The sequence below is a fragment of the Clostridium sediminicola genome (assembly GCF_050402865.1).
Lineage (GTDB): Bacteria > Bacillota > Clostridia > Clostridiales > Clostridiaceae > Clostridium_AF > Clostridium_AF sediminicola.
On sequence record NZ_BAABMF010000001.1, the window covers coordinates 57,672 to 115,342 of the forward strand.

52 protein-coding genes (1 of these 52 only partly in view) are annotated in these 57,671 nt (G+C 29.5%); 38 read left to right on the forward strand and 14 right to left on the reverse strand.

Going from position 1 to position 57,671, the window contains the following annotated elements; all coding sequences use genetic code 11:
• Window positions 1-340: 340 nt before the first annotated feature.
• The 7 genes from ACQ3F0_RS00275 to ACQ3F0_RS00305 all read left to right on the forward strand — a co-directional run bounded on the left by ACQ3F0_RS00275 (window position 341) and on the right by ACQ3F0_RS00305 (window position 10,298).
• Complete coding sequence (locus ACQ3F0_RS00275; RefSeq protein ID WP_428862981.1) at window positions 341-1,174, forward strand: MerR family transcriptional regulator; 834 nt, start codon at window positions 341-343, stop codon at window positions 1,172-1,174.
• A gap of 111 nt (window positions 1,175-1,285) precedes the next feature.
• Complete coding sequence (locus ACQ3F0_RS00280) at window positions 1,286-2,320, forward strand: NAD(P)H-dependent amine dehydrogenase family protein (protein ID WP_428862982.1); 1,035 nt, start codon at window positions 1,286-1,288, stop codon at window positions 2,318-2,320.
• A gap of 263 nt (window positions 2,321-2,583) precedes the next feature.
• Complete coding sequence (locus tag ACQ3F0_RS00285) at window positions 2,584-4,599, forward strand: MASE3 domain-containing sensor histidine kinase (RefSeq protein ID WP_428862983.1); 2,016 nt, start codon at window positions 2,584-2,586, stop codon at window positions 4,597-4,599.
• 136 nt (window positions 4,600-4,735) lie between these two features.
• Window positions 4,736-6,004 carry a hypothetical protein gene (locus tag ACQ3F0_RS00290; protein WP_428862984.1) on the forward strand — a complete coding sequence of 423 codons (1,269 nt, stop codon included), beginning with the start codon at window positions 4,736-4,738 and terminating at the stop codon, window positions 6,002-6,004.
• Between the two features lie 243 nt (window positions 6,005-6,247).
• Window positions 6,248-7,483, forward strand: a complete 1,236-nt coding sequence (locus ACQ3F0_RS00295; protein ID WP_428862985.1) for a M20 family metallo-hydrolase — start codon at window positions 6,248-6,250, stop codon at window positions 7,481-7,483.
• Between the two features lie 17 nt (window positions 7,484-7,500).
• Window positions 7,501-8,913 carry a YfcC family protein gene (locus ACQ3F0_RS00300; RefSeq protein WP_428862986.1) on the forward strand — a complete coding sequence of 471 codons (1,413 nt, stop codon included), beginning with the start codon at window positions 7,501-7,503 and terminating at the stop codon, window positions 8,911-8,913.
• A gap of 188 nt (window positions 8,914-9,101) precedes the next feature.
• On the forward strand, window positions 9,102-10,298 hold the full coding sequence (locus tag ACQ3F0_RS00305) for a M20 metallopeptidase family protein (protein ID WP_428862987.1): 1,197 nt from the start codon (window positions 9,102-9,104) through the stop codon (window positions 10,296-10,298).
• Window positions 10,299-10,511: 213 nt separating this feature from the next.
• Here the strand turns inward: ACQ3F0_RS00305 and ACQ3F0_RS00310 are convergent, their stop codons facing one another.
• Complete coding sequence (locus tag ACQ3F0_RS00310) at window positions 10,512-10,775, reverse strand: hypothetical protein (protein WP_428862988.1); 264 nt, start codon at window positions 10,773-10,775, stop codon at window positions 10,512-10,514.
• A 27-nt stretch (window positions 10,776-10,802) separates the two neighbouring features.
• On the reverse strand, window positions 10,803-11,822 hold the full coding sequence (locus ACQ3F0_RS00315) for a threonine aldolase family protein (RefSeq protein ID WP_428862989.1): 1,020 nt from the start codon (window positions 11,820-11,822) through the stop codon (window positions 10,803-10,805).
• Window positions 11,823-12,083: 261 nt separating this feature from the next.
• On the opposite strand from ACQ3F0_RS00315, the gene ACQ3F0_RS00320 reads away from it, so the two are divergent.
• The 17 genes from ACQ3F0_RS00320 to ACQ3F0_RS00400 all read left to right on the forward strand — a co-directional run bounded on the left by ACQ3F0_RS00320 (window position 12,084) and on the right by ACQ3F0_RS00400 (window position 31,971).
• Window positions 12,084-12,767: an ABC transporter ATP-binding protein gene (locus ACQ3F0_RS00320; RefSeq protein ID WP_428862990.1), complete on the forward strand. Its 684-nt coding sequence runs from the start codon at window positions 12,084-12,086 to the stop codon at window positions 12,765-12,767.
• On the forward strand, window positions 12,757-15,282 hold the full coding sequence (locus tag ACQ3F0_RS00325) for an ABC transporter permease (protein WP_428862991.1): 2,526 nt from the start codon (window positions 12,757-12,759) through the stop codon (window positions 15,280-15,282). The genes ACQ3F0_RS00320 and ACQ3F0_RS00325 overlap by 11 nt, the downstream gene beginning before the upstream one ends.
• Window positions 15,283-15,351: 69 nt before the next feature.
• Window positions 15,352-16,044 (forward strand): response regulator transcription factor, encoded by a 693-nt coding sequence (locus ACQ3F0_RS00330; protein WP_428862992.1) that lies wholly within the window; start codon window positions 15,352-15,354, stop codon window positions 16,042-16,044.
• 82 nt (window positions 16,045-16,126) lie between these two features.
• Complete coding sequence (locus ACQ3F0_RS00335; RefSeq protein ID WP_428862993.1) at window positions 16,127-16,975, forward strand: sensor histidine kinase; 849 nt, start codon at window positions 16,127-16,129, stop codon at window positions 16,973-16,975.
• 325 nt (window positions 16,976-17,300) lie between these two features.
• A complete protein-coding gene (locus ACQ3F0_RS00340) occupies window positions 17,301-19,349 on the forward strand; it encodes a BglG family transcription antiterminator (RefSeq protein ID WP_428862994.1) in 2,049 nt (682 codons plus the stop codon).
• 66 nt (window positions 19,350-19,415) lie between these two features.
• Window positions 19,416-20,717: a PTS ascorbate transporter subunit IIC gene (locus tag ACQ3F0_RS00345; protein WP_428862995.1), complete on the forward strand. Its 1,302-nt coding sequence runs from the start codon at window positions 19,416-19,418 to the stop codon at window positions 20,715-20,717.
• Window positions 20,718-20,814: 97 nt separating this feature from the next.
• Window positions 20,815-21,120, forward strand: coding sequence for a PTS sugar transporter subunit IIB (locus tag ACQ3F0_RS00350; protein ID WP_428862996.1), 306 nt, complete (start codon window positions 20,815-20,817; stop codon window positions 21,118-21,120).
• A 27-nt stretch (window positions 21,121-21,147) separates the two neighbouring features.
• The gene (locus tag ACQ3F0_RS00355) at window positions 21,148-21,612 is read left to right on the forward strand and encodes a PTS sugar transporter subunit IIA (RefSeq protein WP_428862997.1); all 465 of its coding nucleotides are present in this window, start codon (window positions 21,148-21,150) and stop codon (window positions 21,610-21,612) included.
• 56 nt (window positions 21,613-21,668) lie between these two features.
• Window positions 21,669-22,697, forward strand: coding sequence for a uroporphyrinogen decarboxylase family protein (locus tag ACQ3F0_RS00360; RefSeq protein WP_428862998.1), 1,029 nt, complete (start codon window positions 21,669-21,671; stop codon window positions 22,695-22,697).
• Between the two features lie 176 nt (window positions 22,698-22,873).
• A complete protein-coding gene (locus tag ACQ3F0_RS00365) occupies window positions 22,874-23,581 on the forward strand; it encodes a FadR/GntR family transcriptional regulator (RefSeq protein ID WP_428862999.1) in 708 nt (235 codons plus the stop codon).
• A gap of 22 nt (window positions 23,582-23,603) precedes the next feature.
• Window positions 23,604-24,965, forward strand: coding sequence for an acyclic terpene utilization AtuA family protein (locus ACQ3F0_RS00370; RefSeq protein WP_428863000.1), 1,362 nt, complete (start codon window positions 23,604-23,606; stop codon window positions 24,963-24,965).
• Window positions 24,966-24,967: 2 nt separating this feature from the next.
• Window positions 24,968-25,276 (forward strand): DUF4387 domain-containing protein, encoded by a 309-nt coding sequence (locus tag ACQ3F0_RS00375; protein ID WP_428863001.1) that lies wholly within the window; start codon window positions 24,968-24,970, stop codon window positions 25,274-25,276.
• Between the two features lie 17 nt (window positions 25,277-25,293).
• Complete coding sequence (locus ACQ3F0_RS00380; RefSeq protein ID WP_428863002.1) at window positions 25,294-26,196, forward strand: ABC transporter permease; 903 nt, start codon at window positions 25,294-25,296, stop codon at window positions 26,194-26,196.
• Between the two features lie 23 nt (window positions 26,197-26,219).
• Window positions 26,220-27,098 (forward strand): carbohydrate ABC transporter permease, encoded by an 879-nt coding sequence (locus ACQ3F0_RS00385; protein WP_428863003.1) that lies wholly within the window; start codon window positions 26,220-26,222, stop codon window positions 27,096-27,098.
• Between the two features lie 93 nt (window positions 27,099-27,191).
• Window positions 27,192-28,679 carry an extracellular solute-binding protein gene (locus tag ACQ3F0_RS00390; protein WP_428863004.1) on the forward strand — a complete coding sequence of 496 codons (1,488 nt, stop codon included), beginning with the start codon at window positions 27,192-27,194 and terminating at the stop codon, window positions 28,677-28,679.
• A 16-nt stretch (window positions 28,680-28,695) separates the two neighbouring features.
• Entirely contained in the window at window positions 28,696-29,856 is a 1,161-nt protein-coding gene (locus ACQ3F0_RS00395; protein WP_428863005.1) for an ADP-ribosylglycohydrolase family protein, read from the forward strand.
• A gap of 12 nt (window positions 29,857-29,868) precedes the next feature.
• Window positions 29,869-31,971 (forward strand): ADP-ribosylglycohydrolase family protein, encoded by a 2,103-nt coding sequence (locus ACQ3F0_RS00400; protein ID WP_428863006.1) that lies wholly within the window; start codon window positions 29,869-29,871, stop codon window positions 31,969-31,971.
• Window positions 31,972-32,035: 64 nt separating this feature from the next.
• Here ACQ3F0_RS00400 and melA read toward each other — a convergent pair whose 3' ends face one another.
• A complete protein-coding gene (gene melA, locus ACQ3F0_RS00405; RefSeq protein ID WP_428863007.1) occupies window positions 32,036-33,334 on the reverse strand; it encodes an alpha-glucosidase/alpha-galactosidase in 1,299 nt (432 codons plus the stop codon).
• A 138-nt stretch (window positions 33,335-33,472) separates the two neighbouring features.
• On the opposite strand from melA, the gene ACQ3F0_RS00410 reads away from it, so the two are divergent.
• Window positions 33,473-34,282: an AraC family transcriptional regulator gene (locus ACQ3F0_RS00410; protein ID WP_428863008.1), complete on the forward strand. Its 810-nt coding sequence runs from the start codon at window positions 33,473-33,475 to the stop codon at window positions 34,280-34,282.
• 158 nt (window positions 34,283-34,440) lie between these two features.
• Window positions 34,441-35,211: a formate/nitrite transporter family protein gene (locus ACQ3F0_RS00415; protein ID WP_428863009.1), complete on the forward strand. Its 771-nt coding sequence runs from the start codon at window positions 34,441-34,443 to the stop codon at window positions 35,209-35,211.
• Between the two features lie 120 nt (window positions 35,212-35,331).
• On the opposite strand, the gene ACQ3F0_RS00420 is transcribed toward ACQ3F0_RS00415, so the two are convergent.
• Window positions 35,332-36,285, reverse strand: coding sequence for an AEC family transporter (locus ACQ3F0_RS00420; RefSeq protein WP_428863010.1), 954 nt, complete (start codon window positions 36,283-36,285; stop codon window positions 35,332-35,334).
• Between the two features lie 41 nt (window positions 36,286-36,326).
• A complete protein-coding gene (locus tag ACQ3F0_RS00425) occupies window positions 36,327-36,641 on the reverse strand; it encodes a DUF6951 family protein (RefSeq protein ID WP_428863011.1) in 315 nt (104 codons plus the stop codon).
• Window positions 36,642-37,111: 470 nt separating this feature from the next.
• Here ACQ3F0_RS00425 and putP point away from each other — a divergent pair, with 470 nt between their 5' ends.
• Window positions 37,112-38,593, forward strand: a complete 1,482-nt coding sequence (gene putP / locus ACQ3F0_RS00430) for a sodium/proline symporter PutP (RefSeq protein ID WP_428863012.1) — start codon at window positions 37,112-37,114, stop codon at window positions 38,591-38,593.
• A gap of 119 nt (window positions 38,594-38,712) precedes the next feature.
• Here putP and ACQ3F0_RS00435 read toward each other — a convergent pair whose 3' ends face one another.
• Window positions 38,713-39,444 (reverse strand): lysophospholipid acyltransferase family protein, encoded by a 732-nt coding sequence (locus ACQ3F0_RS00435; RefSeq protein WP_428863013.1) that lies wholly within the window; start codon window positions 39,442-39,444, stop codon window positions 38,713-38,715.
• A 174-nt stretch (window positions 39,445-39,618) separates the two neighbouring features.
• On the opposite strand from ACQ3F0_RS00435, the gene ACQ3F0_RS00440 reads away from it, so the two are divergent.
• The 5 genes from ACQ3F0_RS00440 to ACQ3F0_RS00460 all read left to right on the forward strand — a co-directional run bounded on the left by ACQ3F0_RS00440 (window position 39,619) and on the right by ACQ3F0_RS00460 (window position 44,308).
• On the forward strand, window positions 39,619-40,545 hold the full coding sequence (locus ACQ3F0_RS00440) for an alpha/beta fold hydrolase (protein ID WP_428863014.1): 927 nt from the start codon (window positions 39,619-39,621) through the stop codon (window positions 40,543-40,545).
• Window positions 40,546-40,698: 153 nt separating this feature from the next.
• Window positions 40,699-42,084: a peptidoglycan DD-metalloendopeptidase family protein gene (locus ACQ3F0_RS00445; RefSeq protein ID WP_428863015.1), complete on the forward strand. Its 1,386-nt coding sequence runs from the start codon at window positions 40,699-40,701 to the stop codon at window positions 42,082-42,084.
• Window positions 42,085-42,190: 106 nt separating this feature from the next.
• Window positions 42,191-42,907 (forward strand): DUF2161 family putative PD-(D/E)XK-type phosphodiesterase, encoded by a 717-nt coding sequence (locus tag ACQ3F0_RS00450; protein WP_428863016.1) that lies wholly within the window; start codon window positions 42,191-42,193, stop codon window positions 42,905-42,907.
• Window positions 42,908-43,023: 116 nt separating this feature from the next.
• Complete coding sequence (locus ACQ3F0_RS00455) at window positions 43,024-43,902, forward strand: DegV family protein (protein WP_428863017.1); 879 nt, start codon at window positions 43,024-43,026, stop codon at window positions 43,900-43,902.
• Window positions 43,903-44,056: 154 nt separating this feature from the next.
• A complete protein-coding gene (locus tag ACQ3F0_RS00460; RefSeq protein ID WP_428863018.1) occupies window positions 44,057-44,308 on the forward strand; it encodes a hypothetical protein in 252 nt (83 codons plus the stop codon).
• A 21-nt stretch (window positions 44,309-44,329) separates the two neighbouring features.
• Here the strand turns inward: ACQ3F0_RS00460 and ACQ3F0_RS00465 are convergent, their stop codons facing one another.
• Window positions 44,330-45,892 (reverse strand): FAD-dependent oxidoreductase, encoded by a 1,563-nt coding sequence (locus tag ACQ3F0_RS00465; RefSeq protein ID WP_428863019.1) that lies wholly within the window; start codon window positions 45,890-45,892, stop codon window positions 44,330-44,332.
• A 145-nt stretch (window positions 45,893-46,037) separates the two neighbouring features.
• Here ACQ3F0_RS00465 and ACQ3F0_RS00470 point away from each other — a divergent pair, with 145 nt between their 5' ends.
• Complete coding sequence (locus ACQ3F0_RS00470; protein ID WP_428863020.1) at window positions 46,038-47,006, forward strand: tocopherol cyclase family protein; 969 nt, start codon at window positions 46,038-46,040, stop codon at window positions 47,004-47,006.
• A gap of 52 nt (window positions 47,007-47,058) precedes the next feature.
• Here ACQ3F0_RS00470 and ACQ3F0_RS00475 read toward each other — a convergent pair whose 3' ends face one another.
• The 4 genes from ACQ3F0_RS00475 to ACQ3F0_RS00490 all read right to left on the reverse strand — a co-directional run bounded on the left by ACQ3F0_RS00475 (window position 47,059) and on the right by ACQ3F0_RS00490 (window position 52,893).
• Window positions 47,059-47,757, reverse strand: coding sequence for a Crp/Fnr family transcriptional regulator (locus ACQ3F0_RS00475; RefSeq protein ID WP_428863021.1), 699 nt, complete (start codon window positions 47,755-47,757; stop codon window positions 47,059-47,061).
• A 180-nt stretch (window positions 47,758-47,937) separates the two neighbouring features.
• Window positions 47,938-48,684 (reverse strand): pyruvate formate-lyase-activating protein, encoded by a 747-nt coding sequence (gene pflA, locus ACQ3F0_RS00480; RefSeq protein WP_428863022.1) that lies wholly within the window; start codon window positions 48,682-48,684, stop codon window positions 47,938-47,940.
• A 146-nt stretch (window positions 48,685-48,830) separates the two neighbouring features.
• On the reverse strand, window positions 48,831-51,080 hold the full coding sequence (pflB, locus tag ACQ3F0_RS00485; protein WP_428863023.1) for a formate C-acetyltransferase: 2,250 nt from the start codon (window positions 51,078-51,080) through the stop codon (window positions 48,831-48,833).
• A gap of 172 nt (window positions 51,081-51,252) precedes the next feature.
• Entirely contained in the window at window positions 51,253-52,893 is a 1,641-nt protein-coding gene (locus tag ACQ3F0_RS00490; RefSeq protein WP_428863024.1) for a DEAD/DEAH box helicase, read from the reverse strand.
• 215 nt (window positions 52,894-53,108) lie between these two features.
• Between ACQ3F0_RS00490 and ACQ3F0_RS00495 the strand changes: the two genes are divergently transcribed.
• The 3 genes from ACQ3F0_RS00495 (at window position 53,109) to ACQ3F0_RS00505 (ending at window position 55,150) form a co-directional block, all read left to right on the forward strand.
• Window positions 53,109-53,645, forward strand: a complete 537-nt coding sequence (locus tag ACQ3F0_RS00495) for a chromate transporter (RefSeq protein WP_428863025.1) — start codon at window positions 53,109-53,111, stop codon at window positions 53,643-53,645.
• A gap of 1 nt (window position 53,646) precedes the next feature.
• Window positions 53,647-54,210, forward strand: coding sequence for a chromate transporter (locus tag ACQ3F0_RS00500; RefSeq protein WP_428863026.1), 564 nt, complete (start codon window positions 53,647-53,649; stop codon window positions 54,208-54,210).
• A gap of 214 nt (window positions 54,211-54,424) precedes the next feature.
• A complete protein-coding gene (locus ACQ3F0_RS00505; RefSeq protein ID WP_428863027.1) occupies window positions 54,425-55,150 on the forward strand; it encodes a class I SAM-dependent methyltransferase in 726 nt (241 codons plus the stop codon).
• Between the two features lie 38 nt (window positions 55,151-55,188).
• On the opposite strand, the gene ACQ3F0_RS00510 is transcribed toward ACQ3F0_RS00505, so the two are convergent.
• Together ACQ3F0_RS00510 and ACQ3F0_RS00515 are read right to left on the reverse strand one after the other, a co-directional pair.
• On the reverse strand, window positions 55,189-55,740 hold the full coding sequence (locus ACQ3F0_RS00510; protein WP_428863028.1) for a restriction endonuclease: 552 nt from the start codon (window positions 55,738-55,740) through the stop codon (window positions 55,189-55,191).
• Between the two features lie 2 nt (window positions 55,741-55,742).
• Window positions 55,743-56,285, reverse strand: a complete 543-nt coding sequence (locus ACQ3F0_RS00515) for a restriction endonuclease (protein ID WP_428863030.1) — start codon at window positions 56,283-56,285, stop codon at window positions 55,743-55,745.
• 171 nt (window positions 56,286-56,456) lie between these two features.
• On the opposite strand from ACQ3F0_RS00515, the gene ACQ3F0_RS00520 reads away from it, so the two are divergent.
• Both ACQ3F0_RS00520 and ACQ3F0_RS00525 read left to right on the forward strand, forming a co-directional pair.
• On the forward strand, window positions 56,457-56,672 hold the full coding sequence (locus ACQ3F0_RS00520; RefSeq protein ID WP_428863031.1) for a (2Fe-2S)-binding protein: 216 nt from the start codon (window positions 56,457-56,459) through the stop codon (window positions 56,670-56,672).
• A gap of 457 nt (window positions 56,673-57,129) precedes the next feature.
• Window positions 57,130-57,264 (forward strand): hypothetical protein, encoded by a 135-nt coding sequence (locus tag ACQ3F0_RS00525; protein WP_428863033.1) that lies wholly within the window; start codon window positions 57,130-57,132, stop codon window positions 57,262-57,264.
• A gap of 155 nt (window positions 57,265-57,419) precedes the next feature.
• Here the strand turns inward: ACQ3F0_RS00525 and ACQ3F0_RS00530 are convergent, their stop codons facing one another.
• Window positions 57,420-57,671: the end of an endospore germination permease gene (locus ACQ3F0_RS00530; RefSeq protein WP_428863035.1), read on the reverse strand. 828 nt of this gene lie beyond the right edge of the window; the window shows 252 of its 1,080 coding nt (coding positions 829-1,080); its start codon lies off the right edge, out of view; the stop codon is at window positions 57,420-57,422.

Consider the following 57,671-nt stretch of genomic DNA (forward strand, 5'->3'; position numbering starts at 1 on the left):
AATGGTTATTACACAAAAAGTAATTTAGTTGAACTTCGACCATAATATATAGCGTCAGAACGCATCAATCTGCGGTAGGAATTGCAGAAATCTCCAATCTGCAATACATATTGTAGTCGACTTTAGTTCAACTTACTTTTTGTGGTTTAACAATATAATACAATAATATTAATGACTAGGAATTGTTGTTACAAACATATAAATATTGACAAACTATGTTCCAACTATTGAGGAACAAAAAGTAGGTAGAGATTTTGAGAGAGATAGCATGGAAATATATGTTATAATAACATTATTATTAGTATAAGGTTTAGTATGAGTGAAAATAAGGAGTGGTTGTATGGAAAGGTTGACAATTGGCCAAATGTCCAAGTTAAATAATATTTCGAAACAAGCACTGAGATTATATGACAAAATAGGGCTACTAAAGCCTTATATCATTAATGAAGAAACTGGTTATAGATACTATAGCATAAAACAAAGTGCTCAATTAGATATGATTCAATATATGAAATCTTTAGGAATGACATTAAGTGATATAAAAAATATATTTGATAAAAATGATCTATTTGTAATGAAAAGTATTTTACAACAGAAAAGTGAAGAGATAAACAAACAAATAAAAAAGTTAAAATATCAAAAAAGGGCAATTGAGCGTTCTATAGGAAGCTATGAAAGATATGAAAATTCTCCTTCGGACGGTACTATATTAGTTGAATATATTGAAAAACGACGTATGTACTGCGTTGATGAAGGATTGAATTTTTATGATTATGATATTGATGTATACGAAGGAATGTTGAGGGAACTAAAAAACAAACTTATATCAGATGGTGTACCTGAAATATATTTTTGTAATGCAGGAACTATTTTGCGTAAAGAAAACTTAGAAAAACAAAAGTTTGTTTCCAGTGAAGTTTTCGTTTTTGTAGATAAGGAACATGTAGATGAAAAACTCATAGTTCAAATTCCATCAAATACATATTTATGTATATATTGTAGTAGTTTTGATAAAGAAAAAGAATATATACTTAAGCTTTTGAATGAGGTTGAGAAGAAAAGATATGAGATTGTAGGAGACTATATTTGCGAGGTTTTAGCTGAATTACCTGTATTTCATAATGAAGAGAGAAGTATGTTTTCTAGATTACAAATACCTATAAAAATTCGTTAAGTTTTTATCAAATTTTAGTTGACTTTATAGTTACTATAACTTTTATAATAAAATTAATAAATGGTAAAAAATGAAAATGTTACTTAAAAAATTATGAAAAGAGGTATGGGTATGTTTAATGAAAAAGTTAGAGTAATTCAGTATGGTTGTGGTAAGATGTCTAAGTATATACTTCGTTATTTATACGAAAAAGGGGCAGAAATTGTTGGTGCAATTGATGTAAATCCAGACATAATTGGCATGGATGTTGGAGATTGGGCAGAACTTGGAGTTAAACTTGGAGTTACTATTAGAAGTGATGCAGATGCAGTTCTTGATGAATGTGATGCAGATATTGCTGTTGTTACTTTATTTAGCTTTATGGATGATGTATATCCATACTTCGAAAAAGCCATAAAGAGAGGCATTAACGTAGTAACAACATGTGAAGAGGCTATTTATCCTTGGACAACTGCGCCTGCAATTACTAATAAATTAGATGCCCTTGCAAAAGAAAACGGTTGCACAATAGCTGGTTCTGGTATGCAAGATATATATTGGATAAATATGATTGATTGTGTTGCTGGTGGAGTTCATACAATTGAAAAAATAGAGGGTGCTACCAGTTATAATGTTGATGAGTATGGTCTTGCCCTTGCAAAGGCACATGGTGTAGGATTAACAGCAGAAGAGTTCGAAGAACAAATTGCTCATCCGGAAACTTTAGAGCCTGCATATGTATGGAATTCCAATGAAGCAATTTGTTCAAAAATGGGATGGACTATTAAATCTCAAACTCAAAAGTGTGTTCCATATTTTTATGATTCAGACTTATATTCATCAACACTTGAATCAACTATACCAAAAGGTCGTTGTATAGGAATGAGTGCAGTTGTTACTACAGAAACATTCCAAGGACCAATAATTGAGACTCAGTGCATTGGTAAAGTTTATGGCCCAGAGGATGGCGATCTTTGTGATTGGAAAATTACAGGAGAACCAAATACGGAGTTTTATGTAAAAAAACCAGCAACAGTTGAACATACATGTGCAACAATAGTGAATCGTATTCCTAAAGTTATTAATGCTCCAGCAGGATATTATACTATAGAGAAAATGGAAAATGTAGAGTACATGTCTTACCCTATGCAGCTATATGTAAAATAGGAGGTTGTTTAAAGCTATTTGAAGCAATGATTTTGAATTTACACTGAAATATATATTTAATATAAACGTGAGTAAAACCATAACTTTAATAAAAAATAGTCCATAAATGGGCTATTTTTTTGATTAATTTTTGCTTTTTATATTATATTAATTTTCAAATAGATATCTTATTGAAATATTTGTTATCATATAACATTAAATGACAAAATATTCAAGCATGACATGTTAATATAAAGATATACTATAATATGTTGGAGGTAAATATGGAGAAAATTGATTGTAGAACTCAAAGAGCAAGAACGCTTACTAGCAAAGATTATATTTTCATCATATCTGGAATTGTTATTTTATGGTATGTAAATCAATATAACCATTTAATGTTTCATACAACAATTGAATTATTAACAATAGCAGTGGGTTTTAGTTTAATGTTTATCTCTATTGGGACAAGCAAGGTTTGTGATAACAGCATGTTAACATATGTAGGTATCATTTATGGATTTGTTGGTTTTATAGATTTCTTTCATGCATTATCTTATGAGGGAATGGTTATATATCGTGATAGTTTAAATGTTTCAGTACAATTATGGATAATTGCTAGGTACTTTGAAAGTATAGCATTAGTTGTTTCGATATATTATACAAAAAGAAAAATAAATATAAATAGAATAATTTTAATTAATTTTATTGCAACAATGGTGTTGATATCTTTAGTATTTTTATTTAAAGTATTCCCAAGATGTTATATAGAAGGGGTAGGGTTAACAAAGGTAAAGGTTGTTAGTGAATTAATAATAATAGGGATGTATATATTGTTTATTTATCTTTTTAGAAAGAATAATAATAAAATTTCAGTAAAAGCAACAAATTTACTAACTTATTCTTTGATTTTTAAAATAATTGCAGAGTTAAATTTATGTTTTGCTAAAGATGTGCATGACTTAACTAATTTTTCAGGGCATATTAACAAAGGCATTTCATTTTATTTCATGTATAAAGTATTATTTCTAGCAATAATAGTAGATCCGTATAATACTATATTTAATAAGTTAAACAAAAAAGCAGATGATTTGAAAAAAGCAAATGTTGTTATAGCAAATAAATCTATTATGTATGGAAAAATTTTAGACTTTTTACCTAGTGGAATAGTAAAAAAAGAAAATAATAAAGTAGTATATGTGAATAGAACTTTTAAAGAGATGTTTAATATTGATTTTAAAAATAAGATATCAGAGGAGGATCCAAATTTTAATGATTGCAAGGAAATTAATAAAATTTGTGCATTAAATAGTCTTGAAGAAGATAATCCTTCATTTCGTTCAAAGGAATATGAGTTTTTAACAAATGATAAAAAACTAATAACTGAAATTTCGTCGTTAACAATAAATGATGATGGCACGGAGTCTTCTATATTCGTAATTAAAGATATCGGGGATAAGAAAAAAGCAGAAAAGGTTATGGAAAAATTAAAAGAGAAAGAAAAAGAAGAAAATTTAAAAAGTGAATTTTTTGCTAATATATCTCATGAACTTAGAACTCCTATTAATGTTATTTACTCTGCACTACAAATGGAAAAGATTTTCTTAAAAAGTGATGATATAGAAAGAATAAAAAAATATAATTTGATTATTAATCAAAATTGCTTGAGACTAATAAGAATAATAAATAATATTATTGATTCTACAAAAATTGAAGCAGGCTTTATGAAACCAAAGTTCAGTATTAATAATATAGTTCGACTTGTTGAGAATATAACTCAATCTGTTATCAGTTATGCAGATCATAAAAATATAAATGTGGTGTTTGACACTAATGAAGAAGAAATTTATGTTTTATGTGATTCAGATTACATTGAAAGAATTTTGCTTAACCTTTTAGCTAATGCTATTAAATACGGCAAAAAGGGTGGAAACATAGAAGTTTCTTTAAGCACTGAAGAAAGTGGAAAAGTTATGATAACAGTTGAGGATGATGGAATTGGTATACCAGACGGTAAAAAAGGAAAAGTATTTAATAGATTTGAGAAGGTAGATAAAAGTATAAATAGAGCTAACGAGGGCAGTGGAATAGGATTATCTATTGTTAAAGCATTAGTTGAGATTCAAAGAGGTGCTATTTGGGTGGAAAGTAAACTAGGGGAAGGAAGTAAATTTTACATAAAGTTCCCAATTGTAGAAGGATTAGATGAAGTATGTGCAACCAAAGAGGACTCTATTAATAGTCAAAAAAATAATATTATTGAGAAAATAAATATTGAATTTTCGGATATATATTTTTAAATTATTAAGCAAGTTTTTTAATTATTGATTAATTGTTGTTTTATTTCTTTTAAACTAAAAAATATGATTTGCGTATAGGGGAGAGTTTATATATAATAATTTTGATAGCTAAAAGTTAGAGAACAGGAGAAATGAAATGAGAATCGGAGTAATGGGACCTAAGGACTCAATAGATAAAGTATTAGAAATAAAAGATGAGTATGATAGTGATATCGAGTTGATACCATATGAAGCTCATACGCTAACAGATAGTGCTAGGTTAGCTGAAAAATGTCAAAGAGAAGTTCATGGGATTTTATTTACAGGATGTTCAGTTTATGATTCGGTTTATCAATCAGTTAAAATAACTAAACCCAATAAATTTGTACCGCATAACGAAACTAGTTTATTTAACTTAATTCTAAAAGATTTGGATAGCACAATATATAATGTCAGTGTAGATATAATTGAAGAAAAAATACTTAGTGAAATTATATCTGACACTAACATTAAAAGTTACAAAGTTTTATCTCGCACTCCTGAATATACAGAAAAGGACTATATTAATTTTCATGAAGAAAACCTAAAAAATGGTAGTATAGATGCGATTTTTACTACTTTCAGTCCAATATATGATTACTTTAAGAAAAAAAATATACCAGTATATAGACTTTATACTACTAAGTTTTCAATAAGGAATACTATAAGCCATTTAATAAGCGAGATAAAGAATAATGAAATAGATGATGCTAAAATTTCTATCCAGATTATAAAAATTGATATTGATGCAAATCATCATAAAACAAAATTTGAATATTTAGATAAAGTATTGGACTTTGAAAAAGAGTTAATTGGATATTTAAGGACTATTAATGGAGCTATATTTAATTCTAGTTGGAGTGAGTATATTATTTTTACAACGAAGGGATATATAAAGTCAGAAGAAGCCAGAAGTCAATTTTATAAAATTTTAACTAAGAGTAAATTCAGAGTATATTCTGGTGTAGGAGTTGGAAATAATGCAGCAGAAGCAGAATACAATGCTTCATTAGCTTTAGACTATTCTGAAGATAGTCTGGAAAACTGTTATTTCTTTATTTATGAAGATAAAATGGTAGAAGGTCCTATTTTACAATCAAATAACTTGTTATATAGAAACAATACAATAAACACTTCTTTAAAAAAAGTCTCTGAAAATACTGGATTGAGTATTAACTATCTTCAAAAGCTTCAGAGTATTATTAAATTATACAAGAAAGATAGTTTCTCCTCTTCTGAGTTAGCTTATTATTTAGGGATAAGTGAGAGAAGCTCTAGAAGAATATTAAAAATGCTTGTAGATGGAGGTCATGGAAGTAAAGTTGCTTACGAAAGTAAATCAGGAGCGGGAAGACCACAAAATATAATTAAGATTAGTGGAATATAGAATTTAAGTCGGATAAAGTATATTTATTCGACTTTTTTAGTGCTCAAAAAAAGGTTTTATAGGACTTTCTTGACATAAGAAAAAAAGAAAGGTATTATTTAATTATGAACAAATTAAGAACAATGACCTTAACAAATATTAACATAAAATTAAAACATATTGGAAAATGGATAATTTGTTGCTAAATTATCAAAAAAACAACGAAAATTAGAAGAAAGTATAAACATGAAAGTAGGTTTATTTATGTTAGGTAAAAGATGTATGGAATATTTAAAGGAACTGTCTCAATTTAATGAAGGTTCAAATGGATTAACTAGATTATTTTTAACTAAAGAGCATGCAAGTGCTATAGCTCTTATTACAAAGTGGATGGAAAATGCAAATATGAGTGTTACTTTAGATGAGATAGGAAATTTGATAGGAACGTATCATTCAGAGCTTACAAATGCTCCTACTCTGATGATTGGCTCACATCAAGACAGTGTTATTAATGGAGGTATATTCGATGGTATGTTAGGATTCATTGTACCAATTGTCTGCGTAGAAGAGTTATCTAAAGAGAAAAAGAAATTACCATTTAATATTAAGGTTGTGGTATTTGGAAGCGAAGAAGGAACTAGATTTAAAAAAGCATATTTAAGTAGCATAGCATTGAGAGGGAACCTTGAAGATAGTCTTCTTTTTGAACTAAAAGATAATGATGGAATCACTCTAAATGATGCTTTAGAAGAGTTTGGACTAGAACCTAAGAATATAAAAAAATTAAAAATCGATGAATCTGTATCAGATTATCTTGAAATGCATATTGAGCAAGGTCCTGTTTTACAACACTTAAATAGTCCTGTTGGCGTTGTTAAAGCTATCAATGGATTTAGAAGATACAGTGTTGAAATAAATGGATTTGCAGGGCATGCAGGAACTCTTCCTATGGACATGCGAAGAGATTCTCTTGTAGGCGCCAGTGAAATAATAACCTATATTGAAAAAAAAGCTTTAGAAAATTCTGATCTAGTGGCTACTGTAGGAAAAATAGAAGTTAGTCCTGGAGCTATTAATGTTGTTCCAGCAAAAACTACTTTTACTATAGATATTAGGTCCGGTGTTGAAAATAACATTGTCCAAGCCGTGGAAGAAATATCTACATATATAAAAAGTATCTGTGAAAAAAGGAATTTACAGCATTCGATTGAATATATCACAGGGGATGCTCCCTGTGAATGCAATAAAAAAATGATTGATCTCATTGGTAAGAGCATAGAACAACTAGGATTAGACGTTTATCATCTTAATAGCGGAGCAGGTCATGATGCTCAAGAATTGAGTAAATCTATAAATATAGGTATGATTTTTGTTAGATGTCTTAATGGAATTAGCCATAATCCTGATGAGAGTGTTTCTATTGAAGATCTAAACGTTTCAGCTAAAGTGTTATTAAGAGTATTAAATAATTATAATAAAGTTTTATGCAAAAACATTTAAAAAGAGGAGGAGTATTAATGAAAGAAACAAAGAAGTGGTACCAGAAGGTGCCAAATGCATTCGTTATTTTGTTTATTATATTAATAATAATGAGTGTATTAACTTACATTGTCCCGTCGGGAGAATTTCAAACAAAAATGATGGATAATGGAAGAATGGGAGTTATCCCTGGAAGTTTTAGCTATATTGAAAAAACTCCGGAAATGACAGTATCATTATGGGATATCTTTAGAGCTATACCTGTTGGTATGGTTCAAGCAGGTAGTGTAATGATGATAGTATTTTTAGCTGGTGGTATGTTCAAAATTCTTGAAGAAACTAGAGTAATTGAAAGTAGTATTGGAATAACAATTAAAACAATTGAGGAAAAAAATATTTCAAAACGCATGACTTTAGTTATTTTAACTTTAATTTTTGGATTTTTTGGTGCTGCAGTAGGGTATGAAAATCTAATACCTTTTGTGCCTCTTGGAATTATGGTTGCACTTGGTTTAGGATATGACCTAATGGTCGGTGCAGCAGTGGTTATTGGTGGGCTTTCTGTTGGATTTGCCACTTCACCTATAAACCCATATAGCGTAGGAGTAGCACAAGCAATAGCAGATCTTCCTACTTTTTCTGGTATGGGACTTAGAACTACATATTGTTCAATAGCTTTGATAGTTCTAATACATCATACCATCAAGTACGCAAAGAAAATTGAGAAAGATCCATCAAAAAGTATGGTTAGGGGAATTTCTACTGATGGACTTCAAATTAATAAAGAGAAAATTAATTCATATAGTTTGGATGGTAGAGGAAAGTTAATATTAGCAATATTTTTATCTTTTATAGTAGTGGTAGTTGGTGGCGTTATTAAATACAAATGGTATCTTACTGAAATTTCTGCACTTTTCTTATTATATGGTATATTAATTGGTATTGTTGCTAAATTTGATTCTGATAAAATTGTAAATACATTTATTAAAGGAGCTTCACAAATTGTTGGAGGGGCATTAATTATTGGTTTTGCAAGGGCAATAAAGGTTATTCTAGATCAAGGAAAAATAGGAGATACTATTATTAACAGTCTTGCAGCTCCACTAGGGAACTTTACTCCTACAATATCTGCAATTTTAATGACATTAGTACAAGGAGTAATTAACTTCTTTATTCCATCAGGAAGTGGGCAAGCTATGGCTACTATGCCTATTATTGTTCCATTAAGTGATATTATAGGGGTAAATAGACAAGTTGCAGTACTAGCATTCCAAATTGGAGATGGTCTTATCAATATGGTAGTTCCTACTCTAGGTGGACTTCTTGCAATGCTAGCTCTTGCAAGAATACCTTTTGATAAATGGTTCAGATTCATTATTCCATTGGTTATAAAACTCTTTGTTATAGGTTGGATTTTCATTGGAATAGCAACAGCTATTAACTGGCAATAATAGACTAGGTATGCTTTAATAGTTAATAAAAAGAGGGGAACTGTTTTCCCTCTTTTTAATTAGGCTCTGATTTAAATGGTTGTAAGTTTTAAGGTGTGAGTTTTGGATTGAAAAAGTACTTTAACTTACCACTTGCAACTTACAACTATTTAAGACGCAGCACTAAATATAGAGACAAGAGGTGCAAAATGATAGATAAAAAGTTAGCAAAAAAAATTGATGATTATGCAAAGAAGATTAAAGATGAAGCTATTTCTATTAGGAGAGAGCTGCACCAAATACCTGAAATAGGTGAGGATTTACCTAAGACTCGTAGGTTTATTTTGAATGAGCTAAATAAATATGATGTAGAAGTAAGTGAAAATGTGGGGAATAACGGAATAGTTGCTTTATTAAAGGGTGGTCAAGAAGGAAAGACTGTTGCATATAGAGCTGATATGGACGCACTTCCAATATTAGAAGGAAATGATTTTCAATTCAAATCAAAACATAAGGGTAAAATGCATGCATGTGGACACGATGGACATGTAACTATAGCGCTATCTATTCTAAAAGTTTTATCATTTATCAAAGACGAAATTAAGGGGAATATAAAATTTGTTTTCCAACCGGCAGAGGAAACAGTAGGTGGAGCTCTTAATATGATAAATGATGGAGTTCTCCAAAATCCTAAAGTAGAGTATATATTAGGATCACATATATGGCCGTCTATTGAAAGTGGTCAGTTTGGTTTACGTAAGGGACCTATTATGGCAGGGGCAGATATATTTGAGATTTTTATTCAGGGGAAAGGTGGACACGGAGCAATGCCGCATAAGGCTATAAATCCTATAGTTGTTGGCTGTAAAATTATTAATGAGATAGAAGCAATTAAGAATTATTTTGTAAATTCTAATGAAAATGCAGTTGTAACTATTGGTGCATTAAATAGTGGTGATGTACATAATGTTATTCCTCACAATGCTACAATACTTGGAACAGTAAGGTTTTTTTCTAAAGATACTCAGGATATAATAATTGAAAAGCTCCAAAAAATTATTGACAATATATCTGATATTTATGGAGCGGAATGTACTTTGAAATATACAAAGCGTTTTCCTGCAACTATAAATAATAGTGATGTGATTTCGAATATAGAACATATTTTAACTAGTTATGGTATGGAAGGAAATATATTTAAAATAGATGAACCTTCTATGGGCGCAGAAGATTTCAGTTTTTATCTGCAAGAAATTCCAGGGTCTTTTATTTTTCTAGGAACAAAGAATGAGGAGAAAGAAATTGTTAATGAAATACATCATCCTAGATTTAACATAGATGAAGATATTTTTGAAAAAGCGACCTCAATTTTATGTAAATTATTACTTGAATTTTTAGAAAAATAAAGATATGTTTGTATTGTGAAACATTGAATTATTAAGGATGTTAAGATTAGTAACTTTACTTTTTACAGATTCTATAACAAAGATAAAATTGCTATTTGGAACTGAAGAAAGGAGTACCGGAATGAACCGGTACTCCTTTTTAGTTATGTAGTACTAAAGAATTATTTGTGAGTAAGGCTGATTTTCACAAAGCCTCAGTAACTGAATTAAATTTCACGGTCTAAGTCTTGTACGGCAATTGGGACAAAATTTTAATGAACTTGGCGGAATTCTTGCATCTAAAACATGATTACATACAGGGCATTTATATTTTCTACTTAAAAATATAGCTACACAAAAGATTAAAACTGTTAAAACTATTCCAGTTGTGTTTGCAAGTAAACCTAAAGGGAACATTGCTAAGAAAAGAAGAAGAAAACTAAGAAGTCTATAATTTCCAGCTTTATCAACTTTTTTAAAAATTTCTTCAGTATTCATATAAAAATTCCCTCCAATTAAATTTATTTATTTTTCCAATTCATCAATAAATTGAAGAACGGCTTCTTTTTTTGTAGCCCATGAAGTAACTAATCTAACAGCAGAGTTATTTTCGTCAATTTTTTCCCAAACTATAAATTTAAACTTTTTCTCCAATTTTTCAATAAGTTCATTTGTGAAAATTGGGAAAATCTGATTTGTTGGAGAGTTTATAAAGAATTCATAATTAGCGTCTTTTAAACTTTCAGTTAAAATATTTGCCATTTCGTTTGCATGATTTGCAAGTTCAAAATAAAGATTATCGTTGAATAGTTCTTCAAACTGGATTCCTAGAATTCTTCCCTTTGCTAGGAGCGCTCCTTTTTGTTTTATATAATATCTAAAATCTTCTTTCAAACTTTCATTCTTTATAACTAAAGCTTCTCCAAGAAGAGCTCCAGTCTTAGTTCCTCCAATAAAAAATGCATCAGTATAATCACACATATTAGCCATAGTTAGATTGGCTTCTTTTACACAAAGAGCAGAGCCTAATCTTGCACCGTCTACATATAATAATAAATTCTTAGATTTACAGTATTCACTTAGTAATTTAAGTTCATCTTTAGAATATACTGTACCTAATTCTGTAGGATTTGAAATATATACCAGTTTTGGTTTCACAAGGTGCTCATTTAAGTGACAATCTAATACCCCTTGAATTTTAACAGGAGTTAGTTTTCCATCATTTGAATCCACTGTAATTACTTTATGGCCAGTATTTTCAATTGCTCCAGTTTCATGAACAGCAATGTGTCCTGTATTAGCAGAAATACATGCTTCATGAGGTCTCAAAAAAGCACTTATTGTTATTAGATTAGTTTGAGTTCCTCCTGAAATGAGATGGACATCAATATTTTCATTTCCAATAAGTTTTTTTATTTTAGAAATTGCGTTTTTAGTGTGGGTATCATTTCCATAACCTTCTTCTTGAATCATATTTGATTCAATCAAAGCATTTAAAATATTTGGATGAGCACCTTCACTATAATCATTTTGAAAGCTGTACATTATAATCCCCCTTAAACATTAAATTTTCAAATTCCATTATATTGATAATAAAAATCTTACAATATTACAATCTTTAACTAATTAAAGTATATATATAATTGATTAGATGTTCAACAAAAATTTATATTTATAGATACCTCAGCTCCATAAAGTGGTTAAACCACAAAAAGTAAGATGTTTGTAAGAAGTACGTAGTAGAATAAAAGTATGTTAAGAAGACAAAGAAATTTGTTCAATATAAATGATAATGGAGGCAATAAAATGACAATTTTAAAAACTAGAGATTTGAAAAAATATTATGGTAAAGATGAAAATACAGTGAAGGCATTAGATGGTGTTAATCTAGAAGTGAAAGAAGGAGAATTTATTGCAATTGTAGGAACTTCAGGGAGTGGGAAAAGCACTTTGCTGCATATGCTTGGAGGTCTTGACTATGCAACGAGTGGTTTTGTTGAAGTAGATGGTAATGAACTATTTACGATGAAGGACGAAGCATTAACAGTATTTAGAAGAAGAAATATAGGCTTTATTTTTCAAAATTATAATTTAGTACCCATTTTAAATACCTACGAGAATATTGTTTTACCAATAGAACTAGATGGACAAAAAATTGATGAAATATTTGTTACAAATGTAATTGAGACATTAGGATTAAAAAATAAAGTAAACAGCCTACCAAATAATTTATCAGGTGGTCAACAACAAAGAGTAGCTATTGCAAGAGCTCTTGCTTCTAAGCCTTCAATAATTTTAGCTGATGAGCCAACGGGAAATTTAGATTCAAAAACAAGTTTAGAAGTAATGGGACTATTAAAAGTAACAAGCAAAAAATATAATCAAACTATTGTTATGATTACTCATAATGAAGAAATTGCTCAGATGACAGATAGGATTATTAGAATTGAAGATGGAAAAATTATTGGAGGCAAAAGTAATGAAAATTAAGAATAATAATAATAAAATAATTAATAAAATTATTCTAAGGAGTTTACGAACAAATAAACAGAAAAATATATTTGCCATTATAGGAATTTTACTTACTTCAACTCTATTAACAGCGGTAATAACTATGAGTTTAAGTCTTAATGCTTCAATGGAAAGAAGCAAAATGAGACAAATTGGAACATCAGCTCATGGGTCATTAAAATATTTATCAAATGAAGAGTATAATATATTAAAAAAACATCCCTCTATTAAGGCATTTGGTAGCTCAATCATTGTTAGCGAAATTGAGAATGGAGAATTTAAAGGTTTCAAAGGCGAAATTAGAACTATGGATGAAAATTATGCTAAATGGGGTTTTGCAAAACCTTATGAAGGTCATATTCCTCAAGAATATAATGAACTTATGGCTGCATCATGGGCTTTAGAGGTATTAGGCGTAGAACCTAAAATAGGCAATAAAGTAGTTTTAGAATTTAGTATAGATGGAGAAAAAAGAAAAGAAGAATTCGTAATAAGTGGAGTTTATAAAGGAGATAAATTTGTTTCTATGGCTACTTCATTTGTGGTATCTGAAGATTATACTAATGAATTATTTAAAGGATTAACTCAGGATAAGATTAGATCAAGACGTGAATTAGGTAATGTTTTAGGAACAAGATGTTTAGATATTATGTTCGACTCTCCAGTTAATATTTACAATAAACTAAAGAAAATTACTGATGACTATAATATTACAATGGAAGAAAAAAGATATGGTGTTAGTTGGGCATATACAACGGCTTCATTAGACTTAAACATTATTTTACCTGCAATAGGATTTATTCTTTTAGTTGTCATCAGTGGATACCTATTGATATACAATGTATTCTATATTTCTATTATAAAAGATATTAGATTTTACGGAATGTTAAAGACAATAGGTACTACAAAAAAACAAATAAAAAAAATTGTTATAAGGCAAGGTATGATTTTATCCGCTGTAGGCATACCAATAGGTTTATTATTTGGACATTTTTTAGGTGGTTTTATAATGCCAATGGCTATTAGTACATCAAATATTAGAGAAGTTGTTGTATCAGCTGATTATAAAATATTCTTAAGTTCCATGATTTTCACATTAGCTACTGTATATTTAAGTTGCTATAAACCTTCTAAAATTGCTGGTAAAGTTTCTCCTATAGAAGCCACAAAATATACTGAATCAAAAATTTCAAGAAAAAAAGCTATTAAAAAGAGTAGGAATGGAATGAAGATTCCCAAAATGGCTTTTTCAAATATCTTTAGAAATAGAAAAAAAGCAATTATAGTAATTACCTCTTTGAGCTCTAGTGTTATATTATTTTTAACAGTATTTCAATTCATTAATAGTTTTTCAATTGATGAATTTGTGAAACTTCAAATTCAAAGCGATTTTGTTATTGCAGATCAATCATATTATCAATATAGAGCAGGACGAGCAGACGAAGGGGTATCCAATAATTTATATCATGAACTTAGTGTAATAAAAGGCATAGAAAATATAAATAAAATTTACCTTCAAAGAGCTGAAGATAGAAGTCTAAATAAAGAAAAATTTCAAAAAATAATTCAAACTAATATAGATGCAAATGAAGATGAAATGTTCATTAAATCTTTAAAACAAATGACTTCAGTGGATGTTCAAATTTATGGCTATTCAGATCTATTACTTCAGAAAATGAATAAAGATTATGTTATTAAAGGGGAAATAGATATTGAAAAATTAAAAACTGGCGATTATATTGTTATTTATCAATCAGAAACAAATAATATTTATGATGTTGGAGAAAAATTGAAAATAGATTTACCTGATGGAAATACCAAAGAATTTCAGGTTATGGCATTGGTTAATTATATGTATGCTAGCGATGTACAATCCTTTGATTCAGTAGGGTATAAAGCATATGTACCTATAGAAGTATTTGAAAAATTGATTGAAAATCCTTATATAATGCAAGTTCAGATTGATGCAGAGAAAGATAAATTACAAGAGGTAAATAAAGCAATAAATAAAGTAGTTAAAGATTATAAAAGAATTGTTTATAAAAGTAGAAATGATTACATTGATGAATTTCGAAATTTTACAAAAACCTATAGCACTATAGGGTATTTGCTAAGCTCAGTTATTGGGATAATTGGTATACTAAATTTGGTAAATACAATATTAACAAGTATTATTGTAAGAAAACAAGAGTTTGCAATGTTAGAAAGTATTGGTATGTCGAGAAAACAATTATATAAGATGCTTATCTACGAAGGTTTTTGGTATGCTATTTTAACCTGTTTAACAATTAGTACATTTGGAGTGGGGATAATATATACTATTTTGAATGTATTAGGAAGTTCAATTTCAGCTTTTGAAAATAGTTTTAATATATTATCTTTTATATTTAGTTATGCTGTTATAATTTTCACATGTTTATTAGCTACTATATGTTGCTATAGAACAAATGAAAATGGAAGTATTATTGAAAGATTAAGAACTATTGAGAGTTAGCTCTAAAAGTGTGGCCGCTGCCGCACTTTTTATGGTAATATATACTAAAAAAGACGTTAGGAGATTATTATGACAAAAATACTGATAGTGGAAGATGATGAATTACTAAATGAAGGGCTTTGTTTGAGTTTATGTGATATTTACGAAGTAAAAAGTGCGTTTTCTTGTGAAGAAGCAAAAGTAATGTTGTTAAATGATCGGTACGATTTAATATTATTGGATGTAAATTTACCAGATGGAAGCGGTATAGAATTATGCATGTGGATAAAGGGGAAAGTACCAGAGCAAAGGGTTATTTTCTTGAGTGCTAATGATACTGAAGCCACTATAATAAAAGGATTACAAAGTGGTGGAGAAGATTATATAACAAAACCTTTTAGTATTTCAGTTCTAAAAGAAAAGATGAAAATAATATTGAATAGAATAGAATTAAAAACAGAAAATGATGATAATTTTTATAGATTAGGGGACATAATAATAAATTTTGATAAAAAAGAAGTTTATATTAAAGAGAAGCTTTTAGAATTAACACTTATTGAATATAAATTATTAACTTTTATTATAGAAAATAAATCTCAGGTTTTAACTAGAGAAGTGATTCTAGAAAAATTATGGGATTCAGATGGTAATTTTGTTGATGGTAACACTTTAAGTGTAAACATAAGAAGACTTAGAAAGAAAATTGAAAAAAATCCTTCAAAACCTAAGTTAATAAAAACTGTTTTTGGAATAGGGTACACTTGGGGAGGGGAAGAGTATTAAACTTTTTATAATATTAAATTTAATGGGTTCGGCTGTATTAGTTGTTTCTTTTATACTTTGGATTAAGCATAGAAATAAAAAAATGTTAAGCCAATTAGCAGATAATCTTCAAGATTTAATTAATGGTCATTTGGAAAATAATAAATTTGTTGAGATTGAAGATAACATGATTTCTAAACTTCAAAGTTTAGTAGTTAAGTTAAAAAAGATTCATATAGCAAAAGAGAATAGAATAATTGAGGAAAGAAATAATATCTCTGAATTAGTGTCCGATATATCACATCAGTTAAAAACACCTTTAGCTAATTTAAATATATATAATAGTTTTGTAATGGAAAGTCAGAAAAATGCAACTAATAGTAATTTTGAGTACAGAAGCCAGTTAGTTTCTAAAATGCAAAGCCAGATAGAAAAATTAAATTGGCTTATGGATGGCTTAATGAAAGTTTCAAAGTTAGAATCAAATCTAATTGAAATCAAAAAAGAATATGCATCAATTAATAAAACAATATTAACAGCAATAAGACAAGCTTATATTAGCGCTGAAGTTAAGAATATTGAAATAGAGTATAAAAGCACAAAAGAGATTAGTATATTGCATGATATCAGATGGACAACAGAAGCAATTTTTAATATTATTGACAATGCAATTAAATATAGCTCTGTAGATTCAAAAATTATTATCAGAATAATTCCATATGAAATATTTTTGAGAATAGATATAGAAGATCATGGAATAGGCATAAAAGAAGCGGAGATAAACAAGATATTTAGCCGTTTTTACCGAAGCGTGAATGTCTCAAGTATTGAAGGTGTTGGGATAGGGTTATATTTGTCTAGGCAAATAATTGAAGAACAAAAAGGATATATAAAAGTTAAATCTGAGCTTGGAAAAGGTAGTACATTTTCGATTTTTTTACAGATGGGATAGTTAATAGATAAATAGATTTATTATTTTTAATGAAACTGCAAAAGAAATTTTTCTTTAGCAGTTTTTTTGCGTTTTTTGGGAAATTTAACATTAAGGATGAGTAATCTAATCACTTTTTTTGAAAAACAATTCCTATTTATCCAATTAAAAATTATTAAGAGAGCATATAGAAATCTGAGTAACTACATTATATAGCAACAAAAAATAATACAAAACCATTCAAAAATTGTAATAACGATAGATATAATTAATACAATTTTTGAACTTCCAGAAAATAAACTAAGGTGATAATATTAAATCAACAAAGAGGAACGGAGTGAGAACAATGTGCTATATGTTATTGGATAGCAGAAGTAAATTAATAATGGAGTATTTAGTGAAAAAAGAAGAATACGTTACCATTGACAATATTGCTGAATTCCTCGGGGAATCAAGAAGAAGAATTTATTATGATTTTATAAAAATCAACAAATTAATGGAAGAAGCTAATCTCACACAGATTAAAAGTAAAAGGAATAAAGGAGTTAAGTTACTTAAGGAACATAAAGAGTTTTGGAAAGACTTTGTAGTGAATTATGGTGGAAGCCTAAACTATATTTTTAATCAGGATGAGAGAGTTGCAATAATAATTTGTGAGCTGATTCTCTACAGTGAATCAAAAGGAATAGATGAAATTTCAGAGTTTTTAGGAGTAAGTAGAAATACAATTTTTTCTGATATGAAAATTGTAAAGAAAAAATTAGCTGAATACAAAGTGAGGCTTACTTATAATCAAAAGAATGGATATGTTGTTAAAGGAGATTATTTAAAGTGTAAAGCAGTATTGTTATATTATATTTCAAAGATATATCCATTAATAAAACAAAATATATTGAATTATTTAGAAAACAATATCGTAAAAGGATATCTAGCAAAGTTAAAAGAGATTGAAGCGTTATTAGGAATTCAGTATTATAAAGGAACTTTAGAGACAATTGCCCTATTAATGCTTAGTATAAAAAATACAAAAAATAAAAACAAAACATTACTTAAAGAAATTGAAGCTATTGAAGACATCGAGGATATTAAAAAGAGAAAAGAGTATTCTGCTGTTAATGAAGTTTTATCAGAATTAGATCAAACTGAAAAGCTTTATATATCTCTTCACCTTACTTCTGCACAAGTAGTTTGGATTCCAGAACAAAAGCCAGATGAGCATAAAGAATTCGTTAACTATGCAAAATTGCTTGTAGAATATTTTGAACTTCTAACTGGTGTAGATATAGAGTATAAAAATCAGCTAATTTACAATCTTTCTAGTCATTTGAGTAAAGCTATTTATCGCTATAAATATGGTATTTTAGAGAATAACATAGCTACAAAAGATGTAGAAAAGAGATATTCTGAGCTTTATAGGATTGTTAGCTTGGCAGCTGATAAGCTATCTAAAAAATTAGGATATCCTATAAATAATGCAGAAAAATCATGTTTGACAGCTTATTTTGGATCACATATAAGAAAATATAATATCAGCATACTAAAGTTAAAAGTTCTTTTGGTGGTACCAGAAAATGCTGAATATAGCAAAGGATTAAAAAAAGAAATCGAAAAATCATTTTCAATTTTCAAGATAGTAGATGTAGTTACACCGAGAAGTTTAAGAAAATATAATTCTAAATATGACGCTATAATATCAACTATTGCTCTAAAATTTGATTCTTCTTATGTTTATATTAGTGAACATTTATCAAAAGATGACAAAAATAAAATATTTAATTATTTTATGAATTTGAGGATGTTGAACTATGAAAAGAGAGAGGCAACAGAAGTTTTTGAAAGAATCAAGCATTTTATACCAAAAGAAAATCAAACAGCAGCTTTTACAGAAATTAAAGAATTTTTTAACGATAAAAGTAGCAATATAGAAAAAAAGAATAAGATTGGGTTAATGCAACTTATAAAGAATGAATACGTTCAGTGTATAGAAAATACAGAGTCTTGGAGAGATGCAATTGCTCATGTTTCTCTTCCACTGCTTGAAGATGGCAGTATAAACGAAGAATATGTTGATGCAATGATTATGAATGTAGAAGCATATGGTTCTTATTCTTACATAGCCCCTGGTGTTTTCCTTGCTCATGCAAAACCAGAAGATGGAGTCAATAGATTATCAATGTCTATTATGACAATAAAAGAGGGGGTACAATTTCCAGAAAACAAAATTGTTAAACTCTTAATTGTTTTATCACCAATTGATAACAAAGGTCATTTCGAGGCACTAAAAGATGTTTTCCATCTTTGCGTAAATGAAGATAATATAAAAAAAATAACTAAGGCATCCAATGATGATATGGTATATGAAACTATACAAAATCTCATTGAAAAAAAGGCTTAAGTTGTAAAGTAGTCATCAAAGTATTTATTTTAATTTATAAATTACTATAAAAAAAGGAGTGTTAAAATGCAAACATTATTAGACATTGTATTAAGACAGATTTTAGGTCAACCATTTTTATTAATCTCAATTATAGTTTTTATAGGCTACATTGCTATGAAAATGCCAATGACAAAGGCAGTAAGCGGCTCCATTAAAGCTGGTGTTGGTGTACTGGCTCTTGGAATAGGTGCAGGACAACTTATTGGGAATTTCGGAAAGCTTGTTACAGCAATGAATGAAAATTTTGGAGTTTCAGGGGTACTATTAGATACATATTCAACAATGGTCGCATGTAATGATAAGTTAGGAGATTTTGCTTCTTGGTCTATTTATACTATGTTAGCAGCATTTATAGTAAATATTATTTTGGTTATATTTAGAAAATACACAAAAATTCGTGCGGTATTTTTAACTGGTAATGTTATGCTTGTTCAAACAGCTATTGCAACTTATATAGTTTGGAGATTCTTGCAAACTGGTATGATAGCAACAGTTTTAATAGCTGGTACTATAACAGCTTTATATTGGGGGATTTTCTCTACGATACTTATCAAACCTACTAAGGAAATTACAGGAGCTGATTTTACAATTGGTCACCAACAAATGTTAGGAAGTTACTTAGCTTATAAATTTGGTGGATTATTTGGTAAAGCAGAAGATGATGTTGAAAGAATTAAGCTTCCAGGTTGGTTAAATATTATTCAAGATAATATAGTAGCATCAGCTATAGTATTCTTTACTTCTGTAATCATAATTTTCTTCGCAATAGGTGGCGAAGGCGTTGCTGAAATGTCTGGTGGAAAAAATATAGTTGTTTATGCTATACAAACTGCTTTAACTCTTGCAGCAAGCGTATACGTATTATTAACTGGTGTTAGATTATTCGTTGGTGAGTTAATGATGTCTTTCCAAGGTATATCAAATAAACTTCTTCCAGGTGCAGTGGTTGCAGTTGATACAGCAGCAATATTCGGATTTGCTCCAAAAGCTGTAATGTTAGGATTTGTATTTGGTGCAGTTGGTCAAATATGTGGTATCGTAGGATTGATAGTTTTTAAAGCTCCTATATTAATAATTCCAGGATTTATTCCATTATTCTTTGATAATGCAACGATAGGGGTATTTGCAAATAAAAAAGGTGGTTGGAAAGCTGCAGCAGCATTACCTTTTATGTCAGGATTAATACAAATATTTGGTACAGCAGTTGTTGCTGGGTTAATGGATATTGGTTATTGGCAAGGAAGTTTTGACTGGGCAACAGTTTGGCTTGGAATTATCGGAATATTGAAACTAATCGGAAGCGCTTTAGGAATTGCTCCAGTTTAGGATAAGGAATAAAGTTATATTTTACATTGATTTTATGGTGCTCTTAATAAAATAGGAGCACCATAAAATACAAAAATAAATTTAAAAGGAGAATATTATGTTAAGAATATTATGTGTATGTGGAAATGGAATGGGAACTAGTACAATTTTGAAGATAAACGTCAGCACTATATGTCAAGAATTGGGAATAGAGCATCATATAGAATCATGTTCAGCAGGGGAAGCAACTACTTTTGCTATGCAGACTGACTTATTAATAACAAGTCCAGAATGGGAAAGAATGATAATGATTCCGCCTCATGTAAAAGTTGCAACTACGCTAAATTTAATTGATACAGTAGCAATGAAAGAGTTGATTTTGAAGGCTTGTAAAGAACATTTTCCAGAGGAATTAAACAAATAATATTTATTTGACGGAAGGAATGATTTTATGCTTAAAGAGCTATTAATGAACAATGCCCTAATAGCTACAAATGTTGAAGTGGATAATTGGGAGCAAGCAGTAAATGTGGGCGTAAAAATATTAGCAGATGCAGGTTTTGCAGAGATGAGATATGCTGATGCAATAATTGAAGATACAAAAAAAGCAGGAGCATATTACGTACTTGCTCCTGGAATATCTCTTCCTCATTCAAAGGCTACTGCAGGAGTGTTAAAAATCGGTATATCTATTATGACTTTAAAAAAACCAGTTGAATTTAATCACGAAGTTAACGATCCAGTTGATATAGTAATTACACTTTGTGCAAAAGATAATAAATCGCATATAGATATGATGACAGAAATAGTAGCAGTTCTTATGGCACCAAACAGTTCAGAAAGAATGAGAAAATGTAAAAATAACTCGGAGATGCTAGAGTTGATTAACAGTATTATTGAAGAGAGCTCAAAATAAAGATTTGAAAATGACTTTGATAAAACATATATTTAGTAGGTAAGGTTGGTGGAAGAATGACGGGTTATGAGATTATTAAAGGTAATGTTGAGTTTACAAAACCTGAAAGAATAGGTATTAGGTTTAACAGGATAGGTAATGTCAGCGATGTATTTAGAATATTTGTACAAAAACCAAGAAAACTTAGAGACGATGAACATGTTAATATGCTAAAAAAACCTAGACCAATACCAGGGAAAATTGATGAATGGGGATGTTTTTGGGACTCATCAGATAGTAGTGGAGTAGATATGGGACAGGTTACTGAAAGTCCAATAAAAGAGTGGGAAGATTTTGAGGATTATAAAATGCCAGATCCTCATGCAGAAGGAAGATTTGATAATCTTGAAGAAGCACTAAAAGAAGCAGAAGAAAAAGGATTGTATGTTCAGTTAAATAGTCCACATTGTATTTTTGAAAGAATGCACTTTTTAAGAGGATTTGAAAACACATTAGTTGATACTATGATTGATAAAGAAAATATTGAAATATTAGCAGATAAATTAATGGAATATCAGATAGGTATAATTGAAGAGGCTTATAAACATGGAAAAGGCAGAATTCATTGTTATGACACAACTGACGATTGGGGTTCCCAACAAGGATTACTTATTCCCCCGCCTATATTTAGAGAGGTATTTAAACCACGTTATAAAAAAATAGTAGAAGCTGCACATAAAGCAGGAATGCATGTAAGATTTCATACTGATGGTATGATTACTGAAATTCTTCAAGATTTTATTGATATTGGTATAGATATATTAAATATACATCAGCCTAGATTGGTAGATATCGATGAAGTTAGTAAAATTGCTAGAGGTAAAATATGTTTCGAAGCTGCTGTTGATATTCAAGCAACTTTACCTACAGGAGATAAAGATTTAATCAAAGCTGAAGTCCAAGAATTGGTTGAAAAGTGGGCTACACCAGAAGGCGGTCTTATTGGTGTAGAATATGGATATCTCTCAGCTATTGGTACTACTAAAGAATCTATGGAATATGCATTAGAATGTTTCATGGAGCTTGGAAAACTAAAGAATGAATAAAATTGAAATTAATTATAATAGAAGTGCATATGTGCACTTTTATTTTTTTTGACTAAGTTAAATGGAAATTATTGACAGTAAATAAATGGTAATATATAATTAAATTGTTAAACAATTAAACTGTAGAACAATTTAACTATGAATAAAAGATGTTTCCAAGAGTTTGGAGGGTGAATATGAAATTCAAAAATATCAAATCAATTAGATTATCAGATAAAGTGGCAGAAGAAATAATTATGATGATAGAAAATGGACAACTAAAACCTGGTGATAAATTACCCACTGAAACAGTTCTTGCTGAGAAAATGGGAATAAGTAGAGGTATTTTGAGGGAAGCTTTAACTATTTTGCAATATAAAGGATACATAAGCAGGAAACCTAAGGATGGAACCTATATTAGGGAACTTTCAGAGAGTAACTTTATAAATAATTCTTTATTAAAGTCTTTTAAAAGGGCAACATATAAAGACTTAATTCAAATGAGAGAAGCATTGGAGCAAAAGGTAGTAGAACTGGCAGTTAAAAGTGCCAGTGATAAAGAAATTGAAGAGATGGAAGAATTCTTGACAAATGTTAATTTGAGTGATGATAAAAACTTGTTAGATTATAATTTTCATTTGAAGTTGGCTGAACTTTCTAAAAATATTCTTCTCATTAATTTTATTGATATTTATTATGACTTAATACGTGAGTTAGGAGAAAGTAGTTTTAGAAATAAAAAGAGAAGGAGTGAAGTTATCCAAGAGCATAAATATATTATTCGAAAAATCAAATCTAGGGATGAAGATGCAGCTAAAGATGCAATAATGAAGCATTTGAGTATGGTTGAAAAGTCTATAGAATGTATAGATATAAATAAAACTATAGACTTAGGGATTGTTTAAAAATAACCGAGGAGGCGAGATTTTGGAGAAAGAAGTAAAGATATTATCGCCCTGTGGTATGCTTGGGTATGGTTTTCCAGAAAAATCATTTCTGGATGGTATAAATGAAAATCCTAATGCAATTGTTGTGGATGCAGGTTCCACAGATGCTGGTCCTCATAAGCTTGGGGCAGGTGTATCCATAGTGAGTAGACGAGCTGCAAAAAAGGATATAAAGATAATAATATCCCAAGGATTGCAGAATAAAATACCTGTAATAATTGGTTCTGCAGGAGGAGCTGGAGCGAAACCCCATGTAAATTGGACTTTGGATATTATTGAAGAAATATTAAGAGAAGAAAGCTTAAAGGCAAAAATTGCAGTTATTTGGGCAGATTTTTCCCAGAAGAAAATTGATAATGCTTTAAGAGAAGGAAGAATATCACCTTTAGGAGATGGAGTAAAGTGTCTCACAAATGAGATTATTTATAAAACTAATAGTATTGTTGCTCAAATGGGACATGAGCCAATATTGGAAGCTTTGAAAAATCAAAGTGACATTATCCTTTGTGGAAGAGCATATGACCCTTCACCTTTTGCAGCGGTTGGAGCTTATTATGGTATGGAACTAGGTTTGTCTTATCATTTAGGCAAGATATTAGAATGTGGAGCTCTTTGTGCAGAACCAGGTACTACAAAAGACTGTATCATGGGAATATTAACAGAGAATGACTTTAGAGTAAAAGCTTTAAATCCTATAAGAAAGTGTAGAGAAACAAGTGTTGCAGCTCATACTTTCTATGAAAAAGAACATCCTTATATGCTTAATGGTCCAGGTTTTACATTAGATTTAAGTAAATGTGAATTTAGAGAAGTTGAAGATGGTGTGGTACAAGTACGTAATAGCAGATTTATAAAATCTGAGGAGTACTTTATAAAACTTGAAGGTGCAAGGAAAGTTAGTTACAGAACACTTGCGTTAGCAGGAGTTAGAGATCCAATTCTTTTAAATTCTATTGAGGAAGTAGAAAAATTGGTGGTAGAGCAAGTTTACCAATACTATAAGGAAATTCCTAGACAAAAATACAAAATAAACTTTTATAACTATGGAAAGAATGCTGTTATGGGAAACAAAGAAATTGAAGTGTTTAAAGGTCACGAGATAGGTACTTTATTTGAAGTAGTTGCAGAGACACAAGAACTTGCATCAAGTATATGTGCAACGGTAAGATCCACCTTTCTACATTATGGGTATGAGGGAAGAAAATCAACAGCAGGAAATTTAGCATTCCCATTTGCACCAAGTGATATTGAATTTGGACCAGTATACGAATTCTCAATATATCATTTGATGAAGGTTAAAAATGGAATGGAGCCTTTTAAAATTGAATATTTATGGAGGTAATCATGGTGTCATTATTTGAATTGGCTAAAGTTTTAAGAAGTAAGAATTCAGGACCTTTTGAACTAACACTTGATGTTCTCTTTGATAATAAAGAAAATTATCTAAAAGTAAAGAACTCAGGAAAAATAAATGTGGATACCATTTGTCGATTATATAACATTACTGCAGAGAGAGTATGTAGGATAGTATTTTTTGATAAAGCATTGGGATTTAAAATTACTATTTTAAGAGATGTATCATCAGGAAGTGTAGGAGATAGGGATGTATATGGAGCACAACAGCATGCTCCATTAATGAATCTTGAGATTTAGAGGGAGGTAGAGTAGTTATGCAATCTAGAAATAATATTAAAAGAATAAGGAAAGATTGGCTATTATACGTTATGCTCCTTCCATCAATTATTTACTTTATAATTTTTCATATAATCCCATTATTCGGGATGGTATTAGCTTTTCAAGATTACAGAATTATTGGAGATAATATATGGGTAGGTTTGAAGCACTTCAGAGTCTTATTTAGTTCTCCGGCTTTTTTTAGTGTATTAAAAAATACAGCAATCATCAGTACAATGAAAATAGTCTTTTGCTTTCCAATACCAATAATATTTTCACTATTAATAAATGAAGTTAGAAGTACTGGTTTTAGAAAATATGTTCAATCAGTTGTATATTTACCCCACTTTTTATCCTGGGTTGTTATTGCTGGGATATGGATTAGTCTTCTTAGTCCTTCTGGTGGAGGTATAAATATTATACTTAATTTTTTCCATATGCCATCAATTGATTTCCTTACAAGTAAAGGAAGCATAAGATGGGTATTGGTTTTCTCAGAAATGTGGAGGAGTTCTGGATGGGATTCCATCATTTATTTAGCTGCTATTATGAAAATAAGTCCCTCTCTTTATGAGGCAGCATACATGGATGGTGCTAAAAGGCTTCAGCAGATGAGATATATAACCTTGCCAGAATTAAAACCAACTATTATAACAGTTTTTATCTTAAACTTGGGATTCTTTATGAATGCAGGTTTTGAACAAGTTATAAACTTAATGAATGATTCCGTAATAAGTGTTGTAGATATTTTAGATACGTATGTATACAGGATTGGTTTATTGAACGGTCAATATGCATATGCTACAGCAGCCAGTTTGTTTAAAGGAGTGATAGGTGTGGTATTGATATTTGGTACACATATTTTATCAAAAAAATTAACTGGAAAGGGAATATTCTAGGGTATATTACTAGGAGGGTTAAAATGAAAAAGATAAAATGGTCTTCTGTAATTATATATTCGGTTTTATTTTTTATTACACTCACTATGTTAATTCCAATTTTAAATATTTTGGCTCTTTCTTTGACTGATCCTGTGAATGCGCATAAGATGAGAGGTTTAGATATACTCCCAAAAGGATTGTCATTTATAAATTATAAAGTATTGTTTTCAAATCCTCAGATTGGGAAAAGTATTTTTAATTCAATATTTATCACTGCTACAGGAACCTTTATAAATTTATTACTAACAGCAATGTCAGCTTATGTTTTGACAAGGCCCAAATTGGTTGGTAAAAGATTTTTCACAGTACTATTAATAATAATAATGGTATTTCAACCAGGCATGATTCAGGAATATTTAGTAATAATGAAGCTAGGGCTTATAGATAAATATTTATCAGTAATCTTATACAAGGCTGTAAACGTTTATTATCTTATTATATTAATGAGGTTTTTTGAAGATGTACCAGAGAGCATTATAGAAGGGGCAATGATTGATGGTGCAGGGCACGCTACTATATTTTCCAAAATAATGCTACCTTTGTCTAAGCCTGCTATTGCAACTTTAGGTTTGTTCTATGGAGTATTCCACTGGAATGAATTCTTTAAGGCATCAATATATTTGAATAGTAGGTCTAAATGGCCACTACAACTTGTTTTGAGACAATTTGTTGTGGTAAAAGATACTACGGCAATGTTGGGAGTTAATAGTTTGCTTTCTTATAATGATATGGCTCAGCTAGATTACGTTTCACTCCAAGCAGGAACAATTATACTTGCTATAGTACCATTATTGGTTTTCTATCCTTTTATTCTAAAATATTATGCTAAGGGAAGTTTTGAAGGTGGAGTTAAGGAATAGGTATAAGGTTATGTTTTATATTATGGCTCTGTTTTAAAGAATAGCCAAAATCATTAATCCATAACTTAATATATAAAAATTAGGGGGTAAATTATGAAAAAAAGACTTATTGGTATCATAACCGCTGTAGCTTTAATGTTTAGCCTTGTTGCTTGTGGTGGAACACAAGAGACTACATCAACAAATGATGGGAAATCAACCAATGATGCAGCCGAAACTAAAGAACCTGTAACAATACGTTTGGTTATGAAGGATGAAGGTCCGTCGAATCCGACTGCGGTAGCTTATTTTAAGCAATTAGAAAAAGACTTGAAAGAGAACGAAAATCTTGACATAAAAATTGAACTTATAGACATGCCTGAAGGAAATTATGCTGAAAAACTTAACTTGATGCTTTTAAGTAAGAATATTCCAGATATTATTTACTTCCAAGGTGGAGATAAGCAAATTGCAGACCAAGGATTACTTGAAGATTTAACTCCATATATCGAAAAGTCAAAGAATATCAAAAATATAATGCAACCGTATAACACAGAAAGAATGAAAAATTACCCATATTTATTATGGATAAAACCTCTTTCACAGAAGATACCTGTTATAAGAAAAGATTGGTTTGACAAAATGGAAACTGCAGATGCTTTGATGAAAGATCCATCTATTGATAATTACTATAATTTCTTAAAAGAGTTAAAGACTAATACTCCTGGAGGAGAAGGAAAACCTTCATATGGAATAACTGTTGCAGGAAAATTATTGGAAATAGATAGCATATTTGATATGGCTTTTGGAAATACAACTACTTGGTTAAAAGGTGAAGATGGAAAATATGTTTATTCTTTAGTATCTGATTCTGAAAAAGAAAAACTTACTTTCTATAACAAACTATACAAAGAAGGTATTTTAGATCCTGAGTATACAACTAAGAAATGGGATACTAAGGAAAAAGCTTTTTATGATAGTGAAGTTGGTGTTATATCAGGAACTTCAGGTAAAGTAGTAGATATTTATGATGGAAAAATGAAGAAAGCTAATGATACAAGTCTTGTAGTACTTCCACCAGCAAAGGGAAAAAGTCAGGGATTTGGTGCAACTGATGTAACAAAAGAAACAAGAGGAATAGCAATATCTGCTTTGTCTGAAAACAAAGAAATAGCTTTCAAAATACTTGATTATCTTGCAAGTACAGAAGGACAAATGTTAGACAGACTTGGATTCGAGAACGAACATTATAAAGTTGTTGATGGAAAAATAGAATTAACAGAAAAAGCTCAGGAATGGTATGCTAGGTTCTGGGAACCTAATGAATTCAAACCTTCAATACCATTAAAGTCAGGATTACTTGGTGAGCCAGGTCAAAAATCTCTTGAGTCAACAGGAGAGTATTATAAAAAAGATATAAACTTCATGATTCCAGAAGAATTTACAGCAAAATGGGATGCTATGGAAAATCTATACAAAGAGTATTCTGCAGATATTATAACTGGTAAGAAGCCAATAAATGATTTTGATAAATTTGTTCAAGAGTGGTATAAAGCTGGTGGAGAAGAAATTACCGAATACGCAAATGAAAATTTAAAATAGTTGAGGGGGATGAATAATGATTACTTTTCAGGAAAGAGTAAGAGGTGTTGTCTTAGCCACAGCCTTTGGTGATGCTATAGGAGCCTCTATAGAAAAGCTTAGTTATGAGGAAATTAAAGCCAAGTATGGAAGAGTTACAACTTTAGATACAAAGTGGTATAAAGAAGAGTTTCCACCTGAGCAGAGATTAAACCGTATAAGGGGCAGAGGCATTATAACTGATGATACATTAATGACTTTGGCGCTTATGAGAGTTTATAACACTAAGAGAACACATATAGACTCTTTTGATATGGGTAATGAATTTGTTAAGGAGATAGCGTTCAGACCTACTTATATACCAGAGTTTGGCAGGCAGGCTTTGATAATTGATAGGCTTTTCTATCCTGAAAAGTATATTTTTATTCGTCACGTACTTTCAAACTGTGATCCTAGGGAAGGGGGTATTGGCAACATGGTCAATTGTGGTGCTGCAATGTACATTGCACCAATTGGGGTTGTCAATGCCTGTAACCCCAAGGCTGCTTATGATGAGGCAATTTCCTTTGCTATGGGACATCAATGTAGCTATGGTTTAGAAGCAGCAGGGGTGTTAGCGGCATGCGTTTCTAAAGCATTTGAAAAAAATATTAGTGTAGAAGATATAATTGAAGTTGCTATTTCTTTAGCTAAAGATGGAACTAAAAAAGCAATTAAAGAACTTACAGATGCAGCAAGAGAATTAAAAGTCAATAAAGATGATAAGGATAGAATAGTAAAGAGTTTTCATAGTATTTTAGCAAAATATTCTCCTATGGGAAACGATATTTCTAGAAGTATTGATAAGGTTGGAATTCCCACAAATCACTATACTCAAAGTAGAATATTCAGTATAGAGGAGCTACCTATAGCTTTAGCTTATATAATTTTGAATGATGGTGATTTTTACGAATCTATAATAGATGGAATAAATTCAGGAAGAGATACAGACTCCATAGGTGTAATGATTGGAGTGATTTTAGGGGCAATGCATGGTTATACAATAATGAAAAAAAGTGATATTGACATGCTTGAAAAGGTAAATAAATTAGATTTAATGGAAAGCGCTGATGAATTCTGCAGTGTTTCAAAAGATATAATTGAAATGGATATTAGAGAGAGCGAAAAGAAAAAAAATTTAATAAAGGCTATTCTTTAGGAGGTATTCAGTATGATTCCTACAAATTATTTAGAAAAGGTTTATGCTGGTTTTTTAGGAATGAATATAGGTATAAGACTAGGTGCGCCTGTAGAACCAACCTCCTGGACTTATGATAGAATAAAAAAAATTTACGGTGATATCAAAGGTTACGTAAAAGATTATAAAAATTTTGCTGCTGATGATGATGTCAATGGACCTGTATTTTTTATTAGAGCTCTTTATGATGATGCCAGTGATAGAGAACTTACTTCTGAGGATGTTGGAAGAGCTTGGCTTAACTACTCAAGAGAAGGAGTAGGAATGTTCTGGTGGGGTGGAGAAGGCGTAAGTACTGAACATACAGCTTTTCTTAACTTAAAAAAAGGAATAAAGCCTCCTATTTCTGGCTCAGTTGATAAAAATGGAATAGTTTTAGCAGAACAGATAGGTGGACAGATATTTATAGACACTTGGGGACTAATTTGTCCGGATAATGTTTTAAAGGCTACCCAATATGCAGAAAAAGCAGCTAGTGTATCCCATGATAAAAATGGGTTATATGGAGCACGATTTATAGCAGCCTGTATTGCAAAGGCATTCTCAGCAGAGAATATGGATGAAATATTAGAGGCTGGTTTATCAGTTATTCCAAAAGGGAGTAACTATGCAAAGGTAGTTAATGCTGTACAGAAATTTTCAAAGAGTAATCCAGCAGATTTCATGCTTTGTAGAGAATATTTGGAAAATAATTGGGGCTATGATAAGTACCCTGGAATCTGTCATATAATTCCCAATGCAGGTGTATGTGCATTAGCTTTAATATATGGTCAGGGTAATTTTGGAAGAACTATTGAAATAGCTACAATGTGTGGCTGGGATACTGATTGTAATGCAGGTAATGTTGGTACAATAGTAGGAGTTTTTGCTGGATTAGAGGGAATACCTGATTATTATCGAAAGCCTATAAATGATTTCATTGTAACCTCTAGTGTTGTAGGGTATCTAAATATAATAGATGCACCAACTTTTGCAAAGGAAATAGCTCTGCTGGGATATAATCTATCTGATGAGGAAGTACCTAATGACTTATTGAAAAGTTATAGAGAGGGAGAGATATATTTCGATTTTGAACTTCCAGGAACTACTCATGGATTTAGAACATCTAACAGATTTAAAACATTGATACGGCATAGTTTTGAAAAGGGATATAATAGTGACGGATCACTTGAAGTAATATTTGACCGAATGGTAGAGGGTGATTCCAGTAAGGTATTTTATAAACCATTTTATAGAAGAAGTGATTTTGAAGATGAAAGATATAAACCTACTTTTGCACCAAAAGTTTATTCAGGGCAAAAGGTATCTATGAAAGTTTTTCTAGAAAAGTGGGAGGGTAGTGAGATAATAATTACTCCTTTTGTTAGAAATACTTTTAATAATGAAGAAATTAAATTAGAAAATTTAATTATTGAAAACAACATATGGAACCTTATTGAATTTACTGTTCCTGATACTAAAGGTGCATTAATAGATGAAGTAGGAATAATTATAGAGTCTCCTTCTCAAAGAACTAATAGGGCATTGGGGCGATTATTTATAGATGATTTTAAAGTTTATGGTAAATCCAAATACTGTATTGATTTTTCTAAGCAGTCGAATGAGTTTTTATGTGTTACTCCATTTTCTCACAACAAAGGGGAGTGGACTATAGAAAATAATTGGATGAAATGCGTATCTTATAATGAATGTTCTGCTTATACAGGAAATTATTTTACCAAAAATATTAAATTAAAAGCTAATGTAATTGCAATAAATGGATATAGTCATAATTTAATGTTTAGATCTAAAGGAATTCAGCGATATTATTTAGCTGGATTTGATGGGAAAAATAAAGTATCCTTGATTATAAATGATTTTGGCTACACTAGGTTAGTGACGATACCTTATAAATGGGAGTTCAATAAGAAATACAATTTTGAAATAGAGGTCCAGAATGAGAATATTATATTTAGTATTGACGGTAAAAAGGTAATTGAACATAAAGATAGCACCTGGAAGAGTGGAATGTTTGGTGTTGCTCTTCTTGAAAAAGGAGAGTCTGCAGTATCATTCTTTAATGTTGAAGAAATATAGAAAATATGAAGACTGTTTATATAATATTCAAACACCCAACAGAAAAAGCAGTTGGGTGTTAAAATTATTTATATTCAGGAAGCCAGCTTCCATGAGCTTTTATTAAATCATCGCATAAAGATTTTATATCATCTATACTTAATTCAGCAGATGTATGTGGGTCAAGCATGGCAGCATGATAAATGTGCTCTTTTTTTAAAGTTAAAGCTGCTTCAATGGTTAAAAGGTGAACATTTATATTTGTTCTATTTAGTGCAGCTAATTGAGGAGGAAGATTGCCTACATAGCAAGGGGTAACTCCACTTCCATCAATTAAAAGAGGAACTTCTACAACTGCTTCACTTGGAAGATTAGGGATCAGGCCAGTATTTAATACATTTCCTCCAATTTTATAAGGTATATTTGTTTCCATAGCTTCAATAATATAAGATGCATACTCATTAGAACGAGTATGTTCTATTGTGTGATTTGCCAAAAGTTCATCTCTTGTTTTTTCCCAGTTTTCTATTTGTCCTATACATCTTCTAGGATATTCATCTAAGGGAATATTGAATTTTTCTATAAGTTCTGGATACTTATTTTTTATGAAATAAGGCATATATTCTGCGTTATGTTCACTTGATTCAGTAACATAATAACCAAATTGTTTCATAATTTCATATCTTACCATATCATCATGTTTTTCTTTTCTATTAATGGCTTTCTCTTTAATCTTAGGATAAAGATCTTTACCATTTCGTTTTACTTCTAATAACCATGCCATATGATTTATACCAGCAATTTTTGAATCTACATTATTTTCATCAATTTTTAGTCCTTGGAGTAATTTAGGAACACATACTTGTACACTATGGCATAAACCTATTGTTTTGATAGGTGTCCCTCTTAACATTGCGCCAGTTAGTATTGACATTGGATTTGTGTAATTTAATAGCCATGCATTAGGACATACTTCTTCCATGTCTTTTGCAAAATTTAGCATAACGGGTATAGTTCTAAGTCCTCTAAAAATACCACCAATTCCAATAGTATCAGCAATGGTTTGTCTAAGACCATATTTTTTTGGTATTTCAAAGTCAGTTATTGTACAAGGATCATACCCCCCAACTTGAATAGCGTTTACTACATAGTCAGCGTCTTTTAAAGCTTCCTTTCTATCAGTATAAGTAACTATTTTTGCTCTACTAGCATTTGAATTTTCGTTTATACTTTGTAAAAGTAATTTAGATTCATTTAGTCTCTGAGAATCAATATCATATAAAGCAATGTGCGAGTTTTGTAGGGCAGGTGTTAACATGCAATCACCTAAAACATTTTTTGCAAAGATAGTACTTCCTGCTCCTAAAAAAGTAATTTTTGGCATACGTGAATCCTCCTTAATTTTAAGAAATAGCTATACTTTTATTTTAATTCATATACTATTAATGTAAATGTATGATTGTGAGACAAATATGTTATAATGTGAGATGAATATAAAAATATTTGTTAGGAGAATAAGTAAATGCTTGAACATATAAGGATTAACAGAATGAATCTAACTGATCTAGATATGTATCAATGTGGGTATGAAGAATGTGATAGCGGACATTCATATGGACCTGCAGTTAGAGATCATTATCTAATTCACTTTGTTGAGAAAGGGAAAGGAAAATTTCAAGTAAAAGGTAAGAGCTATGAACTTTCAAAAGGAGAAGGTTTCTTGATTTGTCCAAATGAAGTTACCTTTTATAAAGCAGATATTGAAGAGCCATGGAGTTATTATTGGGTAGGGTTTCATGGAACAAGGGCAGAATCTTATCTTATTAGAGCGAATTTAACTCAAAACTCTCCTATTTTTAATACGAATAACAATATTAAGATATTAGAAAATTTTAGAGAAATGATAAAAACAAAGTCCCTCATTAAAAGTAGAGAAATTCATCTATTAGGTCACTTATATATTTTTTTAGCACAACTAATTGAAAGTAGCATTGCTACAAAAGAATTACATGATGATGATAATAGAAAAGAGTCTTATGTAATAAAAGCTGTAGAGTATATTGAAAAAAATTATTCTCGAGAAATAAGAGTACATGAATTAGCAGATTTTATAGGTATTGATAGAAGTTATTTAACAAATTTATTTAAACAATTTTTGAATATTTCTCCTAAACAATTTCTAGTGCAATATCGAATAGAGAAGGCATGTAATCTAATAAAAAATACTAATTTGTCAATAGGAGATATTTCTCGTTCTGTTGGGTATGAAGATCAACTTGCTTTTTCAAAGATTTTTAAGAAAATAAAAGGCAAAGCGCCGACGAAATATTGAAAATTTCCTTTTCAATAAACCAATCATTGTAAATTCAAAAAAATTAGCAGAGTATTATAGAAGCCGTGATTAATGTCACAGACTTCTATTTTTTTTTCCTATATTATAAGTATAGAGTGGTAATAAATTAATGAAAATATATTAGGAGGAATTATTCTATGTTTTATGAGACTATTACAAAAGTGTCTGCAGCAGCAGAGGGCAAATCAAAATTTCTTAAGAAAAGCAAAGCAAGATACGTTTTAGCAGCAGCGTTAGCAGGGTTATATATAGGGTTAGGAATTGTACTTATTTTTAATGTAGGAGGATATTTGTCAGCAGCAGAATCACCTTTTACAAAGATTTTTATGGGAGCTTCTTTTGGTATAGCTTTGAGTTTAGTATTAATGGCTGGTTCTGAATTATTCACTGGAAATAATTTAATTATGACAATAGGGTCCTTAGAAAAGAAAGTTTCTTGGATGGATTCAATAAATGTATGGATATTCAGTTATTTTGGTAACTTGTTAGGATCTTTAGCTTTAGCAGCTTTACTAGTCTATTCAGGAACTGTTACTAAAGCACCTGTAGCTGATTTCTTTTTAAAAGTTTCAGCAGCAAAAATGAATGCTCCATTTATGGATTTATTATTAAAAGGTGTGTTATGTAATATTTTAGTATGTTTAGCTGTTTGGTGTGCATTTAAGATGAAAAGTGAAAGTGGGAAATTAATTATGACTTTCTGGTGTTTATTTGCTTTCATAACAGCTGGTTTTGAACATAGTATTGCTAATATGACAGTTCTTGGAGTAGGATTATTACTTCCTCATTCTGAAACTATATCATTAATGGGTTTTGCTAATAATTTAATTCCTGTAACTATAGGAAACATGATTGGTGGAGCAATTTGTATAGGATATGTTTACTGGTTCATTTCTAAAGATAAATAAGGGAAGGTGATTTATAGTGGGAATTAGAATGGATATTAAAAAAACATATATATTGGTGATTCTTCGAAATAAGTCTTTTTTTTTAGAGAATTTAGAGAATCCAATTTTGGATTCTCTAAATTAAACCCATTGTAGTGAAGTAAGTATCCAAATTCCAGTAAACAAAGTAAAGATTGAAATTGATGTTGAAAATACAATTATATTAGCAGCTACAGTACTATTACTATTCATAGCTTTTGCCATAATAAAGCTACTAACTGAAGTAGGAGAAGCAAATAATATAAAAATTGTTCCAAGTAATATACCGCTAAATCCTAATAAATGAGCAATAAAAGTAAATATTACTGGAAACATTACTATCTTAAAAAATGTTGCAATAAAAATTGGAGATAGATATTTTTTGAAGTTTGTAAATGTAAAGAATGCTCCAATACCTAGTAAAGAAAGTGGTGTTGATAGTCCAGATACAATATTTATAGATGATTGAATAAAACTTGGAATTTTTATATTAAGTAATGAAAAAACTAACCCTACTAGAATACCTAATATAAGAGGATTTTTAATAATATTTATTAAAACTGATTTGATGCTAAACTTTGAAGCATCAGGGTCGTAAATAGTCAAAATAAATATTGTTAAGACATTAAATAAAGGTACAGCCACAATTGTTAATAGTGCAGCTGTAGCCATTCCTTCATCACCAAACCAATTTTGGATGATAGGGTATCCGATTATTATAAAATTACTTCTAAAAGTACCCTGAATGACAGCTCCGATTACATCTCTCTCTTTAAAAACGATTTTTGCAATAATTATTGATAAGATGAAAGTTAAAAATAGCCCTACAAAACAATAAGTTAAAAAATATATGAATTTTTGATCAACAGCTTCATAAAAATTATAATTAGCAATTCTCTTAAATAGTGTTATTGGAATAGCTAATTTAAAAACAATTTTTGTAGAATAAGATACAAAAATATCATCGATAAACTTTTTTTGTTTTAGTATATAACCTATTGCTATAACAATAAAAATTGGTAGTACTACATTAACGCATAAAATAATATTATTCATGTTTCTTCTCCCTAGAGTTAAATATAATTATGTTTTCTATGTTATTCACTAATAAACTTCATTTCTACATCATGTGGCAGAGCTAGTCCACAAGATACTTCAATAGCTTTTATTATTCCAGATGCTACTGGACAAGCAGCGTGAGGGCAGTGATTTCTAATTATTTTGTATATTTCAGTATCACCGACTTTTCCAAAACATTCTGTAAATCCATCTACTTCTTTAATTTCTTTTTCTAAAGGCTTTAAAGAAGGACATTCTGTTTTAATTTCTATAATAGCATTTTGCATATCTTCTGAAGAAACATTCACTTCTGTATTGAATCCACATATACCTGCATTAATAATTAATTTCATTTAATAACCTCCTTAAGATTAAATATATTACCTTTTAAATATAAGGATATGTTGCCTTATAAATTATGCAACTAAATATTTAATATTGCTAAATTATATCATATAAATAGGTGAATTTAGTTTATAATTCAATATTTCTAAATAATTTAACACTAAAATAAAAAAAATGCTACTTATCTTTTTTGTGTGTGTTTGTATAATTATTAGTGATGATTATATTGAAAATATAAAATAAATGACATATAACAATATTAGTTTATTCATTTGTGTAATAAAAATCGAGCGACATAAATGCTTGAAAACCTTTTCAAAAGTATTATTGTAGCTGAATTAGTATTTTTGAATTGAAAGAATATTAGTACAAAAATGCAAGAGTGAAAAAATAAACTTTCAATTTCTGAAGAATTGTTTTATAATATTAATGTCGCATTATACAATACAGTGATAAAATATACAAGGGGGCATATTAAATGATAGAAATTAATACTACAATAATTATAATGTTCATACTATACTTATTAGTTATGATGGCAATTGGACTTATTTTTTATTTTAGAACAAAAAACTTGTCTGATTATGTTTTAGGGGGAAGACAATTAAACGGATGGGTAACATCACTTAGTGCACAAGCTTCTGATATGAGTGGTTGGCTTCTTATGGGATTACCTGGTTACGCATACCTTGCAGGAATGGAATCGATATGGATTGCCATCGGATTAGCATTAGGTACATATTTCAATTGGAAAATTGTTGCTAAGAAATTAAGAGCTTATACGGAGATAGCTGGAGATGCGTTAACTCTTCCAGATTATTTCTCTAACAGATTTAGAGATGATTCGAATATTTTAAGAATAATTTCAGCATTATTCATTTTAGTTTTCTTTTTATTTTATACAGCTTCAGGATTTGTTTCTGGTGCAAAATTATTTAGTACAGTTTTCGGCATGCCATATTTTACAGCACTTATAATTGGAACAATTGTAATAGTTTCATATACTTTTCTAGGTGGATTTATGGCAGTTTGTTGGACAGATTTTTTTCAAGGAATAATGATGTTTATTGCGGTATTGGTTGTTCCGGTTATTGGAATATTTAAATTAGGGGGAATTCAAGCAACTTCTTCTGCATTGAGTTCAGTAGATGTTAATTATTTGAGTTCGGTAATAGCATTAGATGGAAAGGCTATTTCTTTAATATCCATTATTTCACTTTTAGCATGGGGATTAGGATACTTTGGACAACCTCATATTCTAGCTAGATTTATGGGAATTTCATCTACTAAAGAAATAAAGAAGGCAAGAATAATTGCAATGGTCTGGGTTACAATTTCTTTAGCAGCAGCAGTAGTTATTGGAATGATTGGTAGAGTTTATTTAACAACAAACTTAGATGGTGCTAACTCAGAAAAGGTATTTATGTTAATGGTAAATAATATGTTTCATCCTGTTATTTCAGGATTCTTACTAGCTGCTGTATTAGCTGCTGTTATGAGTACTGCAGACTCTCAATTGCTAGTTACTGCGTCTTCTTTAACAGAAGATTTCTATAAAGTTTTGTTTAGAAAAGAAGCTAGCGAAAAAGAACTTGTTTGGGTAAGTAGGATTTCGGTTGCAATTGTAGCACTTATTGCATTTTTCCTAGCAACAGATGAAAGCAGTTCAATTTTATCTTTAGTAGCATATGCTTGGGCAGGATTTGGAGCTACATTTGGTCCGACAGTTATTATGTCTTTATTCTGGAAAAGAACAACAAGAAATGGAGCATTAGCAGGTTTAATAAGCGGTGGTATAGTAGTAATCATATGGAAACAACTATCTGGAGGAATTTTTGATTTATATGAGATAGTTCCTGGATTTATAGTTTCACTTATTGCTATAGTCATTTTTAGCTTAATTGATAAAGAACCATCTAAAGAAATTACAGATGAATTTGATAAAGTAGCATCTATTTAGAATTATGTATATTATATGAAATGTGTTTGAAAATTTAGAACTTCTTCGCAATTTATAATTATTATATAGTATAAAAAAAGATGTTGTCACAAAACAATTTTAGTGACAGCATCTTTTTATTATTTTTGCTTCAAAAGAACAAGTTCTTTCAATCCATTTTCAATTATTTCTTGTGTTGTAGCACTTAAATTCTTTTTTTCTTCTTTACTTAATTTATCGGTATAGATAGGTTTATGAACTATCATTGAGATTGCATTTCCTCGTACTTTATTACCTACCTCTAAAACTTTATATCCACCGTCCACAGTAATAGGAACAATAGGAACATTAGCTTTTATTGCTAATTTCATACTACCTTTTTTGAAATCTGCCATTTGGGATTTTAAACTTCTCGTACCTTCTGGAAAAATTATCATAGAATAACCTTTTTTTAAATTTTCTATTCCAGAATTTATAGCTTTTACTCCTTCGCGAATATTATGTCTATCAATAAAAACAGATTGCATGATAGTTAGCCAATATCTAACTAGAGGAATTTTTTTTATTTCTTTTTTTGCTATAAAACCTGATTTTTTACCTAAATTCGCATATAAGATAAACCCGTCAAATATAGCTTGGTGATTTGAAACAAAAACACAAGGTCCATCGGGAATGTTTTCAAGTCCAGACACAGTAGAACTTGTCTTAGAAATCTTAAGAATAGATTTAGCCATATTCTTAGCTTTATTGAAAACATAATCTTCTGCAGCGTCATTAGATTTTTTTTGCAGAACAAACATTTTTATCTTTGCACTCACGGTATTAAATAAAAGAAAGAATGCAAAATAAGTATACCATAGTAATTTTATCATGTAGTATCTCCTTTTTTATAGTCTAATCTTACATTATTATAATATATTATTAAAAAAAATCAAAATATGGTTTTCTGTATTAAAGCCTCTTAAGAATGTGATATAATGATATTAATACCGTTCTGTTAGCAGGATAGAAGATTTTAAGGATTTTATAATCAAGGGGGTCAAAAATTGATAGAACAAAGATATAGAATAGATGGAATAGATAAACACTCTATTTTTGTTGTTTCATGGAAACCAGATAAAGAAGAAGTCAAAGGAATAGTTCAAATAGTTCATGGTATGGCAGAACACTGTCTAAGATATAAAGCTTTTGCTGAGTTTTTAAGTTCCAAAGGGTATGCTGTATATGCCCATGATCATAGAGGGCATGGATTAAGTATTTCTGATAAAGAAAATATAGGATATTTTGATGATAAAGAAGGATTTAATAAAGTTGTAGAAGAGACACATATGGTTACGGAATTTATTAAAACGAAAGAAATGGACAAGCGTATTCTAATATTTGGTCACAGTATGGGTTCTTTTATTACACGAAAATATATTCAAATATATGATAATGATATCGTAGCTGCGATAATTAGTGGTACAGGAAATTCGAAAGGTTTAGTTGGCGAAATTGGAAAATTAATTGCTAAAATTATTTGTAAAGTAAAAGGTGATAAATATCAAAGTAAATTATTAAATGATATGAGCTTTGGTTCATTTAATAAGCAATTTAATCCAGCAAGAACTGATATGGATTGGTTATCAAGAGATAATGATCAAGTAGATAAGTATATTAATGATGATGTCTGTGGTTTTTTGTGTTCCGCTAAATTTTATACTGATTTATTAACAGGTATATCAATGGTGTCAAATAAATCAAACATCAAAAAAACAAGAGATGATTTACCTATATTGTTTATCTCAGGAGGAAAAGATCCGGTGGGATATAATGGTAAAGGAGTAAGGAAAGTATATGATAAGTATTATTGTTCAGGTCTTGATGCACAAATAAAATTATTTGAAGATGCTCGACATGAAATTTTAAATGAAACAAATAAAGAAGAAGTTTATGATTTTGTATATAATTGGTTAGAAAAGAAATTTAAATAAGTTATTATTATGAATTCTAGATAGATTAGTTGTAAATATATTAAAAACAAACTCTGAAATCCTTTTACTGAAAAAGAATAGATGTTATAATAAATTTTGTGGCGCAGATAATGTAAGTATTTGCAGTAAGAAAGGATTAGAGGAGGATCTGTTTTGACAAAAAAGCTTAAAGAATTAATCGAAAAAAACAAAAAAGCTTCACTTGTTTCTTTAGCAGGTGTACTAGTAATAATAAGCATAATTGTATATGGTAATTCTATTGCATATGCAGTAAATATTGATGGCAAAGTTATTGGAATAGTTAAAAACAAAAATGAAGTGATAAATATACAAAAGGAAATACAAGATACATATAAGCAAGAGTTACATAAAGATATCAAATTATCTCAGGAAATTACATTTGAGAAGGTTTATAAGTTTGGTAAGAAGTTAAAAACTCCAGTAGAGATAAAACAGGTACTTGAGAATAATTTAGATGTTAACGTAGATGGTTATGCGATTGTAGCAGACGACAAAGAAATAGTTATTGTAGATAATAAGGAATCAGCTGACAATATTTTGACTGAATTAAAAAATCAGTATGTTGATGAAGAAAACACTGAAGCAAATGAAAATTCAGATAAAGAAACTGAAGAAGCACCAGTAAAGGAAGTATCTTTATTAGAAAAAGTTGAGGTTATAAAAAAATATGTAAATACTGATTTGATAACAAGTGCGGATGAAGCTCTTCAATTAATAACGGTAGGAACTGACGAAATAGAAGAGTATGAAATTAAAAAAGGTGATGTAGTTTCAGTCATAGCAGAAAATTACAATATAAAAACTACTGACATAAAAAAAGCAAACCCTGAAATGAATATAGACAAAATACAAATTGGCCAAATAATTAGTCTCACTGTTCCTAAACCTTTTATTAATGTTAAAACAGTAGAAGAAGCTAAATATGTTGAGAAGATTTCTTATGAAACTGAATATCAAGAGTCAAGTAACGTCTATAAAGGAGAAACAAAGATACAAGTTAAAGGGGTAAATGGAAGTAAAAATGTTGAAGCTGAAATTGTAAAAATAAATGGAATAGAGAATGAAAGGGTTATATTGCAAGAGGAGATAATTCAAGAACCAGTAACACAGGTTGTGTTAAAAGGCACAAAAGAGAGGCCAAAGACTTTAGCTTATGGATCTTTTAAAAGACCTAGTAGTGGTTATATTACATCAAAATTTGGACGTAGGTGGGGAAGAATGCATAATGGTGTAGACTTCGGGGTGCCTACAGGAACTCCTAATAAAGCTGCTGATGGTGGTAAAGTCATCTATTCGGGATGGAAAGGTGGATACGGATACTTAGTAATTATTGATCACGAAAACGGATATAAAACATATTATGGACATAATAGTATATTAAAAGTTAAAGTTGGTGAAAGGGTATATAGAGGACAGACTATAGCATTATCTGGAAACACAGGTAATTCAACAGGACCACATTTACATTTTGAAATAAGAAAAAATGGTTCTCCAGTAAATCCTTTAAAATACATATAAAAAAGATATCATCTGATAATAAATCAGATGATTTTTTTGACAAAGTGTTAAAATCATTAATATTTATAAAAAATGTCCATACAAATTTTAGAAGGAAAAGTTGAATATGAAAAAGGATTTATACGAAGAAGAACTATATGAACCTATTAAAGATTATTTAAGCCAAGGTGGCTTTGAGGTAAAAGGAGAAGTTAAAAATTGTGATATAACAGCTATTTTAAGTGATATTGTTTTAGTGGTAGAGATGAAGACTACATTAAATCTTGATGTAATATTGCAGGCAGCACAACGTCAAAGGATAGCTGATATAGTTTATATTGCTGTGCCCAGGAAGAGTAAAGTAATGCGTACAAAGCGATGGAAGAATATTTGCCATTTGTTAAGAAGACTAGAAATAGGACTGCTTTTGGTTTCTTTTAGTGGAAAAAAGCCGTTGGTACAAGAGGCATTGAAGCCTGAAGTATTCAGTAGAGAAATGAGTAAAAGACTTTCTAATAAAAAAAGAAAAGAAGTTTTAGAAGAGTTTCATTCAAGAAATGGTGACTATAATAGAGGAGGAGTAACAAGAAAAAAACTTGTTACTGCCTATAGAGAAAAAGCAATATTTATTGCGGTATTATTAAAAGATAATGGAGCACTAACTATTAAGAAACTCAAAGAATTTGGTAGTGATGTAAATAAAACATCAAGTATTTTGCAAAATAATCATTACGGCTGGTTCGAAAGAGTATCAAGAGGTGAATATAGAATTAGTGAAAAGGGAAGGACAGAGCTGAAAAATTTTAATAAAGTTATTGAGTCTATAATAGTTAAAAAAGAATAATTGATAAATTTATTGTAAATATTTATTTATATTATTATGAATTTTAATATTAATTAAAAATTTATGATAGTATAATAATATACATTAATATATATATAAATGAGAGGAGGTCAAATATGAGTACTATTTTACTAATTGATTCTTGCAGCGATTTACCACTTACATACGTAGAAGAGAATAAAAATATCATTGATATCATTGGGATGCCTATTGAAATAGATGATGATGAATTTATTGATGATTTTGGGAAATCATATTCACATAAAGATTATTTCAATAAATTGAGAGATGGAAAAATGCCATCAACTGGTCTTATAAATATTTATAGATTTACTAAAAAATTTACTGAACAATATAAAAAAGGTAATAGTGTGATATATTTAGGATTTTCTGCAAATTTGAGTGGAACATTTAATAATGCTTTGTTAGCAAAAGAAGAAGTTAAATCTGAGTTCCCTGAAGCTGATATAGAAATTATAGATACAGCCGCTGCATCTATAGGGGAGGGCGTTTTAGTAGTACAAGCTATTGAAATGCTTAAAGATGGGAAATCTAAGGAAGATATAATCAAGTGGGTTGAGACTAATAAATACAAAGCAAATCATTGGTTTGCCGTTGACGATTTACATTTTCTAAAAAATGGAGGTAGAGTATCATCTACTTCTGCAACTGTAGGTACTTTGCTTAATGTAAAACCAATCCTTACAGTAGACAAAAAGGGAGTGTTAAAATCTTATTCAAACGTTAGAGGACGAAAGAAAGCAATAAAATTTCTAGTTGGTAAATTTGAAGAGCATGTAATAGATTGTGAAAAAACAACATTAATTATTGGGCATGGAGATTGTGAAGAAGATGCATTAAAAATAAAAGAGATGATTACTAAAGAGTTTAATTTGAAAAATATTATTGTATCACAATTATCAGCAACAATTGCTTCACATGTTGGACCCAATATGATTGCTTTAGCTTTTCTTGGTCAAGAAAGAGAAAGTTAATTTTTACTAAGAGTTAGTTCTTATTTAAAGTTATATTTATTTTTAGGAATTTGTAACTTATGTTACGGAGATAATTTTTTTTATAGTCTATAATTATAAATTGCAGGGATTAATTTATTTATTATTTTAAACAAAAGATAATGGAGGTAGAAATATGTCAGTATCTCATGAAGGTTGTTCAGGAAGTTTTGATAATGGAAAGCAAGTTGTAGATAAAATAAGGACTATGGGATTTGCAAAGCAATCAATGCCTAAATCATTACAAATAGAATGTGATGATTGTGGAACGGAATTCAAAATGGAGAAATTTGAAGGCAAGTGCCCAGAATGTGGAATGATATTTGGAGTAACTCCGTGTTCAGCATCCAGTGCGGCAAATGTAAAAGCAGCAGGGAAAGACTACTAAAGTAATAAAATACACTCAAATTTAAAATAAATTTGGGTGTATTTTATTTAAGGGTTCTTTAAACTTATTTAAAGGATACATTGCAGGTCCTTCTATAACTGTTCCGTCAAATGAGAATCTAGAACCATGGCAGGGGCAATCCCATGTTTTTTCAGCTTCATTCCATTTTAACTCACATCCAAGATGGGTACATGTTATATCTACTAAATGAAGTTTATTATTATTATCTCGATAGGCACCATATTTTTTACCTTCTATTTTAACTACTTTAGCCTGATTTGCTTTTATCTTATCTTTATTTTCTGTTTTTTGTAATTTTCCAGAAAAGAATTGTAAAGCTGAATCAAAATTTTCTACGAAGAAACTTACTGTGGAGGCTCTAGGAGTAAATCTTGATGGATTAAATACATCTTGCCATGGAGATTTTCCATTGATAATAAGATCTTTTAACAATATTCCAGCGGCAGTTCCATTTGTCATACCCCATTTTCCAAATCCTGTTGCAACATAGATATCTTTTGATTTATTTGTTAAATGGCCAATATAAGGTATACCATCAGGAGTAATATAATCTTGAGTTGACCATCTAAATTTAATTTTATCTATATCAAAATTATATTTGGTAAATTCAATAAGATTTTGGTAGTGGGATATAAAATCATTTCCATGAGCGGTTTTGTGATTTTCTCCTCCAACTAATACTAAATTCTCATTCTTAGATTCATAAAATCGTACTGAACGTCTTGGTTCCTCAGCATTTATAAACATTCCACTAGTAATGGGAGGCTTGATGCTTGAAGCTACTATATATGATCTTTCTGGTTTCAATCTACTAAAGTAAAGCCCAAAGCCATCGTAACAGGGAAAATGAGAAGCAATAATTACCTTAGAAGCTCTTACTTTAGCTCCATTTCTGGATATTAGTATGCATTTATCGTTATCTTTTAAGATATTTATAATGGTAGTGTCTTCATATATTCTACCTTTGTTATTTATTATTAAATCGCCAAGAGTTAGTAGATACTTTCTTGGATGGAATTCTGCAGCATTTTTACAACATAGGGCACATTTCACAGCGAAGGGGAGAGGAGTAGTTGTTAAAAAATCTGATTCAAAACCTAAAGTTGAGGCTATTTTACTTTCTTTTTCAATCTTTTCTATGTAGCTTTCATCTTGAGTATAAATATAAGATGGAAGTTTCTTTAAATCACACTGGATATTATTTTTTTTTATTGTATCAATAATGAAATCCAACCCATTTTGATTTGCAATTGCATATTGTTTAGCCATAGCTAAGTTTATGTTGTCTTGGATTTTAGAATAAATTATATTATGCTGAGGTGTTATTTTAGCTGTTGTATGAGCAGATGTGCCTTTGGCGATTTTATTTGCCTCAAATAAGGCAATATCCACTCCAGATTTGCTTAATTCAAAAGCAGAGGTAAGTCCGGCAATTCCTCCACCAATTATTGCGACATCAATACTAATGTCTTCTTCTAAAGAAGGGTAATTAGTATTATTAGTAGATTTTATCCAAAAAGATTCATTCAAACCTTCAAGTGTCTTATCAGGAACCATATCCATATAATATCTCCTTTTACTATTAATTTAATCACATATAGTCTTTCAGCTATATATACTGTTGAATTTAGTTTGAGTGATAATGGAATAATTATTCACTTTAGTAAGATATTAATATTGACTAAATTATTTAAAAATGGAGGGTATTATGTTTAAAAAAATAAATCCAGATGTATTTCATAGCTCTTTTAAAGGAAATGAATTCTTTGAGGGTTGGTATTTTAAAATAGTATCAAAGGATAGAAAGATTGTATTAGCAATAATACCTGGAATTTCACGTGCAGAAAAAGAAGAAGATAGCCATAGCTTTATACAGTTGTTAAGTGGTGTTAAAACAGAATATAGCTATATTAAATATGATTTAAAAGAATTTACCTATACAAAAAATAAATTTGATATATGTGTTGATAAAAATCTATTCTCTTTAAAAGGCATAAATATAAATATTAATAATAGAAATAAAATTATTAAAGGGAAGCTTACATTTAATGAAATAAAAAAATGGCCTGATTCAGTTTTGAATCCAGGAAGTATGGGTTTCTATAATCATCTTAACTTTATGGAGTGTTATAGTCAGGTATGTGCTTTAGATGGAAAAATTGAAGGAAATTTAGCTGTTGATGGAGAAGAATATAATTTTAATGGTGGGAATGTTTATATTGAGAAGAATTGGGGGAGAGCGTTTCCAGAATCATGGATTTGGATTCAAACTAATTCTTTTAAACAAAGAAATGCCGCGTTTACCTGTTCTACAGGCAAAGTACCTTTTTTTGCTGGGAGTTTTAAAGGCTTTTTAGTTGCACTTTTGATAGATAACAAGTTTTATAAATTTACTACAATCAATAGAAGTAAGATGAAAATTGAGTTATTAGGAAATGATATGAAATTATCCTTTAAAAGAAAAAACCTTTTGCTTACTGTTATTACTAAAACGGAAAAAGAAAAATTTATGCTATGCTATGGCCCTAAAGATGGCAAAATGATACCATTAGTGAAGGAGAGTCTTTGTGGTGAGGTCAAAATTGAATTAATAAATGAGAAAAAACAAGAACTGATTTTTAGAGATACGGGATATTGTAGTGGTATTGAGTATGGAGGCGAGTATTCTCACCACTGAAGGATGGAATTTATAAATTCCAAAATAATAAAAAAAGACCATAAAGGCCTTTTTATGTTAAGTTTTTAAGCTTATCCATATCTTTTATTAAAATTTGTTTGTTATTTCTTATTTCAATTAATCCTTCATCGTGCATTACACGAAGTCTTCTGGTGATAGTTTCTCTTGTAATCCCAGCATAACTTCCCATTTCTTCTCTATTAAGCGTACTATTAATTATTATACCATCTTCAGTTTTCACACCAAAATCTTTTATTAGGCTGATTAGTAGACCGGCCACTTTGGCAGATACATCATTAGTACTGAGTCTGTCTACTAAACTTTCAACTTTGTTTATTCTGTCGTAAGCCTCTTCAAGAATTTTTAGCATTATTTTTGGATTTTCTACTAAAATTGCATCGAAATCTTTTTTGTCTAAACTACAAATTGTTGTATCTTCCAATGCTTCAGCACTGAAATCAAATTCGTTTTCTTTAAGAAGGTTAAATGCACCTATAAAACTAAAGTCAGAAGGAGAGAGGATATATAAAATTTGTTCTTTTCCATCACCTGTATATCTAAAAACTTTAACTTTTCCACTACAAACTATATATAATTTTCTGGCTTTATCTCCTTGAGAAAAGATTCTTTCGCCTTTTTTATAATTTGTCTTAATAGTACCAGCAGATACTTTTGATAATTGCTCATGTTTAAGGTTTGATAACAATGGCACTTGGCGCATGCAGAAATCAACATTTTGTATTTTGCACATTGTATTTGCATTACAACATTTTTTGATTTAAATCACCTACTTTAACTATAATTGTTACATTGAATAAACCACAAAAGTAATATCATTTGCTCTTGTGGTTTATATTAATATAATTATATACTGAATATAAGATTAATGAAAGTATTTAATGGAAAGTAGGAATTTAAATTTTATATCGAATTAAACTACTTTTTTATTATATTTATTTACAAAAATCTTACTTTCAATAATAACCTGTAATTCGTTATTTTTATCTTTATCCATAGGTTCAATGCCTTCTAGTCTATAAGGAATATCCATTTTTCTATATTTTTGAATACCTAAAGTATGATAGGGAAGAAGTTCTACTTTTTGGACATTTGATACGTTAGTGTTTACAAAATCAGCAATTTTTAAAATCTCACTTTTAGAATCTGTAAGACCAGGTACAACTACATGTCTAATCCATACAGGAACATTAGATTCTTTTAAAGAATTTAAAAATATATTTAAATCAGTTGTATCTCTTCCAGTTAAACTTTTATAGCCTTCACTAGAATATTGTTTAACATCTAAAAGTACCAAGTCAGTGTATTTTAAAATTTCTTTATAGTTACCTTTTCCAAAACCTGAGGTATCTAGAGTAGTATGGATATTATTCTTCTTACATAATTTTAAACATTCTAAAAGAAATTCAGGTTGCATCAATGGGTCACCGCCAGAAAAGGTAACACCTCCGCCAGATTTTAAAAAATATGGTTTAAATCTAAGTATTTTCGCAATTAACTCTTCAGAAGTTATTTCTTCGCCGCCTTTGGTAGACCACGTGTCAGGATTATGACAATATGAACATCTTAAGTTACAACCTTGAAAAAATACTACAGTTCTAATACCAGGACCGTCTACAAGTCCCATACTTTCTATTGAATGAATTCTACCTTTTTTCATAAAATCAACCTTTATAAATCACCACTAGTGATTTAATCCTTTCTTTTATTAGTTCAAACATTTAGCAATTAAAATCTATACAAGTCCATAAATTAATAACATTGTATATTCTGGACTTGTATAAATTTAGATTTTAAAGTTTATCTTTAAATATTAGTATGGAAAGTTCTGTTTATAACATCTAATTGTTGTTCACGAGTTAATCTATTGAAGTTTACAGCGTAACCTGAAACTCTTATTGTTAGACTAGGGTATTTATCTGGATTTTCCATAGCATCCATTAAAGTCTCTCTATCAAGTACATTAACATTTAAGTGGAAAGCACTTTGACCAAAGTATCCATCAAAAATTGATACTAGATTGTTTACTCTAGTTTCCATGTCTTTTCCAAGTGCAGCAGGAGTTATAGAAAAAGTATTTGAAACTCCATCTTGACATATTTTTCTGTATGGTAATTTAGAAACTGAGTTTAGTGAAGCTAGAGCTCCATTTTTATCTCTACCATGCATTGGGTTTGCACCAGGAGCAAGCGGTTCACCAGCTTTTCTTCCATCAGGAGTAGAACCAGTCTTTTTACCATATACAACGTTTGAAGTAATAGTTAATACTGATAGTGTATGTTGAGCATTTCTGTAAGTAGGAGTTTTCTTAAGTTCGCTACTAAATTTATCAACTAACTCTACAGCAATATCATCAACTCTGTCATCATCATTTCCGTATTTAGGGAAGTCACCTTCAATTTCAAAATCTACAGCTATTCCATCTTCGTTTCTTATAGGCTTAACTTTAGCGTATTTAATTGCGCTTAAAGCATCTGCTGCAACAGAAAGACCAGCTATACCAAATGCCATATATCTATGAACAAAAGTATCGTGTAAACCCATTTGTCCTGCTTCATATGCATACTTATCATGCATATAATGAATAGTATTCATTGTGTTTACATATAATTCTGCAATATAGTCCATTACTTTCCAGTAACTTTCTTTTACTTTGTTATAATCTAAAATTTCATCTTTCATTGGAGCTATTCCTGGAACAACTTCTATTAAATTTCCTTTTTTATCTTTTTTCTTTTCATCATTTCCTTCATTTATTGCAAATAAAAGAGCTTTTGCAAGGTTTGTTCTTGCTCCAAAGAATTGCATTGATTTACCAATTTCTAATGCGGATACACAACAAGCTATACCGTAATCATCTCCATAAATTGGACGCATTATATCATCATTTTCATATTGAATTGAGTCAGTTTTTATAGACATTTCAGCACAATATTTTTTGAAGTTTTCTGGTAATTTTTCAGACCAAAGAACAGTCATATTTGGTTCTGGTGCTGGATTTAGATTTGTCAAAGTATGAAGGAATCTATAAGCTGTTTTTGTAACAAGAGTTTTACCGTTAATTCCCATACCACCTATAGCTTCAGTTATCCAGTTTGGATCACCAGCGAATAATTCATTATATTCTGGTGTTCTCAAATGCCTAGCTAATCTAAGTTTTATAACTAATTGGTCAATAATTTCTTGTGCTTCAACTTCAGTTATAACACCATTTCTTAAATCTCTTTCGATATAAACATCAATAAATGCTGTATTTCTACCAATTGACATTGCAGCACCATTGTTTTCTTTTATAGCTGATAGATAACCGAAGTATAAGTATTGAACAGCCTCTGTAGCATTTGAAGCTGGGTTTGAAATATCAATTCCATATGAAGCAGCCATTTCTTTTATTTCTTTTAATGCTCTAATTTGTTCTGAAATTTCTTCTCTTGCTCTCATCATTTCTTCAGTAGTTAAGCCGACAAGAAGGTGTTTCTGGTCATATTTTTTCATTTCTATAAGATAGTCCATACCATAAAGTGCTATTCTTCTATAATCACCTATAATTCTGCCTCTACCATATGCATCAGGAAGCCCAGTTAATAATCCAACTGTTCTAGCTTTTCTTGTTTCATCAGTGTAAGCATCAAAAACTCCTTCATTATGAGTTTTTCTATACATTTTGAAATATTTTTTTATTTCAGGGTTTAATTCATAACCATATGCCTCTAAAGATTGTTCAACCATTCTGTATCCACCATAAGGATTTACTATTCTTTTTAGTGGAGCATCAGTTTGTAAACCAAAGATTGTTTCATTCTCTTTATCAATATATCCTGGTTCGAAATTGTTGATTCCAGCTACTTTATTTACTTCAACATCTATAATGCCTTCTTTAGCTTCTTTAACTATAAGTTTATCCATCTGATCCCATACTTTTTTTGTTTTTTCAGATGGGCCTTCTAAAAAGTCAGCACTACCTTCATAAGGTGTGTAGTTCTTTTGTATAAAATTTCTTACATCAATTGTTTCTTGCCATTTTCCCGTATTAAAACCATTCCATTGATTTTTCATAATATCCAACTCCTAAGTCTAATTTTTTCTATATATATTTTGAAGTTTGTAATAAAACTAAAATAATAATATTTATTTTCATGCTTATTATAGAATGAAAAGTAGTGTAATAATGTGATTCAAATCACATTAAGAAAATTAATTAATAAAAAAAACCCGTTGACCGGGTTTTTTACCTATTTCTTCTAGCTTTTGCTTTTTCAAAGAATACTTTTTTTCCTTTAATTGTTTCTTTATTCATTGTTTGTAAAACTTTGTTTTCAAATTTGCTAGGTACTTCAACAAATGAGAATTTATCATACAAATCAATATTACCAATTGCATTACCTGGAATATTACATTCTCCAGCAATAGCACCAACGATGTCACCAGGCTTAATATTTTGGTTTTTACCAATATTTATATGGAATCTTGTCATATCCTTATCTTCGCCACGACTATATGAACTTCTAGCATTTCTTGGACTTCTAGAATATCTATCTCTTGAATTGCTTTGACGTTTTTTGTATGAAAAATCAACATCTTCACTTTCTTCAAGATTAAGGTTAGGTTTCATTAAAGCAGCAGCAACATTATGAATAGGATAACCTTCTTCAATAAGTTTTTCAATGATAGGGGTATATTCCTGTAGTGCTTCACTATCAATAATTTTTTTGATCTCATTTATATATGATTCGATTTTGATAGTATTTACTTTTTCTGCGTTAGGAATAGATCTCTTTTCGATTTTTTTCTTAATATAGTATTCTATATTAGATAATCTTCTTCCTTCGATTTCAGATACTAATGTAAAGGAACGTCCGCTTTTACCAGCTCTTCCAGTACGACCAACTCTATGAACATAGTATTCTTCATTTTCAGGAACATCATGATTGAAAACTATATCCACTTCACTGATATCAAGCCCTCTAGCTGCAACATCAGTTGCTACTAATATGTCGATTTTACCAGTGTTAAATTTATTAAGTACTGCTAATCTAGTAGATTGAACAATATCGCCATGGATTCTATCGCATCTAAGGCCTATTTCTTTTAACTGTTGAGCCACTCTATCAACTCTTAGTTTTGTATTACAGAAAATCAAAGCTCTTTTTGGATTATATACATTAATTAATCTTTCTAGTGCTTCTAACTTATACTTTTCTCTTACCTCAAAATAAACTTGTTCAATAGAAGCGTTAGTCACTTCTTTTTTTGTAACTTTTATTAACTTTGGTGAGTTTTGATATTTGTGTGTAATATCAAGAATACTTTTTGGCATTGTAGCAGAGAATAAAATAGTCTGTCTTTCATTATGAGATTTTTCAAGAATAGATTCAATATCTTCTCTAAATCCCATATTTAACATTTCATCAGCTTCATCTAAAATCATATAGTTTAGATTATTTAGTTTAATAGTTCCACGGTTAATATGATCGATGACTCTCCCAGGTGTACCAATAACTATTTGAACACCTTTTTTTAATGCCATAATTTGATTTCTTATAGATTCGCCACCATAAACAGGTAAGCAACGGAGATTTCTTAGATGTTTACCTAATTTATCAAATTCTTTTGAAACTTGAACAGCCAATTCTCTAGTAGGACATAACACTAGAGCTTGCATATTTTTATTTGAAGAATCTATTTTTTCTAGAATTGGAATAGCAAAAGCAGCAGTTTTTCCAGTACCAGTGTGTGATTGACCGATAATATCTTTACCTTCTAATACTAACGGTATAGCTTGAGCTTGGATTGGAGTTGCTTCTGTAAAACCCATTTCCTCAATAGCTAATTTTATTTTCTCAGAAATATTTAGTTCGTTAAAATTCATTAAATTACCATCCTATTAATAATATTTGTTTATATCTATTTCATACAACTATACTATTATAAGTTTAAATGAGAATAAATACAAGGGAAAGCTTAAATATAAAAGTAAAATAGTAATATTTATTGTCAAAAATACTTTGATTTTTCAAATTGGTAAAGAATAAAGTAAAATGATATAATTTGAATAACTTATGTATATTAATTTTAGGAGGATTTATGAAAACTTTATGGGAGTTGTTTTGGGCATTTTTTAGAATTGGATTATTTACTTTTGGCGGAGGGTATGCAATGTTGCCTCTAATTCAAAAAGAAGTTGTAGAAGTAAAAGGGTGGGCTAAAGATGAAGAAGTTTTGGATTTTTATGCCATTGGTCAATCTACACCTGGAATTATAGCAATTAACACTGCTACTTTTGTAGGTTATAAAGTAAAAAAATTGAAAGGGGCAATGGCTGCAACAATTGGGATGGTTATACCATCTTTGATAATTATAATGGTAATTGCAACTTTTTTTACTCGTTTTCAAGAGTATGAAGTAGTACAAAATGCTTTTATGGGGATTAGGGCAGCAGTATGTGCAATACTTGTTAACTCTATCTATAAAATGGGTAAGAAAGCTATTGTTGACAAAATCGGTATTTTAATAGCAGTTGTAGCTTTTATTTTTATTTCATTTATAAATATTTCACCAATATTTATTGTAATTGGAACTGCTATATGTGGTATTTTATTAAGATATAGGAGAGAAAAATAATATGATTTACATAAAATTATTTGTTACATTTTTTAAAATTGGATTATTTTCAATAGGTGGGGGACTTGCTACGATTCCTTTATTACAGGAGGCGATTTCAACAAACAATTGGATGAGTCAACAGCAATTTATAGATATGATTGCAATTTCACAATCAACTCCAGGACCAATAGGAGTAAATATGTCATCTTATGTTGGTTTTACAATAGGAAATGGAGTGGGAGCAATAGTTGCAACATTAGGTATTATAACACCATCAATAATTATTATTGTTATAATTGCACATTATTTTTCAAAGTTTAATGAAGAACCAATTGTTAAGGCAGCCTTTTATGGACTACGACCTGCAGTAACGGGATTAATAGCAGCTGCAGGGTTTCAAATTGCTAAGGTGTCAATATTTAACTATGATAAATTTAGAATTACTGGTGAAATATTAGATTTTTTTGAATTTAAGTCATTAATATTGTTTTTTGGTATTTTATTTGTTGCTAATAAATGGAAAAAACATCCTGTATTTTATATATTTGTTGCAGCAATAATAGGAATAGTTATTTATAGTTAAGGTTAAACCACAAAAAGTAAGTTGAACTAAAATCCACCACAATATCTACCACAGATTGATGCATTCTGACGCTATATATTGCAGATTGAACATTTCTGACAATTCATATTGTGGTCAAAGTTCAACTAAATTACTTTTTGTGGAATAACCATAGTTAAGAGTTTAAATAATAATAGTTAAAACAATGCAAAAATAACATTAAGAGGTGATAAAGTTGAAATTTTATGATCAACTAGCAAAAGATTCAATTTATGATGTGATTTTTCCAGCAGGAGAATATCAATGTAGATTTTTACAAAAGTACCTTCCACAAAACATAAGAATATTAGATGTTGCAATGGGTACAGGGAACTATGCTGTAGAATTATTAAAAAAAGGTTATAATGTTGAAGGTCTTGAAATAGATAAAAACATGTTTGAACTAGCCAAAGAAAAAATAAATAAAAATGGTTTTGAAAACAGTATATACAATATGAATATGCTTAATATAAGTAAAATAAATAAAAGATATGGAGCTATTTATTGTATCGGAAATTCTATTGTACATTTAACTGATATTGATGAAATTTATGAATTTACAAAAGATGTGTATAATACTCTGGGAGAAAAAGGCGTTTTTATAGTTCAGACAGTAAATTATGACAGAATATTAAAGTTTGATGTGAAAAATTTACCTACTATTGTACGAGATGAGTATGGAATAAAGTTTATAAGAAAATATAGTTTAAAAGAAAATAAAATAATATTTACAGGAGAAATTATCTCAAAAGATAATGAACCTTCTATAAGTAAGGTAGAATTATATCCACTTCAGTCAGTAGAATTTACTAACTGTCTTTATAAGGCAGGATTCACTTCAGTAGAGATATTCGGTTCTTTTAAAGAAGACTCATTTAATGAAAACTCAATGGCTATGGTCATTGTAGCAAAAAAACAATAAAAGAAAACATAAGAGTTTATGACATATCGTCAAAACTCTTATGTTTGTTGTAGGATATTAGTATTTTCAATTGTAGTTTTGTTATGTAAATCAGATAGGTTTATAAATTCGATTTTATATTCAGAGGGAAGAGTTTGAATAAAATTCTTTGATGATTTTGATAGTTTAGATGGAGATATTAATATAATATTATTAACACATTCTACTACCATAAGTCCTAAAGCATTTCTTAAATCATCAACTGATACAGATTTTTGTGAATTTTTGTAACAGTAAACTAAATAATTAAGGTTATTTTTAGAACATACTAGATACTGACTTTTATATTTGTTCTTAAAATTTGAGTATCCTTGTCTTTCTAGAGAATTTAAACACCATAGTTTAAATTCTTCTATTGAAAAATCTTGTATAAATTTATTACTATAATCTTTTTTTTGGAATTCTTTTATTTCATTGGAGTTAGCATTATATTTTTTAATTAACTTGTAAGTTTTAATAATAAGTTTAATTGAAAGAAGAACTAATATTACAAAAAGAATATAATTCAAAATTTGAAATAAGCCATCCAAAAACATATTTACAATATTCATAGTTATTCACATCCTTTTTTCCAACATAGTTTTGTAAGATTGATTCCATCAATTAGAATTATTCTAAATTGATCCCGCACATCTTTCACGAGAGCCTTAGCATCTGAAGAAACATTACCATTGGTAATCAAAACTCCTCGCTTAACATTATCATGAGCTAATGCTCCAATAAATTTATGGACATAATTAGTGTCTATCGAAATATCTTCTTCTTCATATTCATAATCCAAGTCAAATTTTTTTATACTTACGTAAGTTTCATTATTATAAGAATTGGTAAATACATATGAAATCAAATCGGGATTATTAGAATAAGGCTTGTTGGTATTGTTGTGAAAATATCTTTCTAATATTTTCAAACAATAGTTATTAAAAGCTTCGTAAGATAAATTTGATAAGAAATTTAACGAAACTATGCCTAAATTTAATTTTGTTTCTGAATACTGTGAATTTATTCCATCTAAAATGCTAGGTAATATCTTTTCTAGTACTTTAAATGCAAGAAGTAAACATAGTAACACTATTGTTATATGTAAAGAAGCCATTTTTACACCTCACTTTATAAGTATTGATTTTTTATAAGTATTGACTTTATGATAATAAATATACAAAATACTAGAAATAAAAAAATAAATCTTATTTACTAATAATGTTTATTTGTATTTGGAGTTGTTATATAATAAAAGTGCAAAATTAAAACAATGGGAGAAGATATTATGAATGAATTTAAAATTGAAATTATGGATAAAATCACAAAAACATGTACTTGTAAGTCTATTACCAGGGCAACGATAAAAAAAGCCATCAACAATGGTGCAACAACTGTTGAAGAAGTGGAAAAAACAACTGGAGCAGGATCAGGATCATGCAAAGGAAAGAATTGTTCAGCAAAAATTCAAGAGATTATAGATGAATCAAAGAAAGAAGAGTAATTTACTTTTTAAAATACAGTGATTTAAATCGTTGAACGCACTAATTATAAATTGCGAACAAGTTCGAAATTTATAGTGACAAGTTACAAGTGATAAGTGACAAGTTCATGATACCTTTCGTAAACGAAAGCTTTTAATTAAATGAAAGATAAAAAAAATTCCTTTTGCGCAGCAAAAGCTCATTATTCCATCATCTATGGGTCGGCTTAAGAGTTAGTTCTACTTTTCTTTCAAAAATATGCACGTCTCAGGCATTTTTTGAAAGAAATTAGTAGAAGTTATTCTTTAACTTGTCACTTGTAACTTATCACTTGTCACTGATTTATTTCGTCTTTTATTTCAATTAAGATTCTTTATATCACAAGTATAGTATATAAACCTTTTTTTAACAGAAACTATATATTGTAGCTAAAACAGTGGTAAATGGACTGTGTAATGAGTTAGAAGGAGGATTATTATGAGTAAAAAAAACAAAAAATCCCTATGGGATAAAGTATTAGAGCAGATAATTCCAGATTATAATGAATTATCTGAGGAAGATAAGCAACGGTCAACTCCAATAGTAACAAATTATTATTATAAGAAACATTGAATTTAGTAAAGATATTCTAAAATAACTAATTACAATTACATTAAACCACAAAAATAAATTTAGACTGAATTATTTTTGTGGTTTAGTTTTAGAACATATTTTTGTTTTTTTATAAAGAGTTTGATATTAGAAATGTAGAAACGCTTCAAATTTTACTATTTAATTCTACGAAATTTATAATTTATGTAGTATATAGTAAATACAATGCAGGGTATTATAAAGAAATTAACAAGGTATATCCAAGGAAGTATTTGAATAAATTCAAAAAGAATCATATTGTTTCTAGATATAAAAAATGTAATAATATATAAAACTGCAGTAATAATATAAAGAATGTTTTTATTATGGTAATTAAAATATTTAACTAAAATCATTATCGAAAAACTAACAATAAGGTATTTGATTAG

Coding starts and splice junctions, on each gene's coding strand:
- ACQ3F0_RS00275 (WP_428862981.1), top strand. CDS start 341: ATGGAAAGGTTGACAATTGGCCAAATGTCCAAGTTAAATAATATTTCG.
- ACQ3F0_RS00280 (WP_428862982.1), top strand. CDS start 1,286: ATGTTTAATGAAAAAGTTAGAGTAATTCAGTATGGTTGTGGTAAGATG.
- ACQ3F0_RS00285 (WP_428862983.1), top strand. CDS start 2,584: ATGGAGAAAATTGATTGTAGAACTCAAAGAGCAAGAACGCTTACTAGC.
- ACQ3F0_RS00290 (WP_428862984.1), top strand. CDS start 4,736: ATGAGAATCGGAGTAATGGGACCTAAGGACTCAATAGATAAAGTATTA.
- ACQ3F0_RS00295 (WP_428862985.1), top strand. CDS start 6,248: ATGTTAGGTAAAAGATGTATGGAATATTTAAAGGAACTGTCTCAATTT.
- ACQ3F0_RS00300 (WP_428862986.1), top strand. CDS start 7,501: ATGAAAGAAACAAAGAAGTGGTACCAGAAGGTGCCAAATGCATTCGTT.
- ACQ3F0_RS00305 (WP_428862987.1), top strand. CDS start 9,102: ATGATAGATAAAAAGTTAGCAAAAAAAATTGATGATTATGCAAAGAAG.
- ACQ3F0_RS00310 (WP_428862988.1), bottom strand. CDS start 10,775: ATGAATACTGAAGAAATTTTTAAAAAAGTTGATAAAGCTGGAAATTAT.
- ACQ3F0_RS00315 (WP_428862989.1), bottom strand. CDS start 11,822: ATGTACAGCTTTCAAAATGATTATAGTGAAGGTGCTCATCCAAATATT.
- ACQ3F0_RS00320 (WP_428862990.1), top strand. CDS start 12,084: ATGACAATTTTAAAAACTAGAGATTTGAAAAAATATTATGGTAAAGAT.
- ACQ3F0_RS00325 (WP_428862991.1), top strand. CDS start 12,757: ATGAAAATTAAGAATAATAATAATAAAATAATTAATAAAATTATTCTA.
- ACQ3F0_RS00330 (WP_428862992.1), top strand. CDS start 15,352: ATGACAAAAATACTGATAGTGGAAGATGATGAATTACTAAATGAAGGG.
- ACQ3F0_RS00335 (WP_428862993.1), top strand. CDS start 16,127: ATGTTAAGCCAATTAGCAGATAATCTTCAAGATTTAATTAATGGTCAT.
- ACQ3F0_RS00340 (WP_428862994.1), top strand. CDS start 17,301: ATGTGCTATATGTTATTGGATAGCAGAAGTAAATTAATAATGGAGTAT.
- ACQ3F0_RS00345 (WP_428862995.1), top strand. CDS start 19,416: ATGCAAACATTATTAGACATTGTATTAAGACAGATTTTAGGTCAACCA.
- ACQ3F0_RS00350 (WP_428862996.1), top strand. CDS start 20,815: ATGTTAAGAATATTATGTGTATGTGGAAATGGAATGGGAACTAGTACA.
- ACQ3F0_RS00355 (WP_428862997.1), top strand. CDS start 21,148: ATGCTTAAAGAGCTATTAATGAACAATGCCCTAATAGCTACAAATGTT.
- ACQ3F0_RS00360 (WP_428862998.1), top strand. CDS start 21,669: ATGACGGGTTATGAGATTATTAAAGGTAATGTTGAGTTTACAAAACCT.
- ACQ3F0_RS00365 (WP_428862999.1), top strand. CDS start 22,874: ATGAAATTCAAAAATATCAAATCAATTAGATTATCAGATAAAGTGGCA.
- ACQ3F0_RS00375 (WP_428863001.1), top strand. CDS start 24,968: ATGGTGTCATTATTTGAATTGGCTAAAGTTTTAAGAAGTAAGAATTCA.
- ACQ3F0_RS00380 (WP_428863002.1), top strand. CDS start 25,294: ATGCAATCTAGAAATAATATTAAAAGAATAAGGAAAGATTGGCTATTA.
- ACQ3F0_RS00385 (WP_428863003.1), top strand. CDS start 26,220: ATGAAAAAGATAAAATGGTCTTCTGTAATTATATATTCGGTTTTATTT.
- ACQ3F0_RS00390 (WP_428863004.1), top strand. CDS start 27,192: ATGAAAAAAAGACTTATTGGTATCATAACCGCTGTAGCTTTAATGTTT.
- ACQ3F0_RS00395 (WP_428863005.1), top strand. CDS start 28,696: ATGATTACTTTTCAGGAAAGAGTAAGAGGTGTTGTCTTAGCCACAGCC.
- ACQ3F0_RS00400 (WP_428863006.1), top strand. CDS start 29,869: ATGATTCCTACAAATTATTTAGAAAAGGTTTATGCTGGTTTTTTAGGA.
- melA (WP_428863007.1), bottom strand. CDS start 33,334: ATGCCAAAAATTACTTTTTTAGGAGCAGGAAGTACTATCTTTGCAAAA.
- ACQ3F0_RS00410 (WP_428863008.1), top strand. CDS start 33,473: ATGCTTGAACATATAAGGATTAACAGAATGAATCTAACTGATCTAGAT.
- ACQ3F0_RS00415 (WP_428863009.1), top strand. CDS start 34,441: ATGTTTTATGAGACTATTACAAAAGTGTCTGCAGCAGCAGAGGGCAAA.
- ACQ3F0_RS00420 (WP_428863010.1), bottom strand. CDS start 36,285: ATGAATAATATTATTTTATGCGTTAATGTAGTACTACCAATTTTTATT.
- ACQ3F0_RS00425 (WP_428863011.1), bottom strand. CDS start 36,641: ATGAAATTAATTATTAATGCAGGTATATGTGGATTCAATACAGAAGTG.
- putP (WP_428863012.1), top strand. CDS start 37,112: ATGATAGAAATTAATACTACAATAATTATAATGTTCATACTATACTTA.
- ACQ3F0_RS00435 (WP_428863013.1), bottom strand. CDS start 39,444: ATGATAAAATTACTATGGTATACTTATTTTGCATTCTTTCTTTTATTT.
- ACQ3F0_RS00450 (WP_428863016.1), top strand. CDS start 42,191: ATGAAAAAGGATTTATACGAAGAAGAACTATATGAACCTATTAAAGAT.
- ACQ3F0_RS00455 (WP_428863017.1), top strand. CDS start 43,024: ATGAGTACTATTTTACTAATTGATTCTTGCAGCGATTTACCACTTACA.
- ACQ3F0_RS00460 (WP_428863018.1), top strand. CDS start 44,057: ATGTCAGTATCTCATGAAGGTTGTTCAGGAAGTTTTGATAATGGAAAG.
- ACQ3F0_RS00465 (WP_428863019.1), bottom strand. CDS start 45,892: ATGGATATGGTTCCTGATAAGACACTTGAAGGTTTGAATGAATCTTTT.
- ACQ3F0_RS00470 (WP_428863020.1), top strand. CDS start 46,038: ATGTTTAAAAAAATAAATCCAGATGTATTTCATAGCTCTTTTAAAGGA.
- ACQ3F0_RS00475 (WP_428863021.1), bottom strand. CDS start 47,757: ATGTGCAAAATACAAAATGTTGATTTCTGCATGCGCCAAGTGCCATTG.
- pflA (WP_428863022.1), bottom strand. CDS start 48,684: ATGAAAAAAGGTAGAATTCATTCAATAGAAAGTATGGGACTTGTAGAC.
- pflB (WP_428863023.1), bottom strand. CDS start 51,080: ATGAAAAATCAATGGAATGGTTTTAATACGGGAAAATGGCAAGAAACA.
- ACQ3F0_RS00490 (WP_428863024.1), bottom strand. CDS start 52,893: ATGAATTTTAACGAACTAAATATTTCTGAGAAAATAAAATTAGCTATT.
- ACQ3F0_RS00495 (WP_428863025.1), top strand. CDS start 53,109: ATGAAAACTTTATGGGAGTTGTTTTGGGCATTTTTTAGAATTGGATTA.
- ACQ3F0_RS00500 (WP_428863026.1), top strand. CDS start 53,647: ATGATTTACATAAAATTATTTGTTACATTTTTTAAAATTGGATTATTT.
- ACQ3F0_RS00510 (WP_428863028.1), bottom strand. CDS start 55,740: ATGAATATTGTAAATATGTTTTTGGATGGCTTATTTCAAATTTTGAAT.
- ACQ3F0_RS00515 (WP_428863030.1), bottom strand. CDS start 56,285: ATGGCTTCTTTACATATAACAATAGTGTTACTATGTTTACTTCTTGCA.
- ACQ3F0_RS00520 (WP_428863031.1), top strand. CDS start 56,457: ATGAATGAATTTAAAATTGAAATTATGGATAAAATCACAAAAACATGT.
- ACQ3F0_RS00525 (WP_428863033.1), top strand. CDS start 57,130: ATGAGTAAAAAAAACAAAAAATCCCTATGGGATAAAGTATTAGAGCAG.